The sequence below is a fragment of the Ferruginibacter sp. genome (genome assembly GCF_031391665.1).
In the GTDB taxonomy this organism is placed as follows: domain Bacteria; phylum Bacteroidota; class Bacteroidia; order Chitinophagales; family Chitinophagaceae; genus Ferruginibacter.
This window is the reverse complement of sequence record NZ_JANMUN010000010.1, coordinates 1-57,671: the sequence shown is the minus strand read 5'-3', so window position 1 is coordinate 57,671 and position 57,671 is coordinate 1. Positions and strand designations below refer to the sequence as shown.

Below are 57,671 nucleotides of genomic sequence, written 5' to 3'. Positions count from 1 at the left end.
CGCTATACCATGCAGCGTGAAACTATGGGGCAGCTGAGAGACTGGTTTTTTCAGGGCCGCATACCCGTAAAATACAGCGAATACCAGATGAAAATTCCGCAGATATTTCGTTTTTCTGTACAGCCGTCGGTAATTGACCCTATAGAAGATAAACAGGAAGTAATTGATGAAAGAATTTCGGTAGATAATGGTTTTGTAGAAACCAAATCTGTAAAAAGTAATTATATAATGCGTAATCTGCCGGGCATTAAAGATGAACCTTTTATGGGCTCGCCCAAAGATTATATGCAGCGGCTGGAATTTCAATTATCGCAGATAGACTATGGTAATGGCAACACTGAAGATCTGCGTTTAAAATGGAGCGATGTTATTAAAGACCTGCTTAAACATGATAACTTTGGAAAGCAACTGGAAAAAAATATACCCGGAGCAGCATCAATTATTGAAGAAGCCAAAAGGATAAATGATGAAGAAAATAAAATGAAATTTATTTTTAACCAAGTAAGGAAAAATATTAGCTGGAATGGGGAAGATTATTATATCTATACTGAGAATGGGATAACAAAAACCTGGGAAACAAAAACCGGCAATGTTGCCGATATTAATTTGTTACTGGTAAAATTATTATCGGAAGCTGGCCTAAAAGCCTTACCAATGCTGTTCAGCACCAGGGATCATGGTTTGGTAACACCTTATTATCCATTTTTAAATCAGTTTAATAGTGTTATGGCTTATGTACAGGTTAGAGAAAAATATTTTGTGCTGGATGCCACCGATAAAATTTCTAATTATAAATTAATACCAGAACAAATTGTAAATACAAAAGGTTTTTTAATAGAAGGTGAGAATGGCCGTTGGAAAGATGTACTGGCAGGTAAATACAAATACAAAGTGATGGCTGCTGTGCAGGGAGAAATTGATTCTGCAGGAATAATGAAAGGAACCTGCTTAGTTAATTGTAATGATTACGCAAGAAAACAGCGCTGCGAAATTTGGCAAAAAAATAAAGAAGAGTTTAAACAGAATTATTTTAGCAACGCCGGAACTGCTTTAAAAATTGAGGATTTTACAGTAAATAATGCTGAAGCTGATTCATTGCCGCTGGAACAAAAAGTAAAATTCAGTTCGGTATTAAACAGTTCGGGCAATTACAAATATTTTACAGTTAATCTTTTTGCCGATTTAGATAAAAATCCTTTTGTAGCTGATGAACGCATTGCTGACATTGATTTTGGTTTTCAGCAGGATTATATCATTTTTGGTAATTATTCAATTCCCCAGGATTATGTTTTTGATGTACTGCCCGAAAATATTTCGATGATAATGCCCGACACCAGTATTATATTTACCCGTTCTGTACAGGCCGACGAAAACTTATTGAATGTAAGAATAACACTGGAATTTAAACGCTCTTTTTATGCAGCAGCAAACTACCCGGTGTTTAAAGAATTTTATAAAAAATTATTTGCAAAACTAAATGAGCAAATTGTAATAAAAAAGAAATAACCCTATGATGAAAATATTTTGTACGCTGGTATTGTCTTTCATACTTATACATTCTTATGCTCAACAGGGTAATTACGATGTTAGTTCCATAACAGAGGTAATGAAAAAAAATGCTTACTCCGTAAAGAGAGATGAACGTATTGAGTTTGAAGTAAAAGCAATTGATAAGGCTTATTACAATGTACACAAGGTTATAACTGTTTTAAATGAAGCCGGCAAAGACGAATTGTTATTTTATGAATTTTCGGATAAGTTTCAATCGCTTGAAGAAGTGTCAATACAAATTTTTGACAGTAAAGGAAAATCAGTTCGTAAATATTCTAAATCAGATTTAACTAAACAGGCTACAGGTGAAGGTTTAGTACCCGATGGAAAAGTATATTATATAAATCCTGCAATGCCGGGCTACCCTGTTACCATACAAATTGATTACGAACTTAAGTATACCGGAATTCTCGATTATCCCGATTTTGAAGTGCAGTTGCCCGAACAATCTGTTGAGCATGCGGTATTTTCTGTTAAAATTCCACCAGAACTTGATATGCGTTTTAAAACAAAGAATACCCCCATTGCACCTGTAATTACAAACGATGCAAAAAATAAAATTTATACCTGGACAGTAAATAATTTACCGGCATTAGAATATGAAAGTGGCAGTGTAAGCAGGGAAAGCCGTTATCCCAAAATATTAATTTCGCCAAATAAATTTGAGCTGGATGGTTATGAAGGCGATATGAGCAGCTGGCAAAATTTTGGAAAATGGTATGGTACACTTGCAAAAGATGCCATTAATCTTACCGAAGACAGGAAAGTATTTTTCAAAAATATGGTTAAAGATATTAGCGATGATAAAGAAAAAATAAAAACACTTTACACCTACCTGCAAAACAATTTCAGGTATGTAAGTATTCAATTGGGCATTGGTGGCTTTAAACCATTTACCGCCGACTTTGTTGATAAAAAAAAATATGGTGATTGTAAAGCGTTAAGCAATTACATGCAGGCATGTTTACAGGCAGTTGGCTTAAAAAGTTACCAGGCCCTTATTAATGCCTCCTACAATAAAGCACCTGTTGACCCCGATTTTCCACACAACAGTTTTAATCATGTAATTATTTGTGTGCCGGTAAATAATGATTCTGTTTGGCTGGAATGTACCAGCACCACCAACGATTTTGCAGTACTGGGCAGCTTTACCGAAAACCGAAATGCATTATTAATAACCGAAGATGGAGGAAAGTTGGTAGCTACTCCCAAAAGTAAAGCGGCTGAAAATTGTTTTGTCAGTATTACAACGGTTAATTTAAAGGATGATGGATCGGGCAATGCAACAATTGAACTTAAAACAACCGGCGAATACAAACAGGATTTTTTGCATTACATTTTTGATCAGAAAAAAGATGAGCAAAAGAAATTTTTGGTGAACGATTTAGGTTTTCTTCAGCCCGATGATTTTGAATTAAGTTACGAAAAGGATAACAAACAATCTCCGGTAAAACTACAAATGATTTTTGAAAAAATACCAGAGTTTACTGCAGGTAACAAACAATTTTTAAACCCACGTATTTATAAAATGTGGAGTTATGCTTTACCAAAAGCAGAAAACCGTACACAGGATTTTTATTTTCAACACCCATTTATTAAAACCGATACTACCATTTATAAATTACCCGAAGGTTTTGGGTTAGAGACTTTGCCTAAAACTAAAGAAATAAAATTTGAATACGGCAGCTTTAAAAGTAACTATGTTTATGATGAAAATAAAAAAACTATTACCACTACTGCAAAGCTGGAACTAATAGAATATAAAATTCCTGCTGCTAAATTTTTAGACACAAAAAAATTCTTTAACGAGGTAATGGCAGAATACACCGAAAAAATTGTAATAAAGAAATTATAAAATACCGTGCAGGCTCCCACCCTTTTCAAATAATCTGTCAATCTTTTTTTCTGTTGCTGCATCTTTTTCAACAGGTGGTGCATGGTGTGGTTTTATCCTTGCATCAAAAACTAACGGGCCATTGCAACCCCAGTGTTTATTTATGGTAAAGCTGTTAATACCATACATATCATGCGAAGGATTGCAACGGGTAAAGGTTACCCATAAATAATTATTTAAAGTACCGCTTACAAAACTTGCATCATCAGCAATCACAATAATCGCAATGCCACTAAGTTGCTCATTGAATTTTGAACATTGATCATTGAGTATTTGCATTTCATTTAAGGCAGTTGTATAATTGCTGAATTTTTTAGTTTGTAATGCAACAACACCCGGCAATACCAACTTTGCATTTTCAAATCCATTTACATTATTTAAACAATCAGGAACTGTAGTTGCAAGCTCCCTTATTTTTTCGCCATAAGCCGCCAATACAACTTTGCTGCCGCTGTTTAATCCGGTACCCGAATAAACTAAAGTATCAATTGTAGTGTTGGTGTAAAAATGAATATCTCTCGTTAAATTAATTCTTTCTAAAAAAAAGTTGAAATAGTTTTCAATATTATTTGCCGATAATTTATTGGTGTCATCAGCAGTAATAAATAAAAATTTTGCAAGGCTTAATTGTCCGGTGCCTAAAATATGATTGGAAATAGTTAAAATTTCTGCCGGTTGTTTTGTTGGCGTGTAAGGTGTGTAACGTTCGCTGCCGATAGCAAGTAAAAGCGGATGCACACCAGCCGCATCAACAGCATGCACTTCTTTTAAACCGGGTATTTCTGTTTGCAAAGCACTGCCTGTCATTTCGTGTATCAGTTGCCCAAAGCTGGTATCTTCCTGAGGCGGACGGCCAACAACAGTAAATGGCCAGATGGCATTTTTTTTGGCATACACTTTATGCACTTTCATCAAAGGAAAATCGTGTTGCAAACTGTAATATCCTAAGTGATCTCCAAACGGGCCTTCAGGTTTATTTTCGTTAGGAAAAACCTCACCAGTTATTACAAAATCAGCATCGGTACTCAGGCAATAGCCATCTTTATAAACGTAACGGAAACGGCGGTTGCCTAATACGCCTGCAAAAGTCATTTCACTAATACCTTCGGGCAGTGGCATAACTGCCGCAACACTATGGCTTGGTGGTCCGCCAACAAACACACTAACTTTTAATGGCAGCCCTTTTTTATTGGCTTTAGTTTGATGCACACCAATACCCCGGTGCAACTGGTAATGCAAACCAATTTCTTTATTTGGTTCATAACTATTTCCTGAAAGTTGGATGCGGTACATGCCCAGGTTTGCATTCATTATTCCGGGCTTATCTATATCTTCTGTATAAACCTGCGGCAATGTAACAAATGCGCCCCCATCCATTTTCCAATGTTGAATTTGTGGAATGTCTGTAATTTTTATTTCTTGAAATAATACAGGTTTATTGATTGGATTTTTTAAAGGCAATGCTTTTAAAGCTGCCAGTCCTGCATTAAAATTATTGATAGGATGTTTTATGGCATTAACCGGATCGTTTTTTAATTCGATGAGTTGCTGAACTGTTGGCAGTGTATCCCTGAAAATAAATTTACTTCTCTCCAACGTACCAAAAATATTTGATGCAGTTCTGAACGTACTCCCTTTTACATTTTCAAATAATAAAGCCGGGCCACCAGCTTCATACACACGAAGGTGAATAGCTGCCATTTCTAAATAAGGATCGACTTCTTCCTTAATTCTAATAAGCTGATTACTTTTTTCCAGATCCAGTAAACATTCTTCCAGCGATTTGTAGGCCATCTGTTTTATTTATGTAAATGTAAAACAGATGAGGGGCAATATTGTTGCATTAAATTAACTGTTGCTTTCGTTATTTTTTGGAGTGTTTACTGATTGTACAGGTTGGTTATTGGGCAATGTTGGTGGTTTTTCGTTTGGAAAACGGCTCTCAACCATTTTTTTATCAAACTTATGGCGCATACGTGCATTATACCAGCCCATAAAAAGTGGAATAAGAAGTGTGGCAAGTAACCATTGATAATTTTTTTCAAAAAACCCGGCCACTTTGTTCATCATACTTTCCGGTTCTGCAAAAATTACTATAGGTATATCTTTAGTGGGCAGGTTTACCATCTCATCTTCTTTTTCTATTATATTGATAGATAAAACCAAGTGCTGCTCTCCGGCAGTTAAGGGGGTAATTTTCCATGTCCAAATGGCTTTTTTTCTTTTATCATTGATACTTTGAATAGCCGATCCTATAGGTTCAATCTCAAACCCTTTACCTGCTCCATCATTTAGAGGTGTTAGCTCTGCCTTCATTTTGCTGCCAATATCAACGGTAGTATCTTCTACTACTTCATCTTTAGCCGAACCGGAATTTTTTAATACTTCTTCTTTAATTGTACTCAATATCTGGTCCTTACCTAAAATAAGTTTGGCTATATAGGCCTTATTTATTTTCATGGTATCTTTTGCATGAAATACTAAAAGGTTCTTGTACCTGCGTTTCAGGTTAGCTTTGGGGTCTTGTTTAACAGCAGGTATGATGGTCGTGGTATCTTGTCCGCCAGTACCGTTTAGAGTGGTTGGGTCTTGCGGAAGGTTAGTAAATGCCGTTTCATCATCTATAATAAATTTCCCTTTAGGCAAGGCTGTTTCAGTAATGGTACCATCTGCACCAACTGTGGTAACTGTTTTTTCTTTATTACTGCAGGCAGTAAATAAAAATATTGCCGGTAAAAAAATAAATAAATAGAATTTCATTTTACTGGTTTTTATCAAACCAAATATAGCAAATAAGTTATTTGCAGTATGTTAATTTCAACAATAGTTGTAGATGTTTAAAACAACTATTTGACGGTGTATAAGTAATATACTCAATTTGGAGTATTGTATAATTGGTTTTTTAATTTTATATTGACACTGGATTTACCTTAACTTTTAACCAAAAATTTATGCAATGAAAAAATTCCTCCCTGTTATTTTGGTTGGCGCTGGTTTATTAATGGCATTTAATAAACCCATTATGGGGCTTATATCCCCCGCCACTTTAGAAATTGAAATATCCAAGCCCCCGGTTATTATGCCGTCTGTTTACAAAGTATATGCTAACAGCGATGCGCTGGAGGGCAAGTACAGCCTTTTTAAAATGGTGGTTAAAAACACCAGCAGTGTTGATGCAAAAAATGTGGAGGTATTATACAGTGTGAGCAATTATATTGAACAAACGCTTGCAGAAAAAATCCCTTTAATACAGCCTGGCCAGACGGTGGTGGTAAACTGTTACCCCAGCTTTCCTGAAAAAATTGTGGAAAAAATGACGGACTCAAAGGAGACTGTTAAAATACTTCTTAAAGGCAGTAATATTAAAACTAAAGAAGAAAGTTTTTCTATAAGTGTAAAAGGCAGAAATGAATTTATGTACAGTTTTGTGCCAGCTGATGAAATGCGTACCCCCAGCGACTGGTTTGATAATGCACCGCTGCTTTCCTGCATGGTTACCCCTAATGACCCTATAATAAAATACTTTACCCAAAAAATACAGGAAAAAGTATTGAAAGGAGAAATTACCAATGAAAAGGGCGAGCAGGAATGTATTCGTTTTTTAAAAGGTATTTATTATGCCACTGCAAAGGCACACATGGTTTACAGCGGTACCAGCGGCGTGCCGGAAAAAGATGTAAGCTCTATTGTGCAGAGTATAAGGCTGCCCCGTGAGGTGATAACAGGCAAAACAGGTTTGTGCATTGAGCTGGCCATTCTTTATGCAAGCATCTTACACTGTGCTGGCTTAGAGGCGTTGATATTTTTGGCACCAGGCCATGCCTATCCGGGATTTTTATTGAACAATCAATTTTATGCAATTGAAAGTACAGGTATAGGTGGCGAAGGTATTGGTGGTGTAATGAGCCCCGATCAGGCATACGAAGCAGGGCGGAAAAATCTGGAAAAATGGCAGGCAGGAAGAAATGCCGGAGATGGCCGGTACGATGTATTGCATGTAATAACAGCAATAAAAGAAGGAGCTGTGGCAATGGAATTAAAAGACGATACTTATTTAAGGCAGAAAATTGATGAGATAGCGAATTCATTTGAAGCAGGTTCAGCTCAAATAGCACAAACCGTACAGGGTGGCGGCTCCCCATCATCATCTGGCGGGGGCGGTGGTAATGAAGGAGGTGGCGGAAATGATGGCGGTGGTGGAAACGATGGTGGCGGCAGTGGCGCTAATGTACCCAATGGTTACAATTTATTTCAGGGTGTGGTAACTTTTGCTTACCCGGCAAGCTGGAAAATGATATCAAGACAAGGTTATATGCCACAATGCAAATATGTTATCAGCAATGGTTCCAGATCTGCTAATGTTCAGGTATACAGTTTTCCGGGTTTTAACCAACCTGCTCAGGCTTTGGATGCAATAAACCAATCAATGGCTCCATATGGTTATGGTCTTCAGTACCAGATAACAGGTCAAGCAAACGGTTACACTATTTTTAATGGACAAACAGGCAATAGCGGTGGGGTTACTTTAAATTGGGTTGCAGCGTTTAAAGCAACCGGCAATGGCGTAGCAGGTATTGCGGCAGGAGCCAATGCAAATACAGGTACAACACACCAGCAAACGCTGCTTAAAATACTCAACTCAATTCAATAAAATAAGCACATTATTTTAAACTTATTATCATGAAAATAAAAAACTTAAAATATTACACGGTTGTATTTATTACAATTTGCTTCGCTGTAAATAGTTATGCCCAACAGGCAGATAAAGGGTACAGCAGCACTATGGAAATGACTGCCGATGAAAAAGGGGACATTCAGATTACAGCGGTTACCAAGTACAGTGCTGCATACTGGGATTATATGAAACAGTCAAAAGCACTAGAGCCCTCTATAATGAAAAACACCATTAAAAGACAGTTTCCAAAATACCAGATTGTAGATTTTAATATGGATAGTAAAAGTGGCGAAGAGGACAGGAAATCTACTGTAAAATTTACAGTGCAGGGTTCGCTTAAATTAGACGAAAACGGCAAGTGGATTGCCGACCTTGATACAAAAAATCCGGATATTACCAAAATATCCGATAACCAATTTGTGTTAGTGGATAAAGAAGCATCACAAACATTAAAGATAAATTTACCCAAATCTGCAACAAATTCAAAAGTTGAGAATGACAATTTTGGCAAAGCAATTTTAACTTACACTGCTCCTGTTGCCAGCGGTGGCATGAGCAACATTTTAAAATACCTGGGCTTTGCTGTAATTGCTGGCGGCATTTTTCTTTTCTTTAAAAGCAGGGGTTTAAACACTGTTTTTGTTAAAAACACACAGCAGCAAAAAATTAATTATAAAAACACAAAAGAAATTAATGATGCTGTTATCGTTAACCATTCTGTAAAGGAAAATATAACATCTGCCAATGGCTTTAAAAGTAATCAGGAATAAAATAAAAATATTTTTAAAAAATTAAATTATGATTCCTGATAAAGGCAAAAAAGTTTTGCATTACAGAGATTTATTTGTGGGTGACTTTTGGCGGTATTTTGTAAGGGCTGCCTGGCTTTTTTTTCCTGCAATAATTTTTATAGTTTTTACGTACCTGGCTTTTTGGACGTTGAACCAGGGCAAAGACCTTATGATTATAACACTGGAAAACAGAAAAGTTTTTGGTTTGTTTCTTTTAGCGCTTGTGTTTTGGGTAGTTACTACATGGTACTCATCACGCCTTGTTGCAAAAGCAAAAGAATTGCAGGACAGTGATAAGCATTTAATGTGGCAAACTCTAAGGGTACAAGGCCCACGAATCTTAGCTTTTACCTGTATCACCATTGTTATTCTTGCTTTTTTTCAACTCTCCTATCCTCATACGCCAAAACTTTCACGAAACATTTGTTACCTGTTATTATTTTTAAGTTTCAGCTGGTATTTTGTAGTGTATCAATTTTGGAACCGGGTGCTGGACAAACCCAATTTGTCCAAACAAAAGCAACTACTTTACTGGAACCGGGTAAGGTTCGTCAACTATGCCACAATAATTTTATTTACAGTAGCAATTATTTTAACCAAATGGATTTGGGGCTTAATTATTTTACTGCTTTTTTACCAGGTAGCTTTTATAATTTTTGTACTAACCCGTAGAAATATTATTGATGCCAAAGGTTACTACTCATCGTTAGATACGCAGTTATATGAGTTTGAGAATAAAAAAGTGAGTGTATTGAAAAAATTGTTGCGCCTTGTAACAGACAATGAAGATAAAAGATATTTTCAGGCGTTTACTTCAATTGGTATAATTGGTTTTGGGGTATATCTTACTACAATACTATCTGTACAATTTTCTACATGGATGGGTACTTTTCCGTTTTTATTTTTGGCGTTTGGTGTATTATTGGCAATTGGGAATATGATTACTATTGTATCAATTATTATCCGTTTTAATTTTCACCTGTTGCTTTTAACATTATCTTTCATTATTGGGTACTATGTGGAGCCGCATTATACAAGATTGGTTAAAAATGAAACCGGTATTAAGTTTGAAGACAGGCAAACACTTAAAGAATATTTTTATCAATGGGTAAATAACCCTGCACGGCAACAAATGCTTGCAGATACCGGTGTGAAAAAAATACCCATTTATTTTGTTATGGCAAACGGCGGTGCATCACGTTCGGGTTACTGGACGGCATCTGCGCTTTCTAAATTGGAGGATGAAACCAATGGGGCATTCTCTAATCATTTATTTTGTTTAAGTGGTGCATCGGGCGGTAGTGTGGGCAATGCAACTTTTTTTTCGGTATTAAGGAGTAAAGAAAATTTATTAAAAAATAATACTGCTATAAATCCATGCTGGCAGGCATCATCCAGTTATTTAAAATCCGATTTTTTAACTTACACACTTGCACGTACATTAGGGCCGGATGTTTTTAGAAACCTGGTAACACTGTACAATGTAAATGACAGGGCTTCAGCCCTGTCGCTTTCCATAGAAAAAGCGGCAGGGAGTAAAAACTTTTTATACGATAGTCTTGGTATTCCGTTTTCAAATATCATTACACAAAAGAATACACAATATAATTTACCTGTGCTATGCATTAATACCACCCGTATGCAGGATGGCAACCCCGGTGTAATAAGTAATATAAAAATTTCCGACTCAGTTTTTAATGGCCGTATTGATGTTTTAAGTATGCTGAAAAAAGAAGAGGATATGAAATTAAGTACTGGGATTGTTTTGGGTGCCAGCTTTCCGTATTTAAGCCCCGCCGGAAGAATTGATTATAAAAAATGTGATACCTGTGCTACTGAGCCTAATTACTTTGTTGATGGGGGATATTTTGATAATTCCGGAGCCGGTGTTGTTTTTGAAATGATTTTTAACCTGCAAAAAATTATTGCTGCAGATACGTCTATTAAAAATAAAAATAAATTTGAGTTTGAAGTAATACACATAACCAATGAAAATTTTGATGATGTTACTTTAAAAGCAGTTAATCCATTAATGAATGATTTAGCAGCGCCATTTAAAACTTTACTGGGCGCTTATGATACGCAAACATCAGTAAACGATTTGAGGCTAAAAAATTACCTCAGTAATTTTTATGATGATAATATGCATTACAATAGGATTTCCCTGTACATAAAGAATGATTCCATGAGATACGCAATGAACTGGGTAATTTCTAAATACGTTTTAGAAGCTATAGATAAAAGATTAAATACGCACAAAGAACTGGCGGCTTTAATCAGCAGCATTAATACTTTACACAAAATAAAAAATTAGTTTACAGTAGATTTTACAGTGGTTACAGAAGCATTTTTGGGGGTAAAAGGTTTTATCCATCCTTTGCTTAAACCCATTGCCAGAATATTGGTAAGCCTGCCGATGCATTGAGTGGCTTTATTTAATTTTTGTGCTACTGTTTGCAAATGGCTTACGTTTTTTTCCAGCTCATTGCTGATGCCTGCAAGTTCATCTGTTTTAATACGCAGGTTTGCCAAAATAGAAGCATCAACAGCCCTTGTTAATTCGTTTTGAATAATATTGATATGGAAAATTGTTTTCGATTTTTTATTTCTTTCGGCTACCGTAAGTTCGGCAGGCGACAAATCTGTCATTTCTTTTTTTACCTCATCTAACAATCCAATTGCTGCATACGTAGAATCAATTTGCATTAAAATCATTTTTTGTCGCTCTGCTTTTTCTACTTCATCTGCAGGTGTAAATTTATTTAAGGGCACTTTCTCTGCAGGGTTAATTGTATAGTTTATTGTATCATTTGCCGCATGTTCGTCGTTTGAAGTGGTACTTTTACTTTTATCGCTGCTATCGCAAGACTGCATCACCAGATAAAATAAAATAAAAAAAATAACAGGCCGGTATTTAAATTTAAAATTATCCTGCAACATAATTGTGGGTTTTAATTTTTATTTTTAGTAAGTTATTTTAAATAGTCTTTCTCTTGCTTCCGAAAATTTAGCAATGGTATTTAGCAGGGAAAAGTATTCGTTTTCTAATTGAATTAATTCTGCCGGGATATCTTTATCAACTTTTACTGAGCTTACATAATTTTCTAATACGCCGTAAGAATTGCGTAAATTAAGTATGCATACCTGAAGCTGGTTAACCAATGCATTTAATTCCCTTAACTGCACCTGCCAGTTTAAATAAATAGGTAAATACAATTTGTAATAATTGTAAGGGCTGTTGCCCTGTTTTAACTCGTATGCTTTTAAATTATTTAAAAAGTCTTTATAATTTTCATTTATAAAAATTGGCAAAGCTGTTAATTCTTTTTGTATTTTAGGGATATCGGTATTTAAAAAATCATCGCAAATGCCTTCAAAAGGCTTACGGGCTGTACTTATAGCCGCACTAAGATATTTTTTTTGTAACGATTTTATTTTTGCTGAACCCAGTTCTTTAATAATATTAGCAGCAATGCTGCCCACCGAAGGCGGTATTTTTGTTGGTGATGGAATACGTTTGGCACAAGCAGCATTATAAGTTTTTACCAATCCATCAAACGATGATTGCCATTGATTTTTATTTTTTGTAAAATCTTTTAAATAAGATTCGCTTATTAAGCAATGAACAAGGTCGGCATATTTGCCTACTATCCTGTAAGCGTAAGCAAATGAATCAACCAAATCTAAAAACTTAAGTTTATCGTTTAAATCTAATTGCAATGCTTCTATACTTTCCGGTGCAGATTCGTTGGTGGCAATAACACCGCTTAGCTGCAGCGTTTGCGTTTGCGACCGAAGCTGGTAAACCCTGTTATACACATCAGGAGGAATTGCAGTTATACCTTTAGTAACAGCAGTATATTTTTCAACAGCATTTATCTGTGATGGTTTTAAACCTGCACATGAAAAAAGCAGGCATACAATACAAAAATAAATGCATGATTTTAGATGGGTGTTATAAGGCATGGCTCAAATGTATAGATTTTTTTTAAAAATCCAAATACTCCAAATGTAGTAGCAGGTATAATCCAGTAATTCTAATGATTATTTTAACCTGTCAGGCAAATAAAAGGAGAGAAGCTGCAAAAATTGCTTTCTGTGCGAAAAGCAAAAGTTATTATCTGGTAAGGAAAAGCTTACGTAAAGCAGTAAAATTAAAAATTAGTCGGGCAACCGGTTTTTGATTTGCCACCGCCAGAACCACCATTACCATTTAATCTAATACTAAGATTTAGTCCTGAAAAATAATACCAGTCTTTATTTTTTACACTGCCACGCTGGCTGCCATCGGCAGGATAAGTAAGGCCTGTTTTTAATTCTCCGCCACGAAAAGCTAAATCAACAGCCTGCTGGCCACGGTTGGCTAATAAAGTATTCTGATCAATATAAGTGTTGCTTACATCATCTAAATAATCGGTACTGGTTTTTCTTAAACCAATTTCAAAAGCCAAACGAACATTATCGCTGAAGGCAAATTTTACACCTCCGCCAAATGGAATGGCGAATTGCCCTAAGTTATATTTTTTTCTGCCCTGGTAAAAACCCTGGCCTTCGGTACTTAAAGGTTGTAAATACACTTTACGGCCCGATGAATCTTTTGTAGATGGATTGAATTTAAAATAGCTTACCCCTGCAAATACATAAGGCGTAAAACTATGCTCATATAAACTTAAAAAACTGTATTCTAAACCAAGATGTACATCAGTTATGGGGGAAGAGAAACTTAAATTACGAACAGCGTTTTTTACATTTTGTTTATCATCGCCACTTAATTTACCAAAAGTAACATTGGCCCTAACGCCAAATTTATCAGTAATATCATATAAAAGACCAGCGCCAAAAGCCGGGTGAGATTGATTTAAAGTAAATCGTTTATCCTGCAGATCTCCCTGGTAATTACTAAAACCGCCAAACACCGTTACATTTAATTTTTGAGCCTGTGAGGCACAAACAATAAATGCTGCTATGGTAAATAATAATATTTTCTTCATAAAATAAAAGGGTAACCCGTTTTTGGGTTACCCTGCCAATATCATACCAAAAAATTATATTTTTTATTTTTTCAAATACATTACTTCCTTTACCAGTTTTACTGTACGGGGTACATCTGGTAAATAAGCAGCCACTAAATTAGGTGCATAGTGCATCGGGGCATCTGCCGAAGTTATTCTGCGTATGGGAGCATCTAAATAATCAAAACCTTCTTTTTGTATGCGGTAACAAATTTCGGAAGATACAGAGGCAAATGGCCATTGCTCTTCTACAATTACTAAGCGGTTAGTTTTTTTAACGCTCTCTAAAATTGTAAACCAGTCTAAAGGACGAATGGTTGCCAAATCAATTACTTCTGCTTCAATACCTTCTTTAGCTAATTCTTCTGCTGCACCAAGTGCAACTTTCATCATCTTATTAAAAGAAACAATCGTTACATCTTTACCTTCTCTTTTTATAAATGCTTTACCAATGGGCAAAACATATTCTTCCTCGGGTACATCGCCTTTATCGCCATAGCCAACTTCACATTCCATAAAAATAACCGGATCATCGTCACGAATGGCAGCTTTTAATAATCCTTTTGCCTCGTAAGGTGTTGCTACACTTATAACTTTTAACCCGGGAATATTTGCATATAAAGATTCAAAAGCGGTAGAATGTTGAGCACCAAGTTGGCCTGCACTTCCACCCGGGCCACGAAAAACGATGGGACACCCAACCTGTCCGCCACTCATTGCCAGCATTTTAGAAGCCGTATTTAAAATTTGATCTAAAGGTAATACCGCAAAGTTCCAGGTCATAAACTCCACAATGGGGCGAAGGCCATTTTGAGCAGCGCCAACGGCTATACCAGCAAAACCAAGCTCAGCAATTGGGGTATCAATAATTCTTTTTTCTCCAAATTCATCCAGCATTCCCTGGCTTACTTTATAAGCTCCGTTGTATTCTGCCACTTCCTCTCCCATTAAAAAAACGGTTTCGTCTCTCCTCATTTCTTCCTGCATGGCTTCCCTTAATGCTTCCCTTAATGCTATTTGACGCATAATTATTTATTGGTTAATTGGTTAATTCGTTTATTGGTTAAACAGTTTTAAATAGTATCCATAAAACTGTACTTGTTATTTATAAAGATTGCAAATTTATTCTATCGGGGGCAGATGAGCAAATTGTTATTGAAACTGTAGGGAAGATGCTAAAAAATAGTAAGGAAGCAATTTATTTTGCCAGGAGCACTACATTAAAGAAATGAAGAAAACACTTATTAAACGTATTCTATTTTTCTATTAGGCGCAAATTTTTCAATAATGCTTTTTAAATCGGCAGGCCTGAAAGGTTTTAAAATATAATCGTTAAAACCTTCTTTTGCAATCAGGTTATCCATATCATCCAGCAAAGTGGCGGTAAAAGCTATAATAGGAATTGAAGCATCGGTGTCTCTTATAATTTTTGTGGCCGCATAGCCATTCATCTCCGGCATTTCAAGGTCCATTAAAATTAAATCGAACTGATGATATTTTAGTAATTCTATGGCATGTAAACCATTGCCGGCTTCTTTTGTTCTTATCCCCCACTTTTTTAAAAACATATTTAAAACAGAGGCGTTAATTTCATTATCCTCTACCACTAAAATTCTTACACCACGTATATCTGCCGGCGATGTGTAATTTTCTACATTTATTATTTGCTGTTGCAGTTTTAAATCTTTTTTAAACAAAAGTGTAAAGCCAAAGCTTGCACCATGGCCGAGGTCGCTTTCCACTACAATAGTTCCCCCAAATAAGTTTACCAATTTTTCACTTATGGTAAGCCCAAGCCCCGTGCCTCCAAATCTTCTTTTTAAATCATTAGCATGTACCTGTGCAAAACTTTCAAAAATTTCAACCTGTTGTTCTTTTTTTATACCGATGCCAGTATCTTTTATTATAAAAGATATGGAAACTTCATCAGTGGTTTCATCATCAATTAAAACAGTTAATGTAACCTTGCCCTGTATAGTAAATTTTAAAGCATTCGATATAAGATTATTAAGTACCTGCCTTAATTTAACTTCATCACTTATTATATTAATATTTTTAAGTTGAGGGCCATGTTTAAAAACCAGTTCTATATTTCTTTTCTCAAACTGGCTTTCAAAAAATTGTACAACAGCCTGTAGCGCTTTTAATAAATTAAATGATTGGTTATTAACCTCCATTTTTCCTTCATCAATCTTACTGTAATCTAAAATGTCGTTAATAATACTCAGCATGTGTTCCGATGAGTATAGCTGTAGATTAACTTGCGATTTAATGGTGTCGGAAAGATTTTTTTCTGCCAATATTAAATTTGCTGTACCAATAATACCATTCAAAGGCGTTCTTAATTCGTGGCTCATACCTGCCAAAAAACGTGTTTTAACTTTCGAAGAATTTTCAAACTTTTCTTTGCTGGAGGCCAATTCTTTACCCGCCATTTTAAAACTGCTGATATCTCTTATCATTAATAACTGATATTCTTTTTCGTTATTAAAATAAGTTATACTGCTTACATAAGCTTCAAACTCTGTTTTGCGTTGTGTTCTAAAATTTGCTTCGCCATGCCAGTCATTGGGTATATCATTCATCAACAATTCTAAATTACTGCTGTGGTCGCTAAGGTAGCGTATCATTAATTGAGAAAGGTAAAGGCCTTTTATACTAATCTCATCGGCCACATCAAAAAGTGCAACGGCACGTTTGTTACATTCAATAATTTCTTTGGTTTCTTTATCAAAAATAATACAGGCATCAAGGGTAGATTGAAAAAATGCCTGGCTGTAATTTAATTTTTCTTTTATTTGAATTTTAGAAGCAAATCCTGCAAAAATATACCTGGCCAGCAGGGAAGATAAAATTACCGTAACGATAATGAAAAATATAAAGAGGTTACTTAGTAATGTATTGTTGAAAAAAATTATGCATAAAGCCAATATCATTGCCGCCACTATAAATAATGCACTAGCCAGAGCGAATCCATTTTCCCTGGATTGATGCTTATTTTCAGCATTGTATTTTAAGAATACAGCGGCAATATTTGAATTAGAAACGGAGGACAAAATTGAGTTGGATTTAAAGTATCGTATTATATAACGCTTAATTATGCGATTTATTGAATACAAGCCCTGTTTGAACAGTGAAAAATGATTTGCCCTGCACATATTATTTTGATGATTTGTTCGTTACTGTATGTAGCCCCTGTTAGAAAACCCAAAATAACCAGATGGAAAGTAAAATATTTGAATTTGACCCAAGGCTGGATACCGGATTTTTACGTAGTTTATATGAAGATGACATTGAAAATGCGGTAATGAGTTTTGATTTTTTTTTAAATAAGTATCCGCAGCAGCTTAAAGAAATAGAGGAAGATTTTATAGCTGGTGATATTAAAGGTTTCAGGCAAAAAGTGCATAAGGTAAAGCCAACTTTTAGCTATGTGGGTTTAACCACAATTAGTACTAAGGCCGCTGCAATTGAAAGTATATGTGACAATGAAGGCGATTTAAATAAGGTTAAAAATCTGTACCAGGAGTTTAAAAATAGTTTGGCGGAAATAATTCCTGTGGTACAACACGAACTTGAACGAATGAAAACTTAATCCCAATCTTATGAAACTGAAAGTAATTATTGTTGATGATGAGCCAATGGCCAGAAATTTTTTAGAGCGCTATTGCGAAAAAAATGGCAACCTCCTGGTATCCGGCGCATTTGAAGACGGCGTAACGGCGTTGGATTATTTACAAAAAAATGAAATCGATATTTTATTTTTGGATGTAGAAATGCCCAATGTTAGCGGCTTTCAGCTACTGGATCAGTTATCGTACATGCCCAAAGTAATTCTTACTACTTCAAAAACCGATTATGCTTTTAATGCTTTTGAGTATGGCGTTACCGATTTTTTAAAAAAGCCTATAACCTTCAGCCGTTTTCAGGAAGCGATTACTAAAATTACCGAATCGTTAATTGAAAAAAGATTAGAGCCTGTTTTAAAAATACCTGCTATTAACCTTGAAGAAATTTTTATAAAAGCGGACGGAAAATTAACCAGACTTAATTTTCAGGAAATTTTATACATAGAAAGTTTAGGTGATTATGTAAAATATTTTACCATTACAAAAAATTATGTAACCCTGAGTACACTTAAAGCAGTGGAAGAAAAAATGAGCAGTACAAATTTCATGAAAGTACACCGCTCCTACATTGTAAATCTCCAAAAAATAAAAGATATTCAGGACAATAGTTTAGTAATAGAAGGTAAAGTAATACCCATAAGCAAGTCTTTTAAATCGGAAGTAATGAGCAGGATAAATGTAGTTTAACCTGCCATTAATTTTCCCCCAACCGATGATTTTGTCCTTTCATCGGATAAATACTTTCTTTTATCGAAAACTAACAGCAGAAGCAAAAATCTGCTGCATCTTTGTGTTGTAATTAACAAGTTAAATATTTAAAGATCCAGATATCCAGCAGAAAAATTAAACCAGGAAAACGAAATCTTATTATTAAAAAAATTAAATAACAAAGAAAACAAAAGCTTAAATCCCGACGAAAACTTAGCCTAATCCAACCTCCAAAGGAAACCGCCTAATTTAAAACTTAAACCACAAGATTGAATGAATTAAGTTTTACAAGTTAAAATGAACAAATAAGAAATGTCCTCCTTACCTGGGGCATTTTTTATTTTGTATAATACCGGGGTTAAAATGCGTAACTCACTTTGCGTTCAATCTTAAATACTTATACACCAGGCTTTATATACCAAAACGGAGATTTAAGGTCATTCATCGGAAGAAAGTTATCTCTCAACGAATAATATTAAAAAGAGCGCAATTGTATTGCATCTTTGTGTTGTAATTAACCAGTTAAGTATTTAGAAATCCAGATATCCAGTAGAAGAATTAAAACAAAGAAAACAAAATAGAATTACCCAAAAGAAAATTAAACCAGGGAAAACAAAAAATTATTTATCCACCAAGCCAACTCCTTAAAAAACCAATCCAGCAATCCGGCAAAACCACCTAATTAAAAATGTAACCACAAGATTGAATGAATTAAGTTTTACATGTTCAAGTTCAAAAAAATGTCCCACTTAGCCGGGACATTTTTTATTTTATGTGATTCTGCTTTTAAAAATATAAAACAAAAGAATTTTATCCTGCCCCGCTAACCAAATCGGTTAATTAAGGCCATTCGTCGGATGAAAGTTATCTCTGAGCGAAAAATATTAAAAAGAGTGCAATTGTATTGCATCTTTGTGTTGTAATTAACCAGTTAAGTATTTAGAAATCCAGATATCCAACAGAAGAATTAAAACAAAGAAAACAACATACAATTACCAAAAGAAAACTAAACCAAGGAAAACAAAACATTAAAATCAACACAAGCCAAACCCAATCCCTAAGAAACCCAACCAATCCAGCAATCTAATAAAACCGCCCAATTTTTAAATTAAACCACAAGATTGAATGAATTAAGTTTTACATGTTCAAGTTCAAAAAAAATGTCCCACTTAGCCGGGACATTTTTTATAACCAATAAATTTTTTCTTTATACATTTTCAATAACCATTGCACTTGCCCCTCCTCCTCCATTACAAATTCCTGCAGCACCATACTTAGCGTTATTTTGTTTTAATACATTAATCAGTGTAACAATTATTCTGGCACCACTGCAACCCAATGGATGCCCAATAGAAACTGCGCCGCCATTTACATTAACTTTTGCAGGATCTAATTTCATGCGTTTACTGTTTTCAATTCCCACTACAGCAAATGCTTCATTCAATTCCCAATAGGCAATGTCTTCCATTTTTAAACCAGCTTTGGCAACTGCTTTTGGTACAGCTAAACTTGGTGTGGTGGTAAACCATTCCGGCGCCTGTTCTGCATCAGCATAAGATAATATTTTTGCAATTGGTTTTAATCCCAGTTCATCTGCTTTTTCCTTACTCATTAAAACTAAAGCAGCAGCACCATCATTCATCGTACTTGCATTGGCGGCAGTAACAGTTCCATCTTTTACAAATGCGCCTTTTAAATCGGGTATCTTATCAAATTTTACATTAAATGGTTCTTCATCTTTACTAAATAAAATCGGGTCGCCTTTGCGTTGCGGAATTTCTACCGGCACAATTTCATTGTCAAATTTTCCGCCATTAACTGCGGCCTGGCTGCGTTTGTAACTTTCAATAGCAAATGCATCCTGATCTTGCCGGCTGACATTACAAGTGCTTGCACAAAGCTCTGCGGCGTTACCCATTGCTTTGCCATCATATGCATCCGTCAACCCATCTTTTGCAAGGCCATCAATCATGCTTACATTACCATACTTATTACCCCAGCGTAAATTTTCTGAATAGAAAGGCACATTACTCATACTTTCCATGCCACCTGCAACCACAATATCTGCATCGCCTAATAAAATACTTTGTGCAGCCTGTGCAATGGCTTTCATACCGCTGGCACAAACTTTATTTATGGTGGTACAATTTACTTCGTTTGGTAAGCCGGCAAATTTAGCAGCCTGCCTTGCGGGAGCCTGGCCAAGATTGGCTTGTATTACAGAGCCCATCAAAACATCATTCACCAATTCAGGCTTTACACCTGCTTTTTCTATAGCGCCTTTAATGGCAACTGCACCCAATTTTGTGGCGCTAAAATCTTTTAATGCCCCGCCAAAACTGCCTATTGGCGTACGCACTGCGGATATAATATAAACTTCTTTCATAAAAACAAATCGTTTAAGCAGCAAAGGTAATAAGACAGACGTTCACAATAATATTTTTTAACAATGTAAAAAGCAACAACAATATTTAATGCGTAGTTTTAATTGAAGGGTTTTATTTGAGTATTGGAACCTAAGCATTACTTATAAAACATTTATATCTGCTGTAATAAACTTGCAATAATAATAGGTTTGCCAACGGCTTCGTCCCTCCCTTGCTTTTTTGTACATTTGCAACCTGTAAATATTGAATGTAGAAAAAGAAAAAGAAAAATGGAACTCAGTAAAAATTTTGAACCCACCGCTATTGATGCCAAATGGTACCAGCATTGTTTAGATAAAGGATATTTTAACAGCACACCCGATGAAAGGGAAGCATACACTGTTGTAATTCCCCCGCCAAACGTCACAGGGGTATTGCATATGGGCCATTGTCTCAATAATACCATACAGGATATTTTGATAAGACGTGCCAGAATGGAAGGCAAGAATGCCTGCTGGGTACCCGGCACCGATCATGCTTCAATTGCAACTGAGGCAAAAGTAGTGCAGATGTTAAGAGAAAGAGCCATTACCAAATCATCTTTAACAAGAGAAGAATTTTTAAGTTATGCATGGGAATGGAAAGAAAAATACGGTGGCATTATTTTGCAGCAATTAAAAAAACTGGGCTGCAGTTTAGACTGGAACAGAACATCCTTTACAATGGATGAGGATTATTACAAAGCGGTAATAAAAGTTTTTATTGACCTGTACGGCAAAGGATTAATTTATCGGGGTAAAAGAATGGTAAACTGGGATCCGGTGAGCCAGACTGCATTAAGTGATGAAGAAGTTATTTTTAAAGATGTAGATTCAAAATTGTATTATGTAAAATATCTTTTAGTTGATGGAAGCGGCAGTATAACGGTGGCCACCACCCGGCCCGAAACCATTTTAGGCGATGTAGCTATTTGTGTAAATCCTGCTGATGAAAGATATACCAGTTTAATTGGTAAAGAAGTTATCGTTCCTGTCATCAACAGAAAAATACCTGTAATTGCAGATGAATATGTAACTGCAGATTTTGGTACCGGTGCTTTAAAAATTACACCGGCACATGATAAGAATGATAATATGCTTGGCTTAAAGCATAACTTAAAAGCCATTGATACTTTAGATGCTACAGGAAAATTTACTACAGCAGAATTAATGGATGATCATCCATCTGCATTGGTTTTAAGTTATAATGGTATTGATCGTTTTGTATTGCGTAAAAAAATTACAGAAGATATTGCTGTATTAGATCAAATTGAAAAAATAGAAGACTATAAAGGGCAGGTTGGAACAAGTGAAAGAACAGGTGCTGTTATTGAAAGCAGGCTTTCTATGCAATGGTTTATTGATATGCAGAAATTTATGCAGAGAAACCCGGAGGCATTGGAATCGGTGATGAATGATACTATACAATTTCATCCACCAAAATTAAAAAATACGTACAGCCATTGGCTGGGCAATATAAAAGATTGGTGCATTAGCCGCCAGCTTTGGTGGGGGCAGCAAATACCGGCCTGGTACGATGCGGAAGGAAGGTTTGTGGTTGCTGCAACAGAAGATGACGCAAAGGAAATGTTCAATATTCAATATTCAATATCCAATGCTCAACTTAAGCAGGACGAAGATGTATTAGATACCTGGTTCAGCAGTTGGTTGTGGCCAATGGAAGTTTTTAAAGGCATCAGCAATCCCGGCAATGCAGCAATTAATTATTATTATCCCACCACTACATTGGTTACTGGCCAGGATATTATTTTCTTTTGGGTGGCAAGAATGATAATGTCGGGTTATGAATACAAAAAAGAATTGCCTTTTAAAGACGTTTATTTCACCGGTATGGTAAGGGATAAACAAGGCAGAAAAATGAGCAAGCAATTAGGCAACTCTCCTGATTTGCTAGGGCTGATTGATCAGTATGGTGCTGATGCCACACGTTTTGGAATTATGATTGCTTCGCCTGCAGGAAATGATTTGTTGTTTGATGAATCATCATTAGAGCAGGGCAGAAATTTTAATAATAAATTATGGAATGCGTTGAAGCTGGTGAAGATGTGGGAGGCAAGAGTTGAAAGTTTAGAGTTGAGAGTTGAAAGTTTTGCGATTGATTGGTTTGAGAATAGACTCAACGAAGTAAAATCAGAAGTGGATGGACTGATGAAACAATTTCGATTGAGCGAAGCGTTGAAAACTATTTACAGTTTAATATGGGATGACTTTTGCAGTTGGTATTTAGAATGGGTGAAGCCGGGTTTTGAACAACCGGTTAAAGCAGCTGTTTATAAAAAAACAATTGAATTTTTTACTGAGCTAATGCAGTTGCTGCATCCTTATATGCCATTTGTTACAGAAGAAATTTATCATTTGCTGCAAGAGAGAAGTGATGATTTATGTATAAGGCAATTAGGAGCATTTAAAAATGCGGATAAACAAATTTTAATACAGGGAAATTTATTAAAGGATGTTATCACAGGCATACGTGATGTAAGAAATAAAAATCAAATTAAACCTAAGGAGCAAATTCAATTACACATACAAACAGTAAATAATGAAACGTACAGAACCATAGAAAATATTTTAGCCAAACAGTTAAATGCTAAATCTGTTTTGTATGTAAATGATAAAATTGATAATGCCATTGCAATTGTAATTGGTAATGATAAATTTTATGTTGAATCGGAGCAACCTTTAAACACCGGCAGCCAAAAAGATGATTTAATAAAAGACCTCGAACATCAAAAAGGCTTTCTCTTATCAGTAGAAAAAAAATTAGGCAACGAAAAATTTGCGGCTAATGCCAAACCAGAAGTTTTAGCCTTGGAACAAAAAAAGAAAGCTGATGCCTTATCACGGATAAAAGCAATTGAAGAAAGTTTGGCAGGATTATAGGCTGGATTTTTAAATTGTTTTAATGGCGTACAGCAATAATATTGCAACTTTTCTGTACATTCATTTTTCAACTTTTATTTATGAAAAAAACAGCCCTACTGGTTTTACTGGCCTTTTGTATTTCAAATCTTACAGCACAAAAAACAATTATCTGGTGCGGTACACTGATAGATGGTGTAAACAATGACGCAAAAAACAACATGACCATCGTGGTGGAGAAAAATAAAATAACCGCTGTGGTAAATGGTTTTTCGGTAGCGGCAGCAGGCGATAAAACAATTGATCTTAAAACAAAAACTGTAATGCCGGGCTGGATTGATTGCCATGTGCATACAGAAAGCGAAACAAAAAAAGGAAACGTTGCCGATAAATTTATTTACAACACTGCAGATGTTGCTTTTGAATCTTTGCAGTATGTAAACGTTACTTTAATGACAGGCTTTACAACAGTAAGGGATTTGGGTGGCAGCGGTATTAATATTTCGTTACGCAATGCCATTAATAAAGGACTGGTAATTGGGCCAAGAATTTTTACTGCAGGAAAATCAATTGCCACCACTGGCGGCCATGCCGACCCAACTAATGGATACCGCAAAGATTTAATGGGCGACCCCGGGCCAAAAGAAGGTGTAATTAATGGCGTGGAAGATGCTTACCATGCAGTAAGGCAGCGGTACAAAGATGGCTCCGATTTAATAAAGATAACTGCTACGGGTGGTGTATTGAGCCAGGCAAAAGATGGCGCCAATGCACAATTTACCGAAGATGAAATAAAAGCAATTGTAACAGCAGCAAAAGATTATAATTTTAAAGTTGCCGCACATGCACACGGTGCCGAGGGAATAAAAAGGGCCATCCGTGGCGGCGTAAATTCTATTGAACATGGAACGTTTATGGATGATGAAGGCATTGCATTAATGAAGCAATATGGTACCTGGCTAGTTTCTACTATCACCGCAGGTAAATCAACCGCCGACAGTGCAAAAATTCCCGGCTATTATTCTGAAATTGTTACACCCAAAGCATTGGCAACAGGGCCACAAATACAAAATACTTTTGCTAAAGCATATAAGGCAGGTGTTAAAATTGCGTTTGGTACCGATGCAGGAGTATTTAAACACGGTTTAAACTGGTTGGAATTTGGTTACATGATTGAAGCTGGTATGCCACCAATGGAAGCCATAAAAGCAGCTACTATTAATGCGGCAGATTTATTAGGAATGAAAACACAATTGGGCAGTATTGAAATAAATAAACTGGCTGATATTATTGCTGTAGATGGCGATCCTTTAAAAGATGCGAAAGTATTTGGCAAAGTAGTTTTTGTAATGAAGGATGGTACAGTTTTTAAAAATGGTAAAGGGTAAGAATTTTTTTAAATTAAATTTCCTTACAAATTATTCCAGCTACAGTAAGAAGAACTATTAAGGCCTGTTATAAAAATCAACTTGCATAATAGATCTCCAGATTTTTATTATTCCTTTAAATCAAAGCATTATTAGAACCAATATTTAAATTTGTATTTTTCTATTATTCGTTTTTACGTCTGTACACATCTTTGTCTTGGCTACACCAATTTTGCCAGGTTACCTATAGATGACCAATATTAAAATTGCAACGTACAGACTGCTTAAAATCTTTGTATCTAATTCCGATAAGGTTAGCATAAAATAGGTATTTATTATTTTGCAGGTTTCAATCAACTAAAAACATTTCCCTGCCACTCATCCAAAAAAAAATTACAACGTTTTCTTTTAAGTAATTTTGATGTAATAAAAAACAGCAGAATAATTAATGAATTCATCAAAAATGGTGTGGTTGTACCCTACCCCAAAAATACTTATTGCAGTTAGTTTGTTTCTTTCAACTGGTTTAATGCAGTTAAATGCCCAGATTTTAATAAAAGGCAAAATTCTTTATGCTAAAGATGCCAGGCCAGCCGCTTTTGCATCTGTAAAATTAATAAACCATCCTGGTGGAAGTGTATCTGATGAGTTGGGTAATTTTAGATTGGTACTAAAGAGTATAAAACAAACAGATACCTTATTAATTTCTTCAGTAGGCTACGAAAATTTGAAAATTCCTGCGCAAAATGCAATCTTAAAATCTGAATTTATTTTGATGCAATCGGCCCAAATTCTTGAGTCTGTAACTGTAAAATCTTTTAGCCAGGAAGAAACAGTAGGTGATAAAAGCGAAATTGTTGGATATTACAGAAGCTGGAATACTGGAAACAAGGGTGGCGAAATTGGCCGCACTTTTTTAATGACACATAAAGAATACCAGGTTGCCAAAATAAGATTTAAAATTTACAATACCTGCGATACCTGTATTGTACGTCTGCATATAAGAGAAGTTATTGACGGCCATCCGGGCAAAGAGCTTGTGAGAGATTCTATTTCTAAAGTAATTAGAAAATCAACTGATGATGATAAGCCTTACGAAATTGATTTAAACAAATACAATATTATATTAAAGAACCAAAAATTATTTGTGGGTTTTGAAGTTGTAGGAAACTCCAAAGCCGATCATAATTCCTGTTCATTATCTTTTGTCGGTTCGGAGCCTGGCAGTTATTTTTATAAACCAACCAGGGAAGATTATTGGGGTTATATTGAAGACTATGCCATTTTTATGAAATTATTTTTAAAATATGATGATTAAGAATTTTTTATCCGAAAAAATAAATACACCTTATATTTTTTGGGAAGAGGTATAATTCTTAGAAACGCTGAACCATTTATAAAAACTGTACAGCTAAATTTTATGGAGAGAAAAGCCCTGCTCAAACTAATCAATGTGCATAATCCATCTCAAAATTTCCTTTAATCCTTTCTATCGAAGGATTAAAATAGCCAAACTTTAAATCAGGAAATTCTTCTCTTATTAATTCCATCATTTGTTTTACACCCATGCACTCCCCTGTTTCGGTTACGCCAATTTTACCGAGGTACCAATCGGGGTCAATATTAAAATTGCGCCATTGTATCATGCAGAGATCGGTTTCTTTTATAAGCTTGCGTAAGGCTTCGTATTCTTCAATGCTGTCCGTCATGCCGGGAAAAACAAAATAATTAATACTTGTCCACCCACCATAGCTGCGTACAATTTTTAAACTTTCTATCAAATCTTCAAACACATAATTATTGGGGCGGTAATACGGCGTGTAAATTTTTTCTCTTGCACTGTTAGTACTCACCCTCATGCTGTTTAATCCTGCTTCGCACAATGCTTTTACTGCATCGGGTTTGCTGCCGTTGGTGTTTATATTGATGCTGCCTTTTTGTGTATGTTTTCTTATTTCAATAATGGCTTCTCTTATGGTTTCCCACATCAGCAATGGTTCGCCTTCGCAGCCCTGGCCAAAACTTATTAAAGGAAAAGGCGCAGTTTCTAAATGCGGCACGGTGAATTCTGTAATTTCTTCGGCGGTGGGTTTAAAAGTTAAACGGTCTTGTGTGCTAATGATAGTTTCTTCCACCGGTTGAAAACTTATGCAACCAATACAATTGGCATTACATGCAGGTGACACCGGCACCGGGCACTCCCATCTTCCCAGTGATAAATTTCTTGCAGCCGGGCAAGTGTAAGTCATGCAGCAATTTTCCATTAAATGTTTTACTAAACGGTTGTGCGGATAAGTTTGCAATAAATGTTCCGCACCTTTATTTATCAGCTCATCATTATAGCCTTCGCTTTCTTGCCGCACATCTTTTTCAATACGCACTGCTGGCACATAAAATTTTTCATCTAACCAACCGGCAGCAGTGTAACAAAATAATGGTAATGTAGGTGCATCTTTTGCAGTTTCGTATGCGGCCATGTACAAGCCCGTATGTGCAGGAGGAATAAATGCGGCAACAGCCCATCCTTTTTCGCACAAACGCATGTCGCCGGTTTCTACATCAATACCAATGCCCCTGCGGCCGGGTAATTCGTATAAGTTACCGCCAGCCGGCAATTCAATCCAATCTTCAGTTGCAACGGGCATTGCATCCCAGCCGCTGCGGCCGGTTACATAAAGAGAAGTGTCTTCAAAAATATTTCCTTCGCCATCGGAGTATAAAATGTAGGGAGACTGCATTAATAGTAATTAAAAATGAATAATGAATAATGCTGGCTGATAGAAAATTATTCATTATCCATTACCCTATTATCCATTACAAAGATGCTTTTTGCAAAAATCGTCAATTTGCTCCAACTCATCAATTTTTAAATTTTTACGCAGGTTGAATTCAATCTTTTTATTCAGGAGGGTTTCGATGATGATGCTATGATATTTTGGGATGATGGTTTTTATTTCGTGCCAGCTTATTTCGGCATCTTTTACAAAATTGGGCACTGTAATGCCGGTTTGCCTTATATCCACGGCTTCGGAACGGATGACCCGCCACTCCCGGTAAAATAAAAATAAATACCCTGCCGATACCAGTAAATGCACAATACCCAACCAATTATGCCCGTCGGACATTAGGGTTAGCGAAATTCCAAAAAGGGTTAACACTTCAATCATACGGAAGATGAGGTTTAGCTTTGGCGCTTCAATCAAAAGAACCCCGCCTAAAAATACCAGCAAAAAAATATCAACCGCAATAACCATTTGCGTATAGCAAAGCAGTTTATTGCCATTATGTACCTGCAGTAAATGCAACGCATTAATTAAAATTATTGAAGCTGCTATAAAGTGAAGTACCCGGGCTGAACGTTTTAATAACTCAAAGGCCGGGTGTACAATCTGAAGGGAGTATTGGGTTGGCATAACAGTAAGTTTTTTTGTGAGATGCGGTGGATTGAAAATTCCATAAAGAAAGTTTAGAGGTTTAGGAGTTTAGAGGTTTAGGGTTTAGCTGTTGCTTGCAAAATTGGTTAAAAGTATTTTCATCAAAGGAAGTATTGGTATCTGCTATCTCCACCTGCAACAAATGGTTGTTTTTAAAATCTACAGATAGTAAATTATCTTTTAAAACTCCATTTTGTACAGCTGCCCAGGTATATGTTTTTTTAAATAAAGATCTGGTGATGATAATATTTTCTGCAGAAAAAATTGCTACGCTTTTCTTTTGCAAAATGAAGAAAGCAAAAATAATGGCGACGGTAACAATTACGGCAGGTAGCCATGCGGCAAGGGCTAACCAAAATAAAACCATCACTACAAATAATGCAAGCTGGTAATTCTTTTGTTTAAATTTATTTTTAAACAGATAAAAAACTGCTGAAATAACGAGGAAAGTAATAAGGGAAAATGCTGCAGTATTTTTTTGATAACTAATTGAAGCATTAACAGCTATTACAGCCGCTGCTATAAGATGCAAAAAAAATAAAAACCAAAAAAAAGAATTGAAGGCTTTTTGATTATTATCTTTTAACGTAAACACAAACTGATCCATTAATAAAGCATGTAGATTTATTATACCAAAAGGTCTCCTAAAAATTTAAGTGTATTTTCACTAATAAACCAATAAACAAATTAACTATTTAACCAGTTAACTATTAGCAGCCACCATCATATTACAAAGCTTAAACAAACACCTGGCACCCACATTCTCATCGTATTCGCTATGGCTTACACCCACTTCCACCAAATCAAAACCAACCATTTTTCTGCCGCTTTGTATTACTTTTTTAAACAGGTAAAAAATTTGTTCCGCCTCAAAGCCACCCTGTACCGGCGTACCTGTATGCGGACAAAGTTTTGGATCCAACCCATCAATATCAAAACTTATAAAAACATTTTGCGGCAGGTGGTTAATAATTTCATCAGCAATTACCTTCCAGGTTTCGCCATCGTACTGGCGTTCTTTTATATTTTTATCAAAGTAAGTAATAATTCTTTCGTTGCTGTTTATCATGTAATCAAATTCCTCATCACAAAAATCTCTTACACCAACCTGTACTAATTTTTTCAGTTGCGGTATTTCTTCCATTGCATTGTACATTACCGATGCATGCGAATATTTAAACCCTTCGTAGTTTTTTCTTAAATCGCAATGGGCATCAATATGCAAAATGCCAAAGTCTTCATATTTTTCTGCAATAGCTTTATAAAATCCAAAAGGTGTGCTGTGGTCGCCGCCCAGTAAACCCACTAATTTGCCCTGTGCCATCAGCTCTTTGGTTTGCTCGTAAACCCAGTTATTTAAAAACAGGCTGCCTTCATTAATTTCCCTCAGGGTTTTGCACATAAACTTGTTTTCCGAAACAATTTCTCCCTGTGCAATGTAGTTAATGTACAGCTCGGCTTCTTTACGCAGGTAATCACTTTTCATCAGCACTTTTTTATCGCTGGGCCTCAAATAAAATCCCTGTTTCCAAACATCCCGGTAATCAGGATCCAACAGATCTACCTGCAAACTTGCATTTAAAATATGCTCGGGAGCCCTTGCAGTGCCTGCGGTGTAGCTAACAGTAACTTCCCATGGTACGGGTAAAATAACCAGCCTGGCATCTTCTTCCGGAAAAGGTAAACTGAATATATTATTGTTGGGGTTTCCAACGGCATTAGCATCAAACTTAGAGAGATCTGTCATTACGAAATATTAAAAAGGATTGCAAAGATAGTTGACATTATTACAAATTAAGTTGCATGTGAAAAAACACTTAACATTAACGTAAGGGCCAGCAGTTTTGTTATACCTTTGCACCGAAATTTCAGACTATGAAGAAAACACATATTTTTATTTTAGTTGGCATTGCAGTTTTAATAGTTGCACTCATCATTTTTGGCTTTCCCTCTTCCGATTTTTCTACTTATGATACCATAAGTTCGGCAAAAAGCAAGCAGGGCAAATACGTTCATCTTATTGCTAAACTAGATAAATCGCAACCTATTGAATACGACGCTGTAAAAAACCCCAATTATTTAACGTTTAGTATTATTGACAGTTTGGGTTCGCAAACAAAAGTAGTTTATCACAACAGCAAACCAACTGAGCTGGAGCAAAGCGAAAGAGTAGTGCTGCAGGGCAAAATGCAGGGAGATGTTTTTGAATGCCAGACCATTACTTTAAAGTGCCCGAGTAAATATAAAGATGATAAGAAGCAGATGGAGAAATCTGTTGTAGCCGGCGGTGAATCAAACACTACTGCACCTGCAAACGAAACTAATACTTACCAAAGCAAAGATTCTGCTGTAAAAAAGTAAAATCTTTTTTAGAAAAGAGAAAATACAATTATGGAATTTATAGGAGAGCATTTAATGCCTGGAAAAATTGGACATTTTTTTGTAATACTTGCGTTTATCGCTTCGCTAATTTCAACTATCGCTTATTTTAATGCTTCAAGAATAAAAGATCTTACCGAAAAACAATCCTGGATCCGTTTTGCAAGAATTGCTTTTATCACTCAAGTTGTTTCTGTATTAATTATTTTCTCTGTAATATTTTATATCTGCTCCAACCATTATTTTGAGTACATGTATGCCTACAAGCATGCCTCAAAAGAATTAGATCCCAAATTTTTATTAGCATGCATCTGGGAAGGCCAGGAAGGCAGTTTTTTATTATGGACAATATGGCACAGCATATTGGGCATTTTTATTATTGCAAGAAGTAAAAGCCCTTTGCTAAATGGATGGGAAGCTCCGGTAATGACGGTGATAAGTTTAGCACAGTTTTTTTTAGGCATGATGATTTTGGGCATTTATGTTTTTGGTGTAAAAATTGGTACCAGCGCTTTTACATTAACCCGTAACGAAATTGCAGGACCAATTTTCAGTCAGCCCAATTACTTAAGTTTTTTAACAGATGGTGTTGGACTTAATGTTTTACTCCGCAATTACTGGATGGTAATTCATCCGCCGGTTTTATTTTTAGGTTTTGCAAGCACCATAATTCCTTTTGCATTTGCTTATGCAGGCATACAAACCAAACGCTTTGGCGATTGGGTAAAACCTGCATTACCCTTTGCATTATTCAGCGCCTGTGTTTTAGGTGTGGGTATTATGATGGGTGGAAAATGGGCTTACGAATCTTTATCGTTTGGCGGTTACTGGGCATGGGATCCGGTAGAGAATGCATCGCTTGTACCATGGCTTGTTTTAATTGCAGGGTTGCATACCATGGTAATTTATAAAGCAACAGGCCATAGTTTACGTGCCAGTTATTTGTTTGCATTTTTAACTTTTATATTTATTTTATATTCTACTTTTTTAACCCGTACAGGAGTTTTATCAGATACATCGGTACATGCATTTACAATTAATGAAGAAACAAAAGTTGTTACGTATTCAATGCTTTTAGCTTTGCTGGCTGCATTTACAGTACCTGCTCTTGTTTTGTTCTTTATCAACTACAAAAAAATCCCTTCTATCAATACCGAAGAAAGAATTGACTCCCGTGAATTCTGGATGTTCATCGGTGCAGTTGTTTTCTTTTTATCAGCATTATTTATAAGCGCAAAAACATCGGTACCGGTTTTCAATGCAATTTTTAATACCAAACTGGCGCCGCCTGAAGATGTGGAATTTTCTTACAACAAAGTAATGGTGCTGGTAGCTTTTATTATTGGTTTATTAACTGCCATCACTCAATATTTTAAATACAAAAGCACGCCATCAAAATATATTTTTAAAAAGATTGCAGTACCTACATTTATTGCAGCAGTAATTACTGCCGCTTTGGCCATTTTTTATCCCATAACTTATTATGCAAAAGGGGCAGGGTTTTTAGGCGCTGTTTATATTGCTTTGTTTGCATCCATTTATGCAGTAGTTGCCAATGCAGCTTATATATGGACGGGATTAAACGGAAAATTAAAAGCGGCCGGTGCTTCTATTGCTCATTTGGGTTTTGCAATAATGATCCTGGGTATGTTAATTTCTTCGGGCAATAAAAAAACTATCAGCGATAACAGGGTAACGGGGATTAATATCCCATTTGGAAAAGACAGTAAAGAAAATCCTTTGGAAAATTTAACGATGTTAAGGGATGTGCCTACAAGAATGCTGGATTACAATGTTACTTACAGCGGCGACTCTGCCGGTAATGAAAAAGGAAGGCAATTTTATAAACTGATGTTCACCAAAAAAGACAGCAGCGAAAAATTTGAGTTAACACCTGATGTGTATGTGGGCAAAGAAGAATTAAAAAGCAGTAATCCCAGTACTAAACGTTATTTAACAAAAGATATTTACAGTTATATATCCAGCATAAACCCTGAAAGTAACAGAACAGATACCGCACAATTTGTTATTAAAGAAATTGCTGAAGGCGATACGGCTTATTACAGTAAAGGTTATTTAATTTTAAACGAGGTGGTAAAAAATCCAAATAACGATAAGTTTCATTTTACACAAAATGACGCTGCATTGATGGCGGATATTACACTGGTAACTCAAGACAGTATGCGCTATAAAGCCTATCCGTTAATTCAGATTGATATGCAAACACAAAATGCCATTCAAATTGATGATACTGTTTATGCTCAAAATGTATATCTAAAATTTGCCGGTGTGGCAGATGGGCAAAAAGTAAAAATTGGTATTAAAGAATCTGAAAAAATTATAGATTTTGTAACCATTAAAGCTTATCTCTTTCCTTATATTAATTTAGTTTGGCTGGGCTTACTGGTAATGGCTATTGGCCTTGTAATGAGTATGATTAAGAGGGCGAAACTTTCTCCTGCGCTTGCAGCAGCGTCATTAATTTTTACAGCCATTGCATTATTTTATATGTTTTTTATGGCGGGTGGGTAATTAATAAATATTTATACCAGAAATAATTTTCTCTTATAAATGTGCGGCAATTTCTTTTTCATCCACTACCCCATCTTTGCGCCATACCTGTTTGCCATCTTTAAAAATAATAAATACCGGTAGTTGTGTTACTTTATATTCTTTTAAAATGGCCTCATCATTTCCACCATCAACTTTTACCAAGCTAAACTTTCCTGCATTATTTTTTTGAAGACTTTGTAAAACCGGTTCCATCTTTTTGCATGGTGGGCACCACTCCGCACCAAAATCTACCAATACTGTTTTAGATGAATTGATAGCCGCATTAAAATTTTCTAATGAAAAAGGCATTTTTGCAGTGCTCACACCTTCTAAATTTTTATTACCGGCTTTCCATGCATTAATACCACCCTGCAGTTCGTACACATTTTCAAAACCCATTGCCCTCATTTTTTGTCCTGCTGCTGCACTTCTTCCACCGGCCAGGCAATACACATACACCGGTTTATTTTTATCTACATAACTAATTCTTCTTTCAAATTCAGTGGCATCATTCCAGTTGGCCAGCAAAGTATTTTTTATATGGCCGCCTGCATATTCACCCGGTGTTCTTACATCTAAAATTTGTACCGAATCTTTCGCAACAGCTTTTTCAAATTCATCTGCAGTTAAATTAGTTTTTGTTTGTGCGGTACAACTGAATAAAATCAATGTAAAGAGGGAAACATAAACTATCCGGCATGAGTATTTCATAAAATATAATTTGCTGTAAAATTACTTTATTAATTCTTTTAAATCCATTTCGCTAACAGTTAATAAATTTACTTTTGGTAATCTTTTAGTTAATTCTCTCCAGTTGGCATCCTGTTTATAAATTTTTTGCAACATTATGCCTGCTTCTTTTACTTTTTTATTATTAGCAAGAGTTATTGCTGTCCAATACTGCATTTCTAAATTTTTAGGAAACATTTTCATAGCTGCACCATATTCTTCCATAGCCAATTTCATATCATTTTTTTCTGTAGCTAAATCGCCTTTGTCCATATGCTCGTAAGCCCTGAATAACTTTAACAATCTTTCCATTTCTACCAATGGCAGATCATTATCATCAACACGTAAATCAATTAAACGGTCGATCCATATTTGCCCTGTACTTTTACCGGCAACCACTAATATTGCTGCAGATTGTTTACCACGTATATCGCCACCAACTGCCTGTGCTGCCTGCAACGCTATTAAAATTCTTTCGGCAAGTGGCTTTCCTTCGCTGGCCTCAAAAGCTTTTGCCATTGCCGGGCAAACTTTATTATTCAGCATCATATTACTTTGCACCGAAAAATTTTTGCTTACAATTTGGGATGCATAATCAATGCAATTTTTTCCGGTGTGTGCATTTACATTTCCATTGGTATCAATCATGGCAACCTGCCTCACTTCCCTTCCTTCATCCTGAGCTAATAATTCCTGCAATGCTTCGGGTGCAGTTTTACCACTTTTAATTAATGCCAATCCTTTGGGACCATAACTTTTGTTTACAAAAGATTGTGTGGCTACAACGCCAACACCAGCTTCGCCCCAGGGAACGGCCGTGCCTACACTAAACCAGTGGCTTTGCACACCAACAGCCATCTCACCAGTTTTAGCATCCCTCGCCACAATAGAAAATGTATGTGCTAAGCCTTCTTCTTTTTTAAAAAACTGAGCCAACAAAATATTACCTGCAAAAACAAATAAAGCAGTAAAGAAAAATATCTTCTTCATAAATTAATTTTGATAATAAAGCTACAAACAAAAAGCCATCCCAAATAAATGGGATGGCTTATAAAAATTATATGGAATCAAATTACATTGGAGAAAGGTATTGTGCATAAGCATAACCTTCTTCGCCATCGGCAGTTCTTACTTTCCACCAGCTGTCATCAGTTTTTTCAACCAATGTTACCACTTCGTCGTGTGCCGCTTTACCTACAATGGCACCATCAGTACTTGGAGTACTTCTGATATTTAAGTTGGTAGAATCTGTTGTTACTTTTAATTGTGCACCAGCATCAGCTTTAATATCTACATTCATCATTAAATCGCCGCTTGCCATGTTAGGATCAATTTTATCGTACAATGCCCATAGTGTATCGTAATCGGCAGTGCTTTTTGCAGTACCGCTTACATGTAATACGCCATCTTTTTCTGCTACAGCTAAGTTTGCTACACCTGCAGTTGTTGCAGCCTGTATTAACTCTGCATATTTATCTTGTAAAGCCATTTTGTTTGTTTTAGTTGTGATTTTTTAATTATTTTTTATCCATCAATTTGCTAACGTCCGACATTACTTTTGCAGAGGCAAGCATTTGCATAATTTTAATTCTGTCTGCTTTAGATACCGATCCGGCAAGTACTGCTTTGTCACCTTCAAAAGTAACCGTAACACCTTTAATATCTTTTAAACCATCAGTAACTTTTTGCTGTGTTGCTGCATCCATAACAGTTGTCATAGAAGCTGGCGGCGGTGGCGGCGGTGGTGCTACTGTGCAATTATTTACAACAGATTTTACACCTTTAATTGCACCAATAGTTTTTTCGCACATTGCTTTGCAGGCATCATCTTTACAAACACCACTGATGGTTGCTATTCCGTCTTTTACTTCTACAGTAGTACCGGTCATCATTGCATCAGCCTTAATTGCTGCTTCGATAGAAGCTTTAATATCTGCATCTTTTGGTTTGCAGCTTACAAAAAACAGCGTTGCTGATACAGCAACCACCATTAATAATTTAATCAGTTTCATCTTTAAGAGTTTTTTTGTTTTTAATAATTATCAAAGAAAGTGAAAAATAAATTGATTACTCAAAATTACTTTAAACATTTTCCATTGGTTTATACAGACTTTGTTTTTTTGTAACGGGTTGCATGTTGTTAAAATTATAAACAGCCTAATCTTCCGCCATCAACCGGTAAGTTTATTCCATTAATGTATGATGCCGCCGGCGAGCATAAAAATGCAACCGCTGCACCAAACTCTTCTGGCTTTCCAATTCTGCCTGCAGGTATTTCTGCTTCTAATGCTGCCAAAACCTGTTCTTCAGTTTTACCGGTGTCACCGGCTTTTTTTGCAATCACGTAATCGGCCCTGCTGGTTTTTGTAAAGCCGGGTAATACATTATTTACTGTAATGCCAAACGGGCCAAGCTCTGTTGCCAAAGTTTTTGCCCAGGCCGCCACAGCGCCACGTATGGTATTACTAACGCCCAAACCGGCAAGTGGTATTTTTACCGAGGTGGAAATGATGTTTATGATCCTGCCAAAACCCACAAGTTTCATGCCCGGTACAACAGCAAGGGTTAAATTATGGTTGTTGATAAGATGATTATTGAAAGCCAGTAAAAAATCTTCGGGTGCAGCATTTAAGGCTGTGCCACCTGCTGGTCCGCCGGTATTATTTACTAAAATGTGAATGGTATTATGCTGCACAAATTCATCAATAACATTTTTTACCAATAACGTATCACCAAAATCTGCCACCAAATACCGGTGGTTTTGCTGGGCATTTTTGGGTAAAGATTTTAGGGCTTCAATTAATTTGGCTTCATTTCTTGCCAGTAAAACAATATTGCAGCCCAGCAAAGCCAGTTCCACAGCGCTTGCATAGCCCAACCCTTGTGTGCTGCCACAAACCAAAGCGGTTTTCCCCGAAAGATCAAGATTCATTTTTTTTATTTTGGATAAAGCTAAATAATTTTATTTTTTCTCACATTTATTTGTTTGATGTGGATAATTCGTTACGCCTGAAAATGCCTTCATTCCGCTATATTCGCAGCGCTGAAACAGAAAACTAATGGCAGAAAAAGATTTATTTGATTATACCGAAGACTCCATAAAAAGTTTAGACTGGAAGGAGCATATTCGTTTGCGGCCCGGTATGTACATTGGCAAATTAGGCGATGGCAGCAGCCCCGATGATGGCATTTATGTGCTGATAAAAGAAGTGGTGGATAACTGCATTGATGAACATACGATGGGTTATGGCAAACATGTGGATGTAAATATTGATGGCAAAACCATTACTGTAAGAGACTATGGCCGAGGCATTCCGCTCGGTAAAGTGGTGGATGTTGTTAGTAAAATAAATACCGGTGCTAAATACGACAGTAAGGCATTTCAAAAAAGTGTGGGTTTAAATGGCGTAGGTACAAAAGCAGTAAATGCTTTAAGCAATTATTTTAAAGTAACGGCTTACCGTGAAGGCAAAGAAAAAACTGCGGAGTTTGAAAGAGGTGTTTTAAAAAAAGATCATAAAGAAGCAGCAACAAAAGAAGATAACGGCACCTTTGTAGAATTTATTCCTGATGACCAGATTTTTAAAAATTTTCATTTTGTACAGGAATATTTGGATAACCAGTTTTGGAATTACTGTTATTTAAATGCAGGGCTGGTAATGAATTTAAATGGCAAACGCTATGTAAGTAAAAATGGTTTGCTCGATTTATTGCAGCGTAAAACCAATGCCGATGAAATCCGATACCCCATCATTCATTTAAAAGGAGAAGATATTGAAGTAGCCATTACACACGAAGGCACTTATGGCGAAGAATATTACAGTTTTGTAAACGGGCAATTTACCACACAGGGCGGAACGCATTTGGCCGCTTTTAGAGAAGGCTATATAAAAACCATTCGTGATTTTTTTAAAAAAGATTATGATGCTGCCGATATACGCGGCAGTATTTGTACAGCCATAAGTGTTCGTGTACAGGAACCTGTTTTTGAAAGCCAGACCAAAACAAAACTCGGTTCACTAAATGTGTATGAAGGCGGGCCCAGCATGAAAAATTTTATTGGCGATTTTTTGGGTAAAGAATTAGATAATTATTTACACCGCAACCCTGCTACTGCCGAAGCTTTAAAAAAACGTATTGAACAAAACGAACGAGAACGTAAAGAATTATCGGGCATTCGCAAACTGGCCAACGAAAGAGCAAAAAAAGCCAACCTGCATAATAAAAAATTAAGAGATTGTAAATTTCATTACAACGACGAACCGAGTGGCAAAGACAAAGACAGCATTATAGAAAAACAAAAAGAGAGTACCATTTTTATTACAGAAGGCGACAGTGCCAGCGGCAGTATTACCAAAGCAAGAAATGTAAATACGCAGGCAGTTTTTAGTTTACGGGGTAAACCTTTAAACTGTTTCAGCCTTACTAAAAAAGTGGTGTACGAAAATGAAGAATTTAATTTACTGCAGCATGCTTTAAATATTGAAGACGGTTACGAAAACCTTCGCTATAATAATATTGTATTTGCAACTGATGCCGATGTGGATGGTTTGCACATCCGTTTATTACTGATGACTTTCTTTTTACAATTTTTTCCTGACTTAGTTAAGAATGGCCATGTTTATATTTTAGAAACACCATTGTTTCGTGTAAGAAATAAACAGGAAACTATTTATTGCTACGATGAAACAGAAAAACAAAATGCTGTAAAAAAATTAGGAACAAAACCAGAGATAACCAGGTTTAAAGGTTTGGGAGAAATTAGCCCCGATGAGTTTGCAAAATTTATTGGCAACGATATGAAACTGCAACCGGTTATGCTTTTACCCGAAACACATATTCAGCAATTGCTGGAATATTACATGGGAAAAAACACACCATCACGCCAGGAATTTATTATTGATAATTTACAGGTGGAATTAGATTTGGCCGAAGAAATAAAATAACCGGATGTTTGAATTTCATGGTGATAGAAAAAGATATTTTGAGATACAGGTGGAGAACACCCGTAAATATGTAATTCCGTTTATTGAAAATTATAAACCCATAGTTGCTGGAACAAGAGTTTTAGAAATTGGCTGTGGCGAAGCTGGCGTATTAAAAGCATTTACAGATAAATGTTGCATTGGTGTAGGAGTAGAATTGGATGAACCAAGATTAGTAATGGCAAGAGAATGGATGCAGGAAGAATTAAACGCTCAAAAAATTTCCTTCATCAGTAAAGATATTTACAAAGTAAATATTGAAGAAGAATTAAAAGGGAAGTTCGACATCATTATTTTAAAAGATGTTATTGAACACATTCACGATCAGCCAAAATTAATTGCGTGGATGAAAAGTTTTTTGAATAAAGACGGTGTAATATTTTTTGGTTTTCCACCATGGCAAATGCCATTTGGCGGACACCAGCAAATAATGAAAGGCAAGTTTTTAAGCAAGTTGCCCTGGTTTCACTTATTACCGGCTGTTATCTATAAAGCAATATTAAAAACCGGGAAAGAAAATGTGGCTGTAATGATGGAGATAAAAGAAACCGGTATTTCAATTGAACGCTTTGAAAAAATTGTTGGTGAAACCGGGTATAAAGTGGTAAACAAAACACATTACTTAATTAACCCTATTTACGAATATAAATTTGGCTGGAAACCTAAAAAACAAAACGGATTAATAAAATCAATACCATGGGTACGTAATTTTTTTACTACCTGTGTGTACTATTTAATTACTCCAAATTAAAATTTTAAAAAAGAACTGCTATAATGATACACATAGTTTTTAACGAGCCGGATATAAAAGTATTGCAGCAGGCAATTGAACTGGATGAAAGTTTACAGGGAGAAGTGATACAAATTAAAGATGATTATGCCGTTGGGCCTTTAAATAATATTTATTTGGGAGAAGGCATTGACCAACGCAGGCAATGGTGGCGTGAGGTACTTACCGGTGGCGATGGCGATAGCAAAGTGGATTCCGGCGAAGTGGACGATTATAAAACCGCAGCTGAATTAGTAGGAACCATGCGCAGGGATGAAAATGAGATCATCTGGATATGGGTCGCACAAAACAAACATGATGTTAGCGGCTACTACTGGCTGTTAAACTATATGAAAGAATTTCAGGGCAGGGTTTTTATTTTGTATTTAAACAATCTTCCTTTCATCAATGAAAAAGGAAATATTTTTTATCCTAACTGGATAAGTGAAATACCGGCTAAGGAATTTTTAAAGGCAAAAAAATTAGCCAGGGAAATTACCCTGAGCGAATTTGAAGTGGATCCCGATGAGTGGACAAAAATATGTGACGAAAACGGCGGGGTTCGTTTACTGGAAGGGGGTAAAAAATTAAAAAGCGAAGATTATGATTTTTATGATGCTGAATTAAAAAAACAGGTAACCGGCGATTGGCAGAAGGCTTCAAAAATTATTCATCATTTTTTAAGCAAAGCAAAACACACCACCGGCGATATGTATTTATTGTGGCGTTTAAAAACAATGATAGCAAATGAAATGTTTGATGTGCAGGGCAAAATTGCCAACATGAAAGATTTTGAAGTGAAGGCCCCCTCCCGATAAGGATCGGGATAAATTACGTGGGAACTGGGTATCCACAAATTTGAATAACATTAATATACTCAAAAAGCTTTTTAAAGAAAACTGTTTGAGAAAAATTATAAACTTTAAAACTAAGTTCCCCTTTAGGTTCCTGCAAAGGAACGAACAGGGTTCTAGGGCATGGCAAAAGCAAACAAAGAAGAATACATTCATGTAGATAATGGCATTGGCGGCCAGTACAAAACCTGGTTTTTAGATTATGCCAGTTATGTAATATTGGAACGGGCTGTACCTGCTATCGAAGACGGATTAAAACCGGTACAAAGAAGAATCCTTCACGCCATGAAGGAAATGGACGATGGCCGTTTTAATAAAGTGGCTAACATCATTGGGCAAAGTATGCAGTACCATCCGCACGGCGATGCAAGTATTGGTGATGCATTGGTAAACCTGGGACAAAAAGATTTATTAATAGAAACACAGGGAAACTGGGGCGATGTAAGAACAGGCGACGATGCCGCAGCACCACGTTATATAGAAGCAAGGTTGAGCAAGTTTGCTTTAGAAGTTGCGTTTAATGCAAAAACAACAGACTGGGCTTTAAGTTATGATGGCAGAAAAAATGAACCGGTAACATTACCGATGAAATTTCCTTTGCTGCTGGCACAAGGCGCAGAAGGTATTGCAGTAGGCCTGGCAACAAAAATTTTACCACATAACTTTTGCGAATTAATTGAGGCCTCTATAAAATATTTAAGAGGAAAGAAATTTGAGATACTCCCAGATTTTCAAACGGGCGGCACCATGGATGCCAGTAATTACGGCGATGGAAAACGTGGCGGCAAAATAAGGGTAAGGGCAATTATAGAAGAGCAGGATAAAAAAACATTGGTTATAAAAAGTGTTCCCTTTGGCGTTACTACCACGCAGTTGATGGAAAGTATTGTAAAAGCTACGGATGCAGGAAAAATAAAAATTAAAAAAGTTACGGATCATACAGCAGCAGCAGTAGAAGTTATTATTGAGCTGGCACCGGGCATTTCTCCCGACATTACTATTGATGCATTGTATGCATTTACCGATTGTGAAGTAAGCATCTCTCCTAACTGCTGTGTAATTGTAAAAGATAAACCACAGTTTTTAGGCGTAAAAGAATTATTGCAAATTGCTACTGACAATACCAAAGATTTATTATTGAAAGAACTGCAGATAAAATTAGCAGAGCTGCAGGAAAAATGGCATTACACTTCTTTAGAAAAAATATTTTTTGAAGAAAAGATTTATAAAGAACTGGAAAAGAAACATGAAACCTGGGATAAAGTTTTATCGGCAATTGATACTGCTTTTAATCCTTTTAAAAAATTATTGAAGAGAGATATTACCAGGGAAGATATTGTAAAACTTACTGAAAAACCTGTTCGCCGCATTTACAGGCTAGATATTGATGAACTGAACGAACAGATAAAAGGTTTGGAAGGAGATATTAAACAGGTTAAAAATGATATTGCCAACCTAACTGATTTTGCAGTAGCATACTATGAAAACCTGTTGAAAAAATATGGTAAAAGCAGAGAGCGTAAAACCGAAATTAAATTATTTGATACCATCCAGGCAAAGTCGGTAGCAATTGCAAACGCTAAGTTGTACGCCAATTTTGCTGATGGGTTTATTGGTACCGGTTTAAAGAAAGATGAACTGGTGGCAGAAGTATCCGACCTGGATGATATTATAGCTTTTACCAAAGGCGGCATAATGAAAGTGGTAAAAGTATCTGACAAAGTTTTTATTGGCAAAGATATTTTGCATGTAGCGGTGTGACAACAATGATGGACGCACTACTTACAATATGATTTATGTAGATGCTAAAACCAGTGTGAGTTATGCTAAACGGTTTAATGTATCAGGCGTTACAAGAGATAAAGAATACGATTTAACAAAGGGCTCCGAAAAAAGCCGGGTGCATTATTTTACTGCCAATGCTAACGGCGAGGCCGAAGTAGTAAAAATTATTTTAAGCCCTAACTGCAGTGCAAAGAAAAAAGAGTTTGATTTTTATTTTGAAGAACAGGAAATAAAAGGTCGCAGCAGTATTGGAAATATTGTAACTAAATATCCTATAAAATCGGTGAAGTTTAAAGAGGCTGGTAAATCGACACTTGATGCAAAAAAGCTGTGGTTCGATAATAAGTTTGGAAGATTAAATACAGAAGAAAAAGGAGAATACCTGGGTAAATTTGATGCTGAAGACAGAATAGTGATTATGTACAATGATGGTAATTACGAAATTACCGATCAGGAATTAACGCAGCGTTTTGATCCGGAAAAAGTGTTACTGATGGAAAAATTTAATCCTGGTAAAATTGTAACGGCTGTATATCTTGATAATGAAAAATTGCAGTACAACATCAAACGTTTTAAAATAGAAACCACTACCCTGCACAGCAAATTCTTTTTTATTAAAGAAGGAAAAGATAACCGGCTTGAAATGGTAAGCACCGATGCTGAACCAATTTTAGTAGTACAAAGTGGCCGTGGCCAAATGGTACGAAAAGCAAAATTTAAAGTTATTAAGCTGGTAGAGGTAATGGGCTGGAAAGCTGTTGGTGCAAAACTTACAGAGTTTAGTAAAAGTGTAGAAATGGAATGGGAAAAGAAAGATGACAAAGAAAATGTACAACCCGAATTGTTCGAATAAGCAGCAGAGCTTCACATAATATCCATAAAATCTGTCTCAAAAAATTAATTATCCTCCAAGGGTATGCAGTAATTTTACTGCATACCTGCGCATAAACCCTTAATGTTAATATTTCCTTAAGAATTATAACGTTTACAGGAAATAAAAACCAACATCTCCCCGTTATCTGCTTACCCTTTACTCAAAAATCAAGGCAAAATATATTGTGAATTTCAATTCAAATTGGTTGCCTATGAAAAAGTATTTACTTTCTCTTATTTTATTGTTCTCTTTAAACGCTTCGGCGCAGAAACTTACCGTTGTGAAATCGTCGGTTTCTCAAAACACTAAATGGGATGAACAGGAACCATTTACGAACGGTTATGCAAGGGTTTTACAAAACAATAAATTCTCCTTTATAAACAAAGCAGGAAATCTCATCACTGCAGTGGAATTTGATGCGGCACGAAATTTCAGCAATCATCTTGCCGCTGTAAAAAAAGATAACAAATGGGGATTTATCAATGAATCAGGAAAATTAATTATCCCTTTCAAATACGAAATTGCTTTTGATTTTAAAGAAAATGTTACTGCAGTATTCGGCAATAAAAAATGGTGGCTCATCAACACTAAAGCAGAAATAATAAAAGCCTTAGACATTTCTATTTTTTATGGTTTTAATAAAGGCATTGCAAAAATTGATAAGGGTGGAAGATCGGGTAGCATGAATTTAAGTGGTGAAATTATTTTTGATAAAATACAAAATAATTCTTCTTCAAAAAAAGCAATGTCTTATACACCACAATCACCCAATGGGGTTAATGCTATTTCCATTTGTCCCGAAAATATAGATTTTGAATATGGCTCTTTTTTTAACTGGAAATGTTATACCGGCCAGGTAGATTCTGTAGGCACTACAAATGTTATTACAGTAACCCCATCGCCGCCAACACCCAACCGGCATACTATTTATAATAAAATACTTCCTTCACCACTCGATCCGTTTGGTTTATTTCCTGTTAACCCTCCCGACGGCAGTAATTTTGCATTACGGCTCGGCAATACCGTTATCGGTGCACAGGCGGAGAGAGTACGATATACTATTAACGTTCCGGCTTTAGATTCTAATTTCTCAATAAAATATGACTACGCCGTTGTATTTGAAGACCCTGGCCATACTGTATGGACACAACCACGTTTCCAGGTAAATGTTTTCGACTCTGCCGCTAACGCTTATGTTGATTGTGCATCTTTTGAATATATTTCCACATCCAACCTTCCTGGATTTACAAGGTCAGTTGTTGATACCGGAGTTATGTACAAACCATGGTCCACAGTATTTTTAAGTTTAAGAGGCTATGCAGGAAAAACTATGTACCTGGAATTTACCAATGCCGATTGCGTACGAAGGGGCCATTGGGGATATTCTTACATAGATGTAGAAAAGCCGTGTGGCCAGGCAGTAGAAATGCAATATGATTGTACTGCTCCAAATATTACTACTTTAACCGGCCCTCAGGGTTTTGAATTTTATAATTGGTGGGATCAAACCTTTGGAACATTATTAGGAACAGGGCAACAAATTATTTTAAACCCCGGCCCAGCTATTAACACCACTATTTGGTTAGAGATGATTCCCTTTAATAATTTTGGTTGTTTAGATACAATACCTGTAAAAATTACAGGAGAGTTTACTGCCGATTTCAGCTCTTCAGATACAACAGCGATTTGTGCACCGCATACTTTTACATTTTATAACCGCAATCTTCCTTCTTTATCTGCTGTATGGGATTTTGGCGATGGTACTACCGGTACAGGAGATACTGTAACACATACTTATTTACTGCCCGGTAATTATATTGTACGTTTAAATGTTGCCCTGGCTGGTGGCTGTAATGGAGTTGCAGAGAAATTAGTTTCTGTTGTACAGCCTGTCGGAAGTTTTTCTTTTTCTGGAGGGTCATTTTGTAATAATACAACTGTTCAGTTTAATGCTGTTACCGGTAATGCAGATACTTTAATATGGAATTTTGGTGATGGCGTAATTTTCCAAACTACGCAATCATCAATCAGTCATACTTACAATACTGCCGGTATATTTATTCCCACCCTCACATTAAAATCAGCTAAAGGATGCGAAACTTTACTTCCTGCAAACGACACTATAACAATTGAAATAATTAAATCTGGATTTATTAATGATGAAATAAAAGTTTGTGGCAGTACAACATTAAATTTTACCGATACTTCTTCTGCATATTTTGGTATTGCATCACGGCAATGGAATTTTGGAGATGGAAATACGGGCAGTGGTATAAACGTTAGCCATACTTATACCACTACTGGAACTTACAATGTTCGTTTAATTGTAACCGGTACAAGTGGCTGTATAGATACTGTTATAAAACCCATTTATGTTAAGGTCAATAATTTTCCTGTCGCAGTTATAGTGGGTGATACAGTCCAATGCCAGTCGGTCCCTGTAACTTTTAACAGTGTTATTGCATCGGCTGATACGATTAATTATTACAGCTGGACAACTTCCAATGGATTTAGCGGATCAGGTAATTCTCTTACACTTACTTTTAATACACCGGGCAATTATACTATACAATTAATTACCCGTACTGTTAATGGGTGTGCTGATACAGCATTACATCAAATAATTATTAATCCAACACCAAATGTTGCACAGCCGCCGGGGCAAATTTTATGTAATGGAGATTTTACATCACCGATAAATTTTTCTGGTTCGATAAGCGGAACAATTTATAACTGGACAAACACTGCACCAATTATAGGACTTGCTGCAAACGGTACGGGAAACATTGCTTCTTTTCAGGCATCAAGCAATGGGGCATCTGTTGCAAATGCAGGTATCACTGTAACTCCAACAGCAAACGGTTGTCCCGGGCCTTCAAAAGTATTTGTAATAACGGTTAATCCAACCCCCAATGTTGCACAGCCTGCCGATCAAATGCTGTGTAATAACAGTAATACCAATGCCATTACATTTACGGGTACTGTAACAGGAACAATTTATAACTGGACAAATAATAATACCGCCATTGGATTAGCAGCAAACGGCGCAGGAAATATTCCATCATTTACTGCAACCAGCAATGGTGCAAATATTTCTACGGCAACAATTACAGTAACACCTGTTGTAAATGGTTGCCCCGGATCACCAAAAATATTTACCATAACTGTTAACCCTACACCAGATGTTGTGCAACCTGCAGATCAAATTTTGTGCAGTAACAACAATACGGCAGCAATTACATTTAATGGAGCAGTAAGTGGCACAACTTACAATTGGACAAATAATAATACTGCAATTGGATTAGCGGCTAACGGTTCAGGAAATATCCCTTCATTCAATGCAACCAGCAATGGTGTTAATACCGCAGTGGCTAGTATTACAGTTACACCAATTGTAAATGGTTGTCCCGGTTCAACAAAGATATTTACAATAACGGTTAATCCGGTGCCTGATGTTGCTCAACCAACAGATCAAATTTTATGCGATAACAATAACACTGCCGCAATTACATTTAATGGCGCAGTAAACGGTACCACTTATAACTGGACAAATAATAATACTGCAATAGGATTAGCAGCAAGTGGTTCAGGAAATATTTCTTCTTTTACAGCAACCAGTAATGGTGCAAATATTGCAGTGGCCACTATTACAGTTACACCGATTGTAAACGGTTGTCCCGGTTCGCCAAAAACATTTTCAATAACTGTTAACCCTGCACCCGGTGTTGCCCAACCAGCCGATCAATCATTGTGCAGAGGAAATTTTACTAACGCAATAAATTTTTCAGGCCCGGTTGCATCAACTGTTTATAGCTGGACAAACACAGCGCCTTCCATTGGACTTGCTGCAAATGGTACGGGAAATATTCCATCATTTCAGTCATCTACCAATGGAAATACAGTTACAACTGCAACCATTACCGTTACACCATCTGCCAATGGGTGTCCTGCGGCTTCAAAAACATTTTTAATAACGGTTAATCCAATTGCAGATGTTGCACAGCCATCTGGACAGGCATTATGCAATGGCGCAACAGTTAATGCCATTTCATTTACAGGCAATGTTTCAGGTACTTCGTTTAGCTGGACAAATAATAATACTGCGATTGGTTTAGCCAGCTCCGGTAGTGGTAATATAAATTCTTTTGTAGGAGTAAATAATACAGCAGCTCCAATTACGGCAACTGTAACAGTAAGTGCAACATCTGCAATGTGCAACGGCCCTGCTAAAACTTTCGATATAATTATCAACCCTACCCCAAAAGTTGATGCAAAAAATAATGCAGTAGTTTGCTTGGGTAATACGGTTCAATTATCTGCAACAGGTGCTGTACAATACACATGGACTCCCGCAGTTAATTTAAGCTGTCCCAATTGTGCAAATCCAATAGCCAAACCAATTGATTCTGTTGTTTATAAAGTAAAAGGAACAAGCTCGTTTGGTTGCGAAGCGTTTGATTCAGTTGTATTAAATGTTATTAAGCCATTTGAAATGCAGGTTTTACCAGGCGACACTTTATGCTTTGGCGAATCTTTAATTTTAAAAGCAATAAATGCAAATAGTTATTTATGGTCGCCGCCTTCAGGATTAAACAGAACCAACATTGCTAATCCAACCGCAAAACCCGGCGCTACTACTACATACCAGGTTATTGGTTTCGATGGACATAATTGTTTTACCGATACAGGTTATGTATTAATAACAGTTGGGCCTAAGCCAAGAGTTAATCTTGGTCCCGACAAGACTTTATCTACAGGTACAATTTTAGCGCTTAATGCAGTCACACAAAACGGACCTATCATCAATTGGTTGTGGACACCGGCTGCAGATTTAAGTTGTAATAATTGCCCTTCTCCTTCAACTGTTGTAAAAAATAATTCGTTTTACAGTGTAGTGGTAACAAACACATTTGGGTGTACAGCTACCGACACCATTTTTATAAATTCATTATGTAAGAGTTCGCAAATCTATATTCCAAATGCATTTACACCTGATGGCGATGGATTAAATGATGTATTGATGGTAAGAGGGAAAGGCGTAACAGTAAAATCGTTCCGCATTTTTAATCGATGGGGCGAACTGGTTTTTGAAAGAGAAAATTTTTATCCCAACGATTTAAAGTTTGGATGGGATGGAAAAGTTAGGGGCATACCGGCAACGCCTGACGTATTTGTTTATACGGCAGAAGTATTTTGTGATAATGATGTAATATATACTTACAAAGGAAACATAACCATTCTAAAATAATTTTATAACCGATGAAACCCACTAAAAAAATATGCCTGCTGTTGGTAGTTTCTCTGCTTGCAAAATTTGCCAGCAGCCAGGATATAAATTTTTCGCAGTTTTACGATTTGCCTTTACTAAGGAACCCTTCGCTTGCCGGGCTGTTTGCCGGCGATATAAGAATTACAACTGCATACAGAAATCAATGGCAAAGTGTAACCGTTCCTTACCGCACATTTGGTTTAGGGATGGAGTATAAAAAACCAATTGGCGAAAATTCTGATGACTTTTTTACTTACGGATTACAGCTTTCCAGTGATGTTGCAGGAGATTCTAAACTTAGCCGTACACAGGTGTTCCCTGTTTTTAATTATCATAAATCATTGGGAGATAAAAATACTTATCTGTCTGCAGGTATAATGGGTGGGCCGGTAATGCAGCGTTTCGATCCAACTAAATTAACTTTTGATGATCAGTTTGTAAATGGCGGTTACAGTGCTGCCAACCCTACCAAACAAACTTTTAATAGCACTAAACTTACTTACTGGGATGCTGCCGCAGGTTTATGTTTCAGCAGTGTGGCAGGAGAAAATACAAAGTATTATATTGGTGTGGGCATGTTTCATTTTACGCAACCCAAAGTGGCTTTTCAAAAACAAAACGATATTATTTTAAATCATAAGTGGGTAGTTAATGCAGGTTTTGCTGCGCCGGTAAGCGATGCCAACCGAATTATATTTTATGTTGATTATTTTATGCAGGGCGGCAGCCGCCAGGCACAGGGAGGCTTAATGCTTAATCATGATTTAATACAGCATGATGAAGAACAAAAAATAAGTATTTCAGCTGGTGTGTTTTATCGTGGCAAAGATGCCTTTATGCCCGTTGCTAAATTAGATTATTATCAATACAGTATTGGTATGTCTTATGATATTAACTCCAGTAAATTAAAATCGGCTTCTCAATACCGGGGTGCTTATGAAGTTACACTTTCCTATAAAGCGTTTAATAATAAATATAATACTTCTGCCAATAAAACAAAGTGCCCTGTATTTTATTAATTTTTAGAGGGGTGCTGGCTGATTTTTTTTATTATGTAAAATAATAAGTTTTTTTATACAAATGTTAGAAAGTTAGCCGCTATTTTATCAACAAAAGCCGCTGTTGGTACGGTTTTTGGCAAATAATATAAAAATCCGAGAATATGAAAACTATATCATTTTTGGTTGCAGCATGCTTGATTCTTTTCGTTGTAATTTTCACCATGATTACAATTTTGTTTATCAGGTTTTAGTTTTTTAAAGCCGGCAATTTAATCCTGAGAATGTGCTTTTATAAAATCGCTTACCAGGTAACTGATCAATTTTCCTGTGCTGTCATCTTTACGGCCATCTGCTAATTGTATTGCGCCTTCGCAAATGTGCAGGTACGCCACCTTACAATCTGTAGCAGCAAAATTAATATACTGCCTTGCCTGTAGAACGCTTATACCCGCTGGTGTTGTAGCACTGCTTAAAACATTTTCTATACAATCCAGATCAAGTTCCACCCCGGTAAAACTACCTTCAGTAAAACCCGTAGCATGTGCCACTGCCTGAATAAAATTTTTACGCTCATGAATAAAAATTTCTTCAAAAGTGATATAATCAATAAATGGATTGTTGTGGATATCCATTAAAATATTTTGAGAGATATTATTTTCATGCACACCTACAATACAGTATTTACCCAGATAGCCATCTTCTTCTGCATATTTAAAACCATTGCCGCTGTGCCTGCCTTCTGTTGCACAATAATCAGTGTGTGCATCTAAGTTTACACAATTTATTTGTGCCAATGGAATGGTACCATATTTGTTTAATCCTTTAGCAACACCTTTAATAATGGGATAGGCGTTGTTGTGGCCGCCGCCAATTACGATGGGTATTTTATTACAGGCTGCAATTACCTTCAGCATATTTTCTACTTCTTCATCAATAATGTTTACAGCATGGCGGTACGCTTCAATAAGTTCATCTGGGTTGTAAGCATTACTGTCAATTAAAAATTTAATATCGCCAAAATCAAAATGCCCCAGCAGTAAAATATTATCTCCCGGAAAAAAATCGTTGCTTTTTACATTTAAAAAAGAAGATAAAAAAGAAAGCCATGCAGTGGCCGTACCGCCGGTGCCGTAGTTTGCCCTCACACCAATATCTTCAGGAATACCAAGCAACACATATTTGGCTGCGGATTGCTGTACCACTTCGGGCCACTCGCCATTGGGTTTTAAGTATTGCAACCGCTCCCCTACTTTAGTTTCAAAGCGGCGTACTTTGGTAAGCGATAAAATATCTTCTTTGGTGTAAAACTTAAAGTGTTTCATCTGGGAAAGTTAATGAAATTATTATTATTTCATTTCAAAGAATTTTTAGATACAATTTAATATGTTTTATGATTTTGTATTTTATTTTCATCAAACAAAGAAAAAATGTAGCTTCATAAAAATTTATTTATGCGCTGGTTAAAAATATTGCTTTATTTACTGGGTGTTTTAATTATTGTTTATTTATTTGGCCCACAGCCCGAAACGCCAAAATATGCAACAGCTATGCCTTTGGTACCCCCAACAGGCAAACTTGAAAAATTTATTGCAGCCAATGAAGCCATGCATAAATTAAGGCCCAATAACGAAGCAAGAATTGTTTGGGCAAACGACAGCCTTAAACAAAAAACTGAGTATGCAATGGTTTACATACATGGTTTTTCTGCTTCGCAGGAAGAAGGTAACCCGGTACACCGCAATATTGCCCAACAATTTGGCTGCAATTTATATTTATCAAGATTGGCAGAACATGGTATTGATACCACTGAACAACTGATGAATCTTACTGCTGATAATTATTGGGAGAGCGCAAAAGAAGCATTTGCAATTGGCAAGCAATTAGGCAATAAAGTTATTTTAATGGGTACAAGTACAGGGGGAACACAGGCCTTACAATTAGCTGCTGCTTACCCCAATGATGTTGCGGCATTAGTTTTATACTCTCCTAATATTGCTATAAACGATAACAATGCATGGATGCTGAACAACCATTGGGGATTGCAAATTGCAAGGTTGGTAAAAGGAGGGAATTATAATACCCCAACAGATGACCGACCCATTTACAAACAATACTGGAACAAACCTTACCGCCTTGAAGCCATTGTTGCATTGGAAGAAATGCTGGAAACTGCTATGACCAAAAAAACTTTCAGTAAAGTAAAACAACCGGTACTGTTACTTTATTATTACAAAGATGAGCAGCACCAGGATGATGTGGTTAAAGTAAGTGCCATGAAAGAAATGTTTACCCAACTGGCAACTGATACTGTAAATAAAAGAGCTATTGCCTTGCCCAACACCGGCGACCATGTAATGGCATCACCCATAAAATCTAAAGATGTGGAAAGTGTGGAAAGAGAAACAAAAAAGTTTTTGCAAGAAGTAATGCATTTAAAAGTAAAAGAATAATTTCCTTGTGTAATAGATGAAAAAAATAATTCAAAATATATTTGGGTTGAGAAAAGATGTGGGCATTAATTTTTATATTGCCGATTTTTTTTATCGCAGAATATTAAGGCAAAATGCAGATACACCATGGGCTGTGCATTTTACCAGTACAGTATATTTTCCAAAAAAAATTTCCAGGGGAAAAAATGTTTATCCCGGTGATTCACCAGGTAATTATATTGAAGCATCTAATGGTATTGTTATTGGTGATTATACCAACATTGGGCCAAACGTTGGTATCATATCTGCCAACCACAACCTGATTGATAATGCTGTTGTGGACACTGCTGCTCCAATAAAAATTGGTAATTTTTGCTGGATTGGAATGAATGCAGTAATACTGCCCGGTGTGGAGCTGGGAGATTTTACCATCGTAGGCGCAGGCACAGTAGTAACAAAAAGTTTTGCAGAAGGATATTGTGTGCTGGGCGGCACCCCTGCACAGATCATTAAACATTTAAATAAAGATGCCTGCAGCCAATTCAGTAAAACAAAATACGCTAACTAATTGTACGAAATAAAATTTGCCAAAAGATCTTTTCTGTTAATGGGCAGCAGTGTTTTTAAAATGTTTACACAGCTGGCCATTATTTTTTTATATGCAAGAAATCTCTCTGTTGTGGACTACGGTTTATATCAGTCAGTATGGTTGTATATTAATATCGCAAGCGTCATTTCTTTATTTGGATTACCTGCACTTATATTGTCATCGCCGGCTAATGCCATTACCGGGTGGATTAAAGAAAACAAAAAGTATTTTATATTTTTTTTTGGACTGCTAAATTTTATACCACTTGTTTATATTTTAATTGCAGTTAACGAATACAATTTTACTGCAAGAATTTTATTAATTATTTTAACTGTTGTTCAAAATATTGCTATTCTTATCGAAACTGCAGCAATAAAGAAAGAGAAAGAAAAATTAGTGCTTATTACTAACCTCATCTTTACGGCTGGATATATTTTATGTCATTTAATTATCCTGTATTCAAATTATTCTTTACAATTATTACTTACAGCATTAATTTTTATTTTTATTATTAAGGCAGTGCTGCAATATAATTTTATAAGAAATATTGCAACTGATAAATTTACGATACAGCCAAAGCAACTGAGCAGACAATGGGTTTATCTTGGTTTAAACGATGTGGCAGGTGTGATATTTAAATGGCTTGACAAATGGGTAATACTGTATTTTATTTCTGTAGCACAATTTGCAGTTTACTTTAATGGCTCCTACGAAATACCCGTATTTGGCCTTATGCTGAGTGCCGCAGGCAGTGTTATGCTGGTGGAAATGTCAAGGCAAAATACAGCCATTGCTGAAAAAGCAAAAATACTTTTCAAAAGTTCTTCTGTATTATTGTCATCAATTGTATTTCCTTCCTTTTGCTTTTTATTTTTTTATCACAGTGAATTTTTTACATTAATCTTCAGTGCAAAATATGCAGCAGCTATTCCTGTATTTTTGATAAGCATTTTTATATTACCTGTACGCATAACCAATTACACAGCGGTATTGCAGGTGTATAACCGAAACGATCTGATTTTAAAAGGCGCTGTGTTAGATTTAATAGTTGCCATTGTATTAATGCTAATTTTATACCCGCTCTTGCAATTAAAAGGCCTTGCGGCAGCATTTGTACTTTCTACTTATATCCAGGCTGGCTATTACTTGTGGCATACCGGTAAATTAATTGAAAAAAAAATCAGTTACTTTTTTCCTTTTAGGAACTTAATTTTTATCTTGAGTGTTTCAATTCTTGTTACAGGAATTGGTTACTTTATTTCAAGAAATTTTTCTACAGTTGTAAACTTATCCAGTGGAATTATTTTATGCATTTTAATAATTTTTGTATTACTGTATAATTATTACAAAACCAACAAAAAGGGAGTTTCTTTTAACAAGGCTGGCCAAAATTAAATGGCTGATTTTTCAATACTGTATTTAGAGAAATATAAGCAGCCTAAAAACGGCAGCCAGGTAAAATAGTTAATGCCCATCAGCAGGTAATCAAATACGGCGAATAAACAAAAGGAAATAATCAGGTACTTATCAAACTTCCGGGTAAATAAACCAATTACAAAAATAAACTCTGCAATAAAAGCAAATAAGTATAAAGTGTAGGCAGCAGCTGAATGACCGACCAAGTAAGCTATCATATTAGTAAACCAACCACTGCTGTTACTAACTAAGTAAGATGAGTGCTGCCGTAAAAGTATAGCCGACATTTCTTCTATGTTAAAAATACCTCCTGCCCTTATTTTCCATAACGCTGACGAAAAGAACATTAGGATAAAAATTATTCTAATGCAATGCATACGATAATAAAAACCTTTAACTGAAATTGAACAGAAGATTATGGGCACTAACATTGCGGAAACAAAAACTTCCACACTTACAAATGACATGGAGCAGAACAGGCTGCTATAAATTATACTAAAAATACAAGTTATTGTTGCAATAACACGAATCCCTTTTTTATTTTTTTCAATTGCATAAATCAATACCACTGGAAACAGTAAGAATAGTAAATCAAAGATTATTCTTGCAAACCTGTTTTGTATTAAAAAATTTTGCAGGTTTGTCAGCATTATAATATTATGGCTAACATCTAACCTGTTTAAAAAAAATACAGGGTTAATAGAAGAAAACAGTAAGCCATGATAAAAATACCAGGCATAGCAAACTATAAAACAAGTAAGATAGTAAACAGCAAACTGTTTTATATGTTTTTCAGTCAGCAACAAGGAAGGTTAATTTTTGTGGTGAAGAAACTGGTTTTAACGACTTGCCCTCCCAAATATATTTTTGTGTAAATGCTGCAGCTTTTAAAACCGGGTAACCAATTGTTTGTTGCAGTAATTTTTTATACCATATTGTAAACGTGGTGTCACTTACTGTATTGGAATAATTTGACTGCTGCATTAAACTGCCGGCACGGGTTTTATGCAATAAATGTTTCATTGTAAAAAAAATAGCGGAGTTGCTTTTGGATGACTTTGCATAATTTTCCAAACTTATTAAAAGCATATCTCTTTCTGCAAAATGATATTGGGTAATATCTAATTTTGTATCGTTTACATAAATATGATAAACAGTTTGGGTGTCTTTAATATGAAACACCGAACTAAACATGCCGTATTGGTAAACCGGTGTTGCTACAACACCCCACTTATAATTTATAAAAATAAAAAGCACAATAAATAAAACAAAAGCAATAAATGCTGTTTTACTGTACCGATATAAATTTTTAATAAACATAAATAAAGTGCCTTTATTAATTTTTTGAAGTTAGGAAAAACTAAACCTTCTTATAAATTTAATTAGTGACTATTTTTTTCTCCGATGATATTAAAACCAAAAACCTCATCTGTTGTTATTTTCACTTTAGAATAATTTCTTTTCTTAAACCAGCCTGCAGCTTCTTCATGAGTATGTTCCCACCTGTATTCGGGAGTAAACCAGTCTAAGATGGATACCATCATTTCCCTTATATTCTCTTTATTTCCCTTCAATCTTTTAATAACAAAACTAACAGGTAATATAGTACAACAGTACAAATAATATTGAAATTTTAAGGGCAGCCTTGAAGTAAATTTTCTAATGAAGTTAAAAAGTTTGTGAAGAAAATTTTTTCTGGGATGATACAGCCAAACACTAAGCTTCCCTCCTTTCTTTACTGTTGCTTCAATACAGTCAAAAGAAACTTCCGTATTATTTGTATGAATCAAAACACCACTGCAATGCACAATGTCAAATACATCAAATGCCACCGGGGGGAATTGCACATCACCTTGTATAAAAAATACGCTGCGGTATTTATTTCCTGCATAAGCAATTTCAATGCTGTTACTAAAATCCATTGCAATATTTGTAATGCCCTTTTCAGCCAGCAAACAATTTAAAGAACCGTTGCCGCAGCCTGCGTCAAAAATTATTTTTCCTTTAAGAGTATCTATGCTTTCGTTTGTTTCTTTTAAAAATCGGTTTAGTATGCCTTCAGCATCAGCATTCCAGGTTTTATCTTTCTCATTATCATATAAAGCCCATTCCTGCATAAAACTTTTTTTTGTTCTGCGGTTTTTTTGCGCTGCCAATTGTATAATTGCGCCATGCTCCGTAAATAATTTTTCTTTTTTTACTTTGTAATCTGGTAAGTGCAATTGCAAAAAATCGGCATAATCAAGTACCGCTTCAACATTTAAACGTGGAATGCCTTTAACCACAGGATAAAAGCAATTATCTACAGCAAATAATATTCCTTCTTCAATAACTTCTGTTTCTGCACCATCTAAAAATTTTATAGTTTTTTTTAAACAATGCAATGTAAGCCGGCTTCTGGTAAGAGGACAACGCAATAATTCAATATAAGATTCCAGCATAGCTAATAATTACTAATCAATAATTGGCCTAAGTTAGTTCAAAATTTATTCTTTATTTTGCATAGCTAAATTCTTAGTGATATACCAATGGCACTTCTCCGCAAACTTAACACAAAAGCAAAAACAGAAATTAACACCGGTTTTGGTGCCAATGCAGCAGACTATGGCGGACGTTTTGTAAACAAAAATGGCCAGCCAAATATTATAAAGAAAGGTGTAAACTTTTGGGAGCGTATCAGTTGGTATCATGCCATGCTTGCCTTACCAAGGTGGAAGTTTTTATTGTTACTGTTTACATTTTTTATTTTTGCCAATATTATTTTTGCCTGCATCTATTATTTTATTGGCGTGGAGCATTTAAGCGGCATGAATACAGGTTCGGAACTGCAAAAATTTGGGGAAGCCTTTTTCTTTAGCGCACAAACTTTTACCACAGTGGGCTATGGCCGCATTAGTCCATCGGGGTTTTTAACCAGTACCATTGCAGCTTTGGAAGCATTGGTAGGCTTATTAAGTTTTGCAATAGCAACAGGTTTATTTTATGGCAGGTTCAGCAAGCCAACGGCTTATTTAAAATTTTCAGGCAATGCAATAATTGCGCCTTTTAAAGATGGCACTGCCTTAATGTTACGCATAGCCCCATTTAAAAATACTACACTTACCGATGCAGAGGCTAAAGTAACTGTAGGAATAGCGATTGAAGAAAATGGAAAAATTACTAATAAATTTTTTCCATTACAGTTAGAATATCATAATGTAAATGCATTAACACTAAGCTGGACCATTGTACATCCTATTACAGAAGAAAGCCCGCTGTACGGTTTTTCAAAAGAAGATTTTGAAAATACAAGAGGTGAAATTTTAATTTTTATAAAAGCCTTTGATGACATGTTTAGCAACACAGTTGTTGCAAGAAGCTCTTATACATTCAGAGAAATTATTTATGGCGCTAAATTTATTCCCATGTATCACCGTAATAGCGATGCCGATGCCACTATACTTGATCTTGAAAAAATAAATAGTTTTGTTGCTGCTGATATTGCGGAAAGAATGCACAGTGCAGATAAAGTTGTTACTAAATGATTTTTTTTTTCTGTTTTTTCACATCAGAGTCTTTCAATATTTAAAATAGTAACTGGCCTGGTAAACGATTGCCCGTTTGCAGGTTGTTTATGAATTTGCCTTACAATATCCATTCCGCTTATTACTCTCCCAAAAGCTGCAAAACCCAATCCATCGGGATTATAATTTTT

45 protein-coding genes (1 of these 45 running past the window's edge) are annotated in these 57,671 nt (G+C 35.9%); 23 read left to right on the top strand and 22 right to left on the bottom strand.

Features of this window, described 5'->3' with window-relative positions; genetic code table 11:
- On the top strand, window positions 1-1,506 hold the 3' portion of the coding sequence (locus ACY651_RS00865) for a DUF3857 domain-containing protein (RefSeq protein WP_462248740.1). Its footprint begins 471 nt before the window's first position; only the last 1,506 of its 1,977 coding nucleotides appear in the window; its start codon lies off the left edge, out of view; its stop codon occupies window positions 1,504-1,506.
- Between the two features lie 4 nt (window positions 1,507-1,510).
- Window positions 1,511-3,406 (top strand): DUF3857 domain-containing protein, encoded by a 1,896-nt coding sequence (locus ACY651_RS00860; RefSeq protein WP_462248738.1) that lies wholly within the window; start codon window positions 1,511-1,513, stop codon window positions 3,404-3,406.
- On the opposite strand, the gene ACY651_RS00855 is transcribed toward ACY651_RS00860, so the two are convergent.
- Window positions 3,401-5,239: a UbiD family decarboxylase gene (locus ACY651_RS00855; RefSeq protein WP_462248736.1), complete on the bottom strand. Its 1,839-nt coding sequence runs from the start codon at window positions 5,237-5,239 to the stop codon at window positions 3,401-3,403. The genes ACY651_RS00860 and ACY651_RS00855 overlap by 6 nt on opposite strands.
- 54 nt (window positions 5,240-5,293) lie before the next feature.
- Window positions 5,294-6,205 carry a hypothetical protein gene (locus ACY651_RS00850; RefSeq protein ID WP_462248734.1) on the bottom strand — a complete coding sequence of 304 codons (912 nt, stop codon included), beginning with the start codon at window positions 6,203-6,205 and terminating at the stop codon, window positions 5,294-5,296.
- A 196-nt stretch (window positions 6,206-6,401) separates the two neighbouring features.
- Between ACY651_RS00850 and ACY651_RS00845 the strand changes: the two genes are divergently transcribed.
- Genes ACY651_RS00845 through ACY651_RS00835 form a run of 3 tightly spaced genes read left to right on the top strand, consistent with a single transcriptional unit; the run spans window position 6,402 to window position 11,225 of the window.
- Window positions 6,402-8,096: a hypothetical protein gene (locus tag ACY651_RS00845; RefSeq protein WP_462248732.1), complete on the top strand. Its 1,695-nt coding sequence runs from the start codon at window positions 6,402-6,404 to the stop codon at window positions 8,094-8,096.
- Between the two features lie 29 nt (window positions 8,097-8,125).
- Entirely contained in the window at window positions 8,126-8,890 is a 765-nt protein-coding gene (locus ACY651_RS00840; RefSeq protein ID WP_462248730.1) for a hypothetical protein, read from the top strand.
- Window positions 8,891-8,918: 28 nt separating this feature from the next.
- Window positions 8,919-11,225: a hypothetical protein gene (locus ACY651_RS00835; protein ID WP_462248728.1), complete on the top strand. Its 2,307-nt coding sequence runs from the start codon at window positions 8,919-8,921 to the stop codon at window positions 11,223-11,225.
- Here the strand turns inward: ACY651_RS00835 and ACY651_RS00830 are convergent.
- From ACY651_RS00830 to ACY651_RS00810, 5 genes are all read right to left on the bottom strand, one after another.
- Entirely contained in the window at window positions 11,222-11,851 is a 630-nt protein-coding gene (locus tag ACY651_RS00830; RefSeq protein WP_462248726.1) for a hypothetical protein, read from the bottom strand. The genes ACY651_RS00835 and ACY651_RS00830 overlap by 4 nt on opposite strands.
- 24 nt (window positions 11,852-11,875) lie before the next feature.
- A complete protein-coding gene (locus ACY651_RS00825; protein WP_462248724.1) occupies window positions 11,876-12,877 on the bottom strand; it encodes a hypothetical protein in 1,002 nt (333 codons plus the stop codon).
- A 188-nt stretch (window positions 12,878-13,065) separates the two neighbouring features.
- Window positions 13,066-13,902 carry a type IX secretion system protein PorG gene (gene porG, locus ACY651_RS00820; RefSeq protein WP_462248722.1) on the bottom strand — a complete coding sequence of 279 codons (837 nt, stop codon included), beginning with the start codon at window positions 13,900-13,902 and terminating at the stop codon, window positions 13,066-13,068.
- Between the two features lie 63 nt (window positions 13,903-13,965).
- Window positions 13,966-14,949 carry a pyruvate dehydrogenase complex E1 component subunit beta gene (locus ACY651_RS00815; protein WP_462248720.1) on the bottom strand — a complete coding sequence of 328 codons (984 nt, stop codon included), beginning with the start codon at window positions 14,947-14,949 and terminating at the stop codon, window positions 13,966-13,968.
- 218 nt (window positions 14,950-15,167) lie between these two features.
- Window positions 15,168-16,859, bottom strand: a complete 1,692-nt coding sequence (locus tag ACY651_RS00810) for a response regulator (RefSeq protein ID WP_462248718.1) — start codon at window positions 16,857-16,859, stop codon at window positions 15,168-15,170.
- A 284-nt stretch (window positions 16,860-17,143) separates the two neighbouring features.
- On the opposite strand from ACY651_RS00810, the gene ACY651_RS00805 reads away from it, so the two are divergent.
- Both ACY651_RS00805 and ACY651_RS00800 read left to right on the top strand, forming a co-directional pair.
- Window positions 17,144-17,518 (top strand): Hpt domain-containing protein, encoded by a 375-nt coding sequence (locus ACY651_RS00805; protein WP_462248716.1) that lies wholly within the window; start codon window positions 17,144-17,146, stop codon window positions 17,516-17,518.
- Between the two features lie 10 nt (window positions 17,519-17,528).
- The gene (locus ACY651_RS00800) at window positions 17,529-18,239 is read left to right on the top strand and encodes a LytR/AlgR family response regulator transcription factor (RefSeq protein WP_462248714.1); all 711 of its coding nucleotides are present in this window, start codon (window positions 17,529-17,531) and stop codon (window positions 18,237-18,239) included.
- A 1,228-nt stretch (window positions 18,240-19,467) separates the two neighbouring features.
- Here ACY651_RS00800 and ACY651_RS00795 read toward each other — a convergent pair.
- Window positions 19,468-20,646, bottom strand: coding sequence for an acetyl-CoA C-acyltransferase (locus ACY651_RS00795; RefSeq protein WP_462248712.1), 1,179 nt, complete (start codon window positions 20,644-20,646; stop codon window positions 19,468-19,470).
- Between the two features lie 270 nt (window positions 20,647-20,916).
- Here ACY651_RS00795 and ACY651_RS00790 point away from each other — a divergent pair, with 270 nt between their 5' ends.
- The 3 genes from ACY651_RS00790 (at window position 20,917) to ACY651_RS00780 (ending at window position 26,229) form a co-directional block, all read left to right on the top strand.
- Window positions 20,917-23,565: a valine--tRNA ligase gene (locus ACY651_RS00790; RefSeq protein WP_462248710.1), complete on the top strand. Its 2,649-nt coding sequence runs from the start codon at window positions 20,917-20,919 to the stop codon at window positions 23,563-23,565.
- 80 nt (window positions 23,566-23,645) lie between these two features.
- Window positions 23,646-24,932 (top strand): metal-dependent hydrolase family protein, encoded by a 1,287-nt coding sequence (locus tag ACY651_RS00785; RefSeq protein ID WP_462248708.1) that lies wholly within the window; start codon window positions 23,646-23,648, stop codon window positions 24,930-24,932.
- Window positions 24,933-25,359: 427 nt separating this feature from the next.
- Window positions 25,360-26,229 carry a carboxypeptidase-like regulatory domain-containing protein gene (locus ACY651_RS00780; protein ID WP_462248706.1) on the top strand — a complete coding sequence of 290 codons (870 nt, stop codon included), beginning with the start codon at window positions 25,360-25,362 and terminating at the stop codon, window positions 26,227-26,229.
- Window positions 26,230-26,359: 130 nt separating this feature from the next.
- On the opposite strand, the gene ACY651_RS00775 is transcribed toward ACY651_RS00780, so the two are convergent.
- The 4 genes from ACY651_RS00775 to ACY651_RS00760 all read right to left on the bottom strand — a co-directional run bounded on the left by ACY651_RS00775 (window position 26,360) and on the right by ACY651_RS00760 (window position 30,092).
- Window positions 26,360-27,649, bottom strand: coding sequence for a radical SAM protein (locus ACY651_RS00775; protein ID WP_462248704.1), 1,290 nt, complete (start codon window positions 27,647-27,649; stop codon window positions 26,360-26,362).
- A gap of 69 nt (window positions 27,650-27,718) precedes the next feature.
- A complete protein-coding gene (locus ACY651_RS00770; RefSeq protein WP_462248702.1) occupies window positions 27,719-28,324 on the bottom strand; it encodes a hypothetical protein in 606 nt (201 codons plus the stop codon).
- A 61-nt stretch (window positions 28,325-28,385) separates the two neighbouring features.
- Window positions 28,386-28,952, bottom strand: coding sequence for a hypothetical protein (locus ACY651_RS00765; RefSeq protein ID WP_462248700.1), 567 nt, complete (start codon window positions 28,950-28,952; stop codon window positions 28,386-28,388).
- Between the two features lie 96 nt (window positions 28,953-29,048).
- Window positions 29,049-30,092 (bottom strand): agmatinase family protein, encoded by a 1,044-nt coding sequence (locus ACY651_RS00760; RefSeq protein WP_462248698.1) that lies wholly within the window; start codon window positions 30,090-30,092, stop codon window positions 29,049-29,051.
- Window positions 30,093-30,220: 128 nt separating this feature from the next.
- Here ACY651_RS00760 and ACY651_RS00755 point away from each other — a divergent pair, with 128 nt between their 5' ends.
- Both ACY651_RS00755 and ccsA read left to right on the top strand, forming a co-directional pair.
- Entirely contained in the window at window positions 30,221-30,706 is a 486-nt protein-coding gene (locus ACY651_RS00755) for a cytochrome c maturation protein CcmE domain-containing protein (RefSeq protein WP_462248696.1), read from the top strand.
- A gap of 30 nt (window positions 30,707-30,736) precedes the next feature.
- Window positions 30,737-33,256, top strand: coding sequence for a cytochrome c biogenesis protein CcsA (gene ccsA, locus ACY651_RS00750; protein ID WP_462248694.1), 2,520 nt, complete (start codon window positions 30,737-30,739; stop codon window positions 33,254-33,256).
- 33 nt (window positions 33,257-33,289) lie between these two features.
- On the opposite strand, the gene ACY651_RS00745 is transcribed toward ccsA, so the two are convergent.
- The 5 genes from ACY651_RS00745 to ACY651_RS00725 all read right to left on the bottom strand — a co-directional run bounded on the left by ACY651_RS00745 (window position 33,290) and on the right by ACY651_RS00725 (window position 36,938).
- Window positions 33,290-33,988 carry a thioredoxin domain-containing protein gene (locus ACY651_RS00745; protein WP_462248692.1) on the bottom strand — a complete coding sequence of 233 codons (699 nt, stop codon included), beginning with the start codon at window positions 33,986-33,988 and terminating at the stop codon, window positions 33,290-33,292.
- A 21-nt stretch (window positions 33,989-34,009) separates the two neighbouring features.
- The gene (locus ACY651_RS00740; RefSeq protein WP_462248690.1) at window positions 34,010-34,996 is read right to left on the bottom strand and encodes a DUF1028 domain-containing protein; all 987 of its coding nucleotides are present in this window, start codon (window positions 34,994-34,996) and stop codon (window positions 34,010-34,012) included.
- Between the two features lie 82 nt (window positions 34,997-35,078).
- Window positions 35,079-35,495 carry an SH3 domain-containing protein gene (locus ACY651_RS00735; RefSeq protein WP_462248688.1) on the bottom strand — a complete coding sequence of 139 codons (417 nt, stop codon included), beginning with the start codon at window positions 35,493-35,495 and terminating at the stop codon, window positions 35,079-35,081.
- A gap of 28 nt (window positions 35,496-35,523) precedes the next feature.
- Entirely contained in the window at window positions 35,524-36,018 is a 495-nt protein-coding gene (locus ACY651_RS00730; RefSeq protein WP_462248686.1) for a BON domain-containing protein, read from the bottom strand.
- Window positions 36,019-36,152: 134 nt separating this feature from the next.
- Complete coding sequence (locus ACY651_RS00725; RefSeq protein WP_462248684.1) at window positions 36,153-36,938, bottom strand: SDR family oxidoreductase; 786 nt, start codon at window positions 36,936-36,938, stop codon at window positions 36,153-36,155.
- Window positions 36,939-37,065: 127 nt separating this feature from the next.
- On the opposite strand from ACY651_RS00725, the gene ACY651_RS00720 reads away from it, so the two are divergent.
- From ACY651_RS00720 to ACY651_RS00690, 7 genes are all read left to right on the top strand, one after another.
- Window positions 37,066-38,952 (top strand): DNA topoisomerase IV subunit B, encoded by a 1,887-nt coding sequence (locus ACY651_RS00720; protein ID WP_462248682.1) that lies wholly within the window; start codon window positions 37,066-37,068, stop codon window positions 38,950-38,952.
- Window positions 38,953-38,956: 4 nt separating this feature from the next.
- Complete coding sequence (locus ACY651_RS00715) at window positions 38,957-39,742, top strand: class I SAM-dependent methyltransferase (RefSeq protein WP_462248680.1); 786 nt, start codon at window positions 38,957-38,959, stop codon at window positions 39,740-39,742.
- 23 nt (window positions 39,743-39,765) lie between these two features.
- Entirely contained in the window at window positions 39,766-40,578 is an 813-nt protein-coding gene (locus ACY651_RS00710; RefSeq protein ID WP_462248678.1) for a DUF1835 domain-containing protein, read from the top strand.
- A 159-nt stretch (window positions 40,579-40,737) separates the two neighbouring features.
- Complete coding sequence (locus ACY651_RS00705; protein ID WP_462248676.1) at window positions 40,738-42,375, top strand: DNA gyrase/topoisomerase IV subunit A; 1,638 nt, start codon at window positions 40,738-40,740, stop codon at window positions 42,373-42,375.
- A 28-nt stretch (window positions 42,376-42,403) separates the two neighbouring features.
- Complete coding sequence (locus ACY651_RS00700; RefSeq protein WP_462248674.1) at window positions 42,404-43,252, top strand: hypothetical protein; 849 nt, start codon at window positions 42,404-42,406, stop codon at window positions 43,250-43,252.
- 232 nt (window positions 43,253-43,484) lie between these two features.
- A complete protein-coding gene (locus tag ACY651_RS00695; protein ID WP_462248672.1) occupies window positions 43,485-48,521 on the top strand; it encodes a PKD domain-containing protein in 5,037 nt (1,678 codons plus the stop codon).
- Window positions 48,522-48,532: 11 nt separating this feature from the next.
- The gene (locus tag ACY651_RS00690; protein ID WP_462248670.1) at window positions 48,533-49,561 is read left to right on the top strand and encodes a PorP/SprF family type IX secretion system membrane protein; all 1,029 of its coding nucleotides are present in this window, start codon (window positions 48,533-48,535) and stop codon (window positions 49,559-49,561) included.
- 251 nt (window positions 49,562-49,812) lie between these two features.
- Here ACY651_RS00690 and ACY651_RS00685 read toward each other — a convergent pair whose 3' ends face one another.
- Window positions 49,813-50,865 carry an arginase family protein gene (locus ACY651_RS00685; protein WP_462248668.1) on the bottom strand — a complete coding sequence of 351 codons (1,053 nt, stop codon included), beginning with the start codon at window positions 50,863-50,865 and terminating at the stop codon, window positions 49,813-49,815.
- Between the two features lie 129 nt (window positions 50,866-50,994).
- On the opposite strand from ACY651_RS00685, the gene ACY651_RS00680 reads away from it, so the two are divergent.
- The 3 genes from ACY651_RS00680 to ACY651_RS00670 are packed head-to-tail and all read left to right on the top strand — an operon-like array spanning window position 50,995 to window position 53,956.
- Window positions 50,995-51,993, top strand: a complete 999-nt coding sequence (locus ACY651_RS00680) for an alpha/beta hydrolase (RefSeq protein WP_462248666.1) — start codon at window positions 50,995-50,997, stop codon at window positions 51,991-51,993.
- A gap of 16 nt (window positions 51,994-52,009) precedes the next feature.
- The gene (locus ACY651_RS00675) at window positions 52,010-52,540 is read left to right on the top strand and encodes an acyltransferase (protein ID WP_462248664.1); all 531 of its coding nucleotides are present in this window, start codon (window positions 52,010-52,012) and stop codon (window positions 52,538-52,540) included.
- A complete protein-coding gene (locus ACY651_RS00670; RefSeq protein ID WP_462248662.1) occupies window positions 52,541-53,956 on the top strand; it encodes a lipopolysaccharide biosynthesis protein in 1,416 nt (471 codons plus the stop codon). It begins immediately after the preceding gene.
- Here ACY651_RS00670 and ACY651_RS00665 read toward each other — a convergent pair.
- The 3 genes from ACY651_RS00665 to ACY651_RS00655 form a co-directional block, all read right to left on the bottom strand.
- Window positions 53,953-54,324, bottom strand: a complete 372-nt coding sequence (locus tag ACY651_RS00665; protein ID WP_462248658.1) for a hypothetical protein — start codon at window positions 54,322-54,324, stop codon at window positions 53,953-53,955. The genes ACY651_RS00670 and ACY651_RS00665 overlap by 4 nt on opposite strands.
- Window positions 54,325-54,769: 445 nt before the next feature.
- Window positions 54,770-55,297: a hypothetical protein gene (locus tag ACY651_RS00660; protein WP_462248656.1), complete on the bottom strand. Its 528-nt coding sequence runs from the start codon at window positions 55,295-55,297 to the stop codon at window positions 54,770-54,772.
- Window positions 55,298-55,359: 62 nt separating this feature from the next.
- Window positions 55,360-56,418 (bottom strand): methyltransferase domain-containing protein, encoded by a 1,059-nt coding sequence (locus ACY651_RS00655; RefSeq protein ID WP_462248654.1) that lies wholly within the window; start codon window positions 56,416-56,418, stop codon window positions 55,360-55,362.
- A gap of 87 nt (window positions 56,419-56,505) precedes the next feature.
- On the opposite strand from ACY651_RS00655, the gene ACY651_RS00650 reads away from it, so the two are divergent.
- On the top strand, window positions 56,506-57,501 hold the full coding sequence (locus tag ACY651_RS00650) for an ion channel (protein WP_462248652.1): 996 nt from the start codon (window positions 56,506-56,508) through the stop codon (window positions 57,499-57,501).
- Window positions 57,502-57,524: 23 nt separating this feature from the next.
- Here the strand turns inward: ACY651_RS00650 and ACY651_RS00645 are convergent, their stop codons facing one another.
- Window positions 57,525-57,650: a peptidylprolyl isomerase gene (locus tag ACY651_RS00645; RefSeq protein ID WP_462248744.1), complete on the bottom strand. Its 126-nt coding sequence runs from the start codon at window positions 57,648-57,650 to the stop codon at window positions 57,525-57,527.
- Window positions 57,651-57,671: the final 21 nt, after the last annotated feature.

Coding starts and splice junctions, on each gene's coding strand:
- ACY651_RS00660 (WP_462248656.1), bottom strand. CDS start 55,297: ATGTTTATTAAAAATTTATATCGGTACAGTAAAACAGCATTTATTGCT.
- ACY651_RS00755 (WP_462248696.1), top strand. CDS start 30,221: ATGAAGAAAACACATATTTTTATTTTAGTTGGCATTGCAGTTTTAATA.
- porG (WP_462248722.1), bottom strand. CDS start 13,902: ATGAAGAAAATATTATTATTTACCATAGCAGCATTTATTGTTTGTGCC.
- ACY651_RS00675 (WP_462248664.1), top strand. CDS start 52,010: ATGAAAAAAATAATTCAAAATATATTTGGGTTGAGAAAAGATGTGGGC.
- ACY651_RS00860 (WP_462248738.1), top strand. CDS start 1,511: ATGATGAAAATATTTTGTACGCTGGTATTGTCTTTCATACTTATACAT.
- ACY651_RS00840 (WP_462248730.1), top strand. CDS start 8,126: ATGAAAATAAAAAACTTAAAATATTACACGGTTGTATTTATTACAATT.
- ACY651_RS00680 (WP_462248666.1), top strand. CDS start 50,995: ATGCGCTGGTTAAAAATATTGCTTTATTTACTGGGTGTTTTAATTATT.
- ACY651_RS00715 (WP_462248680.1), top strand. CDS start 38,957: ATGTTTGAATTTCATGGTGATAGAAAAAGATATTTTGAGATACAGGTG.
- ccsA (WP_462248694.1), top strand. CDS start 30,737: ATGGAATTTATAGGAGAGCATTTAATGCCTGGAAAAATTGGACATTTT.
- ACY651_RS00815 (WP_462248720.1), bottom strand. CDS start 14,949: ATGCGTCAAATAGCATTAAGGGAAGCATTAAGGGAAGCCATGCAGGAA.
- ACY651_RS00760 (WP_462248698.1), bottom strand. CDS start 30,092: ATGACAGATCTCTCTAAGTTTGATGCTAATGCCGTTGGAAACCCCAAC.
- ACY651_RS00705 (WP_462248676.1), top strand. CDS start 40,738: ATGGCAAAAGCAAACAAAGAAGAATACATTCATGTAGATAATGGCATT.
- ACY651_RS00770 (WP_462248702.1), bottom strand. CDS start 28,324: ATGCCAACCCAATACTCCCTTCAGATTGTACACCCGGCCTTTGAGTTA.
- ACY651_RS00830 (WP_462248726.1), bottom strand. CDS start 11,851: ATGTTGCAGGATAATTTTAAATTTAAATACCGGCCTGTTATTTTTTTT.
- ACY651_RS00735 (WP_462248688.1), bottom strand. CDS start 35,495: ATGGCTTTACAAGATAAATATGCAGAGTTAATACAGGCTGCAACAACT.
- ACY651_RS00850 (WP_462248734.1), bottom strand. CDS start 6,205: ATGAAATTCTATTTATTTATTTTTTTACCGGCAATATTTTTATTTACT.
- ACY651_RS00695 (WP_462248672.1), top strand. CDS start 43,485: ATGAAAAAGTATTTACTTTCTCTTATTTTATTGTTCTCTTTAAACGCT.
- ACY651_RS00725 (WP_462248684.1), bottom strand. CDS start 36,938: ATGAATCTTGATCTTTCGGGGAAAACCGCTTTGGTTTGTGGCAGCACA.
- ACY651_RS00785 (WP_462248708.1), top strand. CDS start 23,646: ATGAAAAAAACAGCCCTACTGGTTTTACTGGCCTTTTGTATTTCAAAT.
- ACY651_RS00740 (WP_462248690.1), bottom strand. CDS start 34,996: ATGAAGAAGATATTTTTCTTTACTGCTTTATTTGTTTTTGCAGGTAAT.
- ACY651_RS00810 (WP_462248718.1), bottom strand. CDS start 16,859: ATGATATTGGCTTTATGCATAATTTTTTTCAACAATACATTACTAAGT.
- ACY651_RS00775 (WP_462248704.1), bottom strand. CDS start 27,649: ATGCAGTCTCCCTACATTTTATACTCCGATGGCGAAGGAAATATTTTT.
- ACY651_RS00710 (WP_462248678.1), top strand. CDS start 39,766: ATGATACACATAGTTTTTAACGAGCCGGATATAAAAGTATTGCAGCAG.
- ACY651_RS00835 (WP_462248728.1), top strand. CDS start 8,919: ATGATTCCTGATAAAGGCAAAAAAGTTTTGCATTACAGAGATTTATTT.
- ACY651_RS00685 (WP_462248668.1), bottom strand. CDS start 50,865: ATGAAACACTTTAAGTTTTACACCAAAGAAGATATTTTATCGCTTACC.
- ACY651_RS00700 (WP_462248674.1), top strand. CDS start 42,404: ATGATTTATGTAGATGCTAAAACCAGTGTGAGTTATGCTAAACGGTTT.
- ACY651_RS00855 (WP_462248736.1), bottom strand. CDS start 5,239: ATGGCCTACAAATCGCTGGAAGAATGTTTACTGGATCTGGAAAAAAGT.
- ACY651_RS00650 (WP_462248652.1), top strand. CDS start 56,506: ATGGCACTTCTCCGCAAACTTAACACAAAAGCAAAAACAGAAATTAAC.
- ACY651_RS00655 (WP_462248654.1), bottom strand. CDS start 56,418: ATGCTGGAATCTTATATTGAATTATTGCGTTGTCCTCTTACCAGAAGC.
- ACY651_RS00800 (WP_462248714.1), top strand. CDS start 17,529: ATGAAACTGAAAGTAATTATTGTTGATGATGAGCCAATGGCCAGAAAT.
- ACY651_RS00720 (WP_462248682.1), top strand. CDS start 37,066: ATGGCAGAAAAAGATTTATTTGATTATACCGAAGACTCCATAAAAAGT.
- ACY651_RS00845 (WP_462248732.1), top strand. CDS start 6,402: ATGAAAAAATTCCTCCCTGTTATTTTGGTTGGCGCTGGTTTATTAATG.
- ACY651_RS00730 (WP_462248686.1), bottom strand. CDS start 36,018: ATGAAACTGATTAAATTATTAATGGTGGTTGCTGTATCAGCAACGCTG.
- ACY651_RS00745 (WP_462248692.1), bottom strand. CDS start 33,988: ATGAAATACTCATGCCGGATAGTTTATGTTTCCCTCTTTACATTGATT.
- ACY651_RS00780 (WP_462248706.1), top strand. CDS start 25,360: ATGAATTCATCAAAAATGGTGTGGTTGTACCCTACCCCAAAAATACTT.
- ACY651_RS00690 (WP_462248670.1), top strand. CDS start 48,533: ATGAAACCCACTAAAAAAATATGCCTGCTGTTGGTAGTTTCTCTGCTT.
- ACY651_RS00805 (WP_462248716.1), top strand. CDS start 17,144: ATGGAAAGTAAAATATTTGAATTTGACCCAAGGCTGGATACCGGATTT.
- ACY651_RS00790 (WP_462248710.1), top strand. CDS start 20,917: ATGGAACTCAGTAAAAATTTTGAACCCACCGCTATTGATGCCAAATGG.
- ACY651_RS00795 (WP_462248712.1), bottom strand. CDS start 20,646: ATGAAAGAAGTTTATATTATATCCGCAGTGCGTACGCCAATAGGCAGT.
- ACY651_RS00665 (WP_462248658.1), bottom strand. CDS start 54,324: ATGTTCTTTTCGTCAGCGTTATGGAAAATAAGGGCAGGAGGTATTTTT.
- ACY651_RS00765 (WP_462248700.1), bottom strand. CDS start 28,952: ATGGATCAGTTTGTGTTTACGTTAAAAGATAATAATCAAAAAGCCTTC.
- ACY651_RS00825 (WP_462248724.1), bottom strand. CDS start 12,877: ATGCCTTATAACACCCATCTAAAATCATGCATTTATTTTTGTATTGTA.